The 57,671-nt window shown below is 35.3% G+C and carries 49 protein-coding genes, 36 tRNA genes, 4 pseudogenes and 1 riboswitch; of the genes and pseudogenes, 28 read left to right on the forward strand and 61 right to left on the reverse strand.

Features of this window, described 5'->3' with window-relative positions:
• The first annotated feature begins 330 nt into the window (after window positions 1–330).
• The 6 genes from IPK14_13070 (at window position 331) to IPK14_13095 (ending at window position 3,501) form a co-directional block, all read left to right on the forward strand.
• Window positions 331–1,098 (forward strand): hypothetical protein, encoded by a 768-nt coding sequence (locus IPK14_13070; GenBank protein MBK7994307.1) that lies wholly within the window; start codon window positions 331–333, stop codon window positions 1,096–1,098.
• Between the two features lie 24 nt (window positions 1,099–1,122).
• On the forward strand, window positions 1,123–1,446 hold the full coding sequence (locus tag IPK14_13075; GenBank protein MBK7994308.1) for a hypothetical protein: 324 nt from the start codon (window positions 1,123–1,125) through the stop codon (window positions 1,444–1,446).
• Between the two features lie 6 nt (window positions 1,447–1,452).
• Window positions 1,453–1,986, forward strand: a complete 534-nt coding sequence (locus tag IPK14_13080) for a glycoside hydrolase family 19 protein (protein ID MBK7994309.1) — start codon at window positions 1,453–1,455, stop codon at window positions 1,984–1,986.
• A complete protein-coding gene (locus IPK14_13085) occupies window positions 1,979–2,179 on the forward strand; it encodes a hypothetical protein (protein MBK7994310.1) in 201 nt (66 codons plus the stop codon). Before IPK14_13080 ends, IPK14_13085 begins: the two co-directional genes overlap by 8 nt.
• Window positions 2,180–2,183: 4 nt before the next feature.
• Window positions 2,184–2,987: a hypothetical protein gene (locus tag IPK14_13090; GenBank protein MBK7994311.1), complete on the forward strand. Its 804-nt coding sequence runs from the start codon at window positions 2,184–2,186 to the stop codon at window positions 2,985–2,987.
• Window positions 2,988–3,066: 79 nt separating this feature from the next.
• Window positions 3,067–3,501 carry a hypothetical protein gene (locus tag IPK14_13095; protein MBK7994312.1) on the forward strand — a complete coding sequence of 145 codons (435 nt, stop codon included), beginning with the start codon at window positions 3,067–3,069 and terminating at the stop codon, window positions 3,499–3,501.
• A gap of 33 nt (window positions 3,502–3,534) precedes the next feature.
• On the opposite strand, the gene IPK14_13100 is transcribed toward IPK14_13095, so the two are convergent.
• The 3 genes from IPK14_13100 to IPK14_13110 all read right to left on the reverse strand — a co-directional run bounded on the left by IPK14_13100 (window position 3,535) and on the right by IPK14_13110 (window position 4,857).
• Window positions 3,535–3,927, reverse strand: coding sequence for a hypothetical protein (locus IPK14_13100; protein MBK7994313.1), 393 nt, complete (start codon window positions 3,925–3,927; stop codon window positions 3,535–3,537).
• A gap of 212 nt (window positions 3,928–4,139) precedes the next feature.
• Window positions 4,140–4,212, reverse strand: a tRNA-Thr gene (locus tag IPK14_13105).
• 108 nt (window positions 4,213–4,320) lie between these two features.
• Complete coding sequence (locus IPK14_13110; protein MBK7994314.1) at window positions 4,321–4,857, reverse strand: NUDIX hydrolase; 537 nt, start codon at window positions 4,855–4,857, stop codon at window positions 4,321–4,323.
• Window positions 4,858–5,044: 187 nt separating this feature from the next.
• Here IPK14_13110 and IPK14_13115 point away from each other — a divergent pair, with 187 nt between their 5' ends.
• Window positions 5,045–7,615 (forward strand): response regulator, encoded by a 2,571-nt coding sequence (locus IPK14_13115; GenBank protein MBK7994315.1) that lies wholly within the window; start codon window positions 5,045–5,047, stop codon window positions 7,613–7,615.
• A 27-nt stretch (window positions 7,616–7,642) separates the two neighbouring features.
• Window positions 7,643–8,008, forward strand: coding sequence for a response regulator (locus IPK14_13120; GenBank protein MBK7994316.1), 366 nt, complete (start codon window positions 7,643–7,645; stop codon window positions 8,006–8,008).
• A 22-nt stretch (window positions 8,009–8,030) separates the two neighbouring features.
• Here the strand turns inward: IPK14_13120 and IPK14_13125 are convergent, their stop codons facing one another.
• Together IPK14_13125 and IPK14_13130 are read right to left on the reverse strand one after the other, a co-directional pair.
• Window positions 8,031–9,680: a hypothetical protein gene (locus IPK14_13125; protein ID MBK7994317.1), complete on the reverse strand. Its 1,650-nt coding sequence runs from the start codon at window positions 9,678–9,680 to the stop codon at window positions 8,031–8,033.
• Window positions 9,681–9,688: 8 nt separating this feature from the next.
• Window positions 9,689–11,263, reverse strand: coding sequence for a hydantoinase B/oxoprolinase family protein (locus IPK14_13130; protein MBK7994318.1), 1,575 nt, complete (start codon window positions 11,261–11,263; stop codon window positions 9,689–9,691).
• A 214-nt stretch (window positions 11,264–11,477) separates the two neighbouring features.
• Window positions 11,478–11,570: riboswitch (cyclic di-GMP riboswitch) on the forward strand.
• 135 nt (window positions 11,571–11,705) lie between these two features.
• Between IPK14_13130 and IPK14_13135 the strand changes: the two genes are divergently transcribed.
• Window positions 11,706–12,659 (forward strand): hypothetical protein, encoded by a 954-nt coding sequence (locus IPK14_13135; GenBank protein MBK7994319.1) that lies wholly within the window; start codon window positions 11,706–11,708, stop codon window positions 12,657–12,659.
• 125 nt (window positions 12,660–12,784) lie between these two features.
• Here the strand turns inward: IPK14_13135 and IPK14_13140 are convergent, their stop codons facing one another.
• Genes IPK14_13140 through IPK14_13150 form a run of 3 tightly spaced genes read right to left on the reverse strand, consistent with a single transcriptional unit; the run spans window position 12,785 to window position 14,755 of the window.
• Window positions 12,785–13,720 (reverse strand): hypothetical protein, encoded by a 936-nt coding sequence (locus tag IPK14_13140; GenBank protein ID MBK7994320.1) that lies wholly within the window; start codon window positions 13,718–13,720, stop codon window positions 12,785–12,787.
• Window positions 13,698–14,255: a hypothetical protein gene (locus IPK14_13145; GenBank protein MBK7994321.1), complete on the reverse strand. Its 558-nt coding sequence runs from the start codon at window positions 14,253–14,255 to the stop codon at window positions 13,698–13,700. The genes IPK14_13140 and IPK14_13145 overlap by 23 nt, the downstream gene beginning before the upstream one ends.
• The gene (locus IPK14_13150; GenBank protein ID MBK7994322.1) at window positions 14,252–14,755 is read right to left on the reverse strand and encodes a hypothetical protein; all 504 of its coding nucleotides are present in this window, start codon (window positions 14,753–14,755) and stop codon (window positions 14,252–14,254) included. Before IPK14_13150 ends, IPK14_13145 begins: the two co-directional genes overlap by 4 nt.
• A 227-nt stretch (window positions 14,756–14,982) precedes the next feature.
• On the opposite strand from IPK14_13150, the gene IPK14_13155 reads away from it, so the two are divergent.
• Window positions 14,983–17,283: a hypothetical protein gene (locus tag IPK14_13155; GenBank protein ID MBK7994323.1), complete on the forward strand. Its 2,301-nt coding sequence runs from the start codon at window positions 14,983–14,985 to the stop codon at window positions 17,281–17,283.
• Window positions 17,284–17,408: 125 nt separating this feature from the next.
• Window positions 17,409–17,876, forward strand: a complete 468-nt coding sequence (locus IPK14_13160) for a CYTH domain-containing protein (protein MBK7994324.1) — start codon at window positions 17,409–17,411, stop codon at window positions 17,874–17,876.
• Window positions 17,877–17,886: 10 nt separating this feature from the next.
• On the opposite strand, the gene IPK14_13165 is transcribed toward IPK14_13160, so the two are convergent.
• On the reverse strand, window positions 17,887–20,049 hold the full coding sequence (locus IPK14_13165; GenBank protein MBK7994325.1) for a peptidylprolyl isomerase: 2,163 nt from the start codon (window positions 20,047–20,049) through the stop codon (window positions 17,887–17,889).
• Between the two features lie 191 nt (window positions 20,050–20,240).
• Between IPK14_13165 and gatA the strand changes: the two genes are divergently transcribed.
• The 5 genes from gatA (at window position 20,241) to IPK14_13190 (ending at window position 25,301) form a co-directional block, all read left to right on the forward strand.
• Window positions 20,241–21,698: an Asp-tRNA(Asn)/Glu-tRNA(Gln) amidotransferase subunit GatA gene (gene gatA / locus IPK14_13170; protein ID MBK7994326.1), complete on the forward strand. Its 1,458-nt coding sequence runs from the start codon at window positions 20,241–20,243 to the stop codon at window positions 21,696–21,698.
• 27 nt (window positions 21,699–21,725) lie between these two features.
• Window positions 21,726–23,843, forward strand: coding sequence for a hypothetical protein (locus IPK14_13175; protein ID MBK7994327.1), 2,118 nt, complete (start codon window positions 21,726–21,728; stop codon window positions 23,841–23,843).
• A 92-nt stretch (window positions 23,844–23,935) separates the two neighbouring features.
• The gene (locus IPK14_13180) at window positions 23,936–24,229 is read left to right on the forward strand and encodes a EutN/CcmL family microcompartment protein (GenBank protein MBK7994328.1); all 294 of its coding nucleotides are present in this window, start codon (window positions 23,936–23,938) and stop codon (window positions 24,227–24,229) included.
• Window positions 24,229–24,525 carry a EutN/CcmL family microcompartment protein gene (locus tag IPK14_13185; GenBank protein MBK7994329.1) on the forward strand — a complete coding sequence of 99 codons (297 nt, stop codon included), beginning with the start codon at window positions 24,229–24,231 and terminating at the stop codon, window positions 24,523–24,525. Before IPK14_13180 ends, IPK14_13185 begins: the two co-directional genes overlap by 1 nt.
• A complete protein-coding gene (locus tag IPK14_13190) occupies window positions 24,525–25,301 on the forward strand; it encodes a hypothetical protein (protein MBK7994330.1) in 777 nt (258 codons plus the stop codon). The genes IPK14_13185 and IPK14_13190 overlap by 1 nt, the downstream gene beginning before the upstream one ends.
• Here IPK14_13190 and IPK14_13195 read toward each other — a convergent pair.
• The 7 genes from IPK14_13195 to IPK14_13225 all read right to left on the reverse strand — a co-directional run bounded on the left by IPK14_13195 (window position 25,298) and on the right by IPK14_13225 (window position 31,644).
• The gene (locus IPK14_13195) at window positions 25,298–25,933 is read right to left on the reverse strand and encodes a hypothetical protein (protein ID MBK7994331.1); all 636 of its coding nucleotides are present in this window, start codon (window positions 25,931–25,933) and stop codon (window positions 25,298–25,300) included. The genes IPK14_13190 and IPK14_13195 overlap by 4 nt on opposite strands.
• A gap of 33 nt (window positions 25,934–25,966) precedes the next feature.
• Window positions 25,967–26,494 carry a hypothetical protein gene (locus IPK14_13200; GenBank protein ID MBK7994332.1) on the reverse strand — a complete coding sequence of 176 codons (528 nt, stop codon included), beginning with the start codon at window positions 26,492–26,494 and terminating at the stop codon, window positions 25,967–25,969.
• Window positions 26,495–26,547: 53 nt separating this feature from the next.
• Window positions 26,548–26,967 (reverse strand): hypothetical protein, encoded by a 420-nt coding sequence (locus tag IPK14_13205; GenBank protein ID MBK7994333.1) that lies wholly within the window; start codon window positions 26,965–26,967, stop codon window positions 26,548–26,550.
• Window positions 26,968–27,118: 151 nt separating this feature from the next.
• Window positions 27,119–27,466 (reverse strand): FKBP-type peptidyl-prolyl cis-trans isomerase, encoded by a 348-nt coding sequence (locus IPK14_13210; protein MBK7994334.1) that lies wholly within the window; start codon window positions 27,464–27,466, stop codon window positions 27,119–27,121.
• A 30-nt stretch (window positions 27,467–27,496) separates the two neighbouring features.
• On the reverse strand, window positions 27,497–28,057 hold the full coding sequence (locus IPK14_13215; protein ID MBK7994335.1) for an FKBP-type peptidyl-prolyl cis-trans isomerase: 561 nt from the start codon (window positions 28,055–28,057) through the stop codon (window positions 27,497–27,499).
• A 143-nt stretch (window positions 28,058–28,200) separates the two neighbouring features.
• Window positions 28,201–30,042 carry a protein kinase gene (locus IPK14_13220; GenBank protein ID MBK7994336.1) on the reverse strand — a complete coding sequence of 614 codons (1,842 nt, stop codon included), beginning with the start codon at window positions 30,040–30,042 and terminating at the stop codon, window positions 28,201–28,203.
• Between the two features lie 153 nt (window positions 30,043–30,195).
• Window positions 30,196–31,644 (reverse strand): phospholipid carrier-dependent glycosyltransferase, encoded by a 1,449-nt coding sequence (locus IPK14_13225; GenBank protein MBK7994337.1) that lies wholly within the window; start codon window positions 31,642–31,644, stop codon window positions 30,196–30,198.
• Window positions 31,645–31,751: 107 nt separating this feature from the next.
• On the opposite strand from IPK14_13225, the gene IPK14_13230 reads away from it, so the two are divergent.
• Window positions 31,752–32,939 carry a DUF4163 domain-containing protein gene (locus IPK14_13230; GenBank protein MBK7994338.1) on the forward strand — a complete coding sequence of 396 codons (1,188 nt, stop codon included), beginning with the start codon at window positions 31,752–31,754 and terminating at the stop codon, window positions 32,937–32,939.
• 108 nt (window positions 32,940–33,047) lie between these two features.
• On the opposite strand, the gene IPK14_13235 is transcribed toward IPK14_13230, so the two are convergent.
• Complete coding sequence (locus IPK14_13235; GenBank protein ID MBK7994339.1) at window positions 33,048–33,428, reverse strand: PilZ domain-containing protein; 381 nt, start codon at window positions 33,426–33,428, stop codon at window positions 33,048–33,050.
• 102 nt (window positions 33,429–33,530) lie between these two features.
• On the opposite strand from IPK14_13235, the gene IPK14_13240 reads away from it, so the two are divergent.
• The 11 genes and pseudogenes from IPK14_13240 to IPK14_13290 all read left to right on the forward strand — a co-directional run bounded on the left by IPK14_13240 (window position 33,531) and on the right by IPK14_13290 (window position 44,505).
• Complete coding sequence (locus IPK14_13240) at window positions 33,531–34,319, forward strand: serine/threonine protein kinase (protein ID MBK7994340.1); 789 nt, start codon at window positions 33,531–33,533, stop codon at window positions 34,317–34,319.
• An 11-nt stretch (window positions 34,320–34,330) separates the two neighbouring features.
• Window positions 34,331–35,287, forward strand: coding sequence for a formylglycine-generating enzyme family protein (locus tag IPK14_13245; GenBank protein MBK7994341.1), 957 nt, complete (start codon window positions 34,331–34,333; stop codon window positions 35,285–35,287).
• A gap of 1 nt (window position 35,288) precedes the next feature.
• Window positions 35,289–36,248 (forward strand): hypothetical protein, encoded by a 960-nt coding sequence (locus IPK14_13250; GenBank protein MBK7994342.1) that lies wholly within the window; start codon window positions 35,289–35,291, stop codon window positions 36,246–36,248.
• 34 nt (window positions 36,249–36,282) lie between these two features.
• Complete coding sequence (locus IPK14_13255) at window positions 36,283–37,305, forward strand: isoaspartyl peptidase/L-asparaginase (protein MBK7994343.1); 1,023 nt, start codon at window positions 36,283–36,285, stop codon at window positions 37,303–37,305.
• A 384-nt stretch (window positions 37,306–37,689) separates the two neighbouring features.
• A pseudogene (locus tag IPK14_13260) lies at window positions 37,690–39,020 on the forward strand (RRXRR domain-containing protein).
• Window positions 39,017–40,588, forward strand: a complete 1,572-nt coding sequence (locus IPK14_13265; GenBank protein ID MBK7994344.1) for a protein kinase — start codon at window positions 39,017–39,019, stop codon at window positions 40,586–40,588. Before IPK14_13260 ends, IPK14_13265 begins: the two are co-directional and overlap by 4 nt.
• 67 nt (window positions 40,589–40,655) lie before the next feature.
• The gene (locus tag IPK14_13270; GenBank protein ID MBK7994345.1) at window positions 40,656–41,060 is read left to right on the forward strand and encodes a hypothetical protein; all 405 of its coding nucleotides are present in this window, start codon (window positions 40,656–40,658) and stop codon (window positions 41,058–41,060) included.
• 136 nt (window positions 41,061–41,196) lie between these two features.
• Complete coding sequence (locus IPK14_13275) at window positions 41,197–42,786, forward strand: hypothetical protein (protein ID MBK7994346.1); 1,590 nt, start codon at window positions 41,197–41,199, stop codon at window positions 42,784–42,786.
• Between the two features lie 6 nt (window positions 42,787–42,792).
• Window positions 42,793–42,882: pseudogene (locus IPK14_13280) on the forward strand (hypothetical protein).
• Window positions 42,883–42,891: 9 nt separating this feature from the next.
• Window positions 42,892–43,008: pseudogene (locus tag IPK14_13285) on the forward strand (hypothetical protein).
• Between the two features lie 27 nt (window positions 43,009–43,035).
• The gene (locus IPK14_13290; GenBank protein MBK7994347.1) at window positions 43,036–44,505 is read left to right on the forward strand and encodes an SUMF1/EgtB/PvdO family nonheme iron enzyme; all 1,470 of its coding nucleotides are present in this window, start codon (window positions 43,036–43,038) and stop codon (window positions 44,503–44,505) included.
• Window positions 44,506–44,525: 20 nt separating this feature from the next.
• On the opposite strand, the gene IPK14_13295 is transcribed toward IPK14_13290, so the two are convergent.
• From IPK14_13295 to IPK14_13510, 44 genes and pseudogenes are all read right to left on the reverse strand, one after another.
• Entirely contained in the window at window positions 44,526–45,749 is a 1,224-nt protein-coding gene (locus tag IPK14_13295) for a putative peptide maturation dehydrogenase (protein ID MBK7994348.1), read from the reverse strand.
• A gap of 161 nt (window positions 45,750–45,910) precedes the next feature.
• Entirely contained in the window at window positions 45,911–46,195 is a 285-nt protein-coding gene (locus IPK14_13300) for a hypothetical protein (GenBank protein MBK7994349.1), read from the reverse strand.
• A gap of 489 nt (window positions 46,196–46,684) precedes the next feature.
• Window positions 46,685–48,535, reverse strand: coding sequence for a hypothetical protein (locus IPK14_13305; GenBank protein ID MBK7994350.1), 1,851 nt, complete (start codon window positions 48,533–48,535; stop codon window positions 46,685–46,687).
• Complete coding sequence (locus IPK14_13310; GenBank protein ID MBK7994351.1) at window positions 48,453–48,935, reverse strand: hypothetical protein; 483 nt, start codon at window positions 48,933–48,935, stop codon at window positions 48,453–48,455. The genes IPK14_13305 and IPK14_13310 overlap by 83 nt, the downstream gene beginning before the upstream one ends.
• Before the next feature lie 111 nt (window positions 48,936–49,046).
• Complete coding sequence (locus tag IPK14_13315; GenBank protein ID MBK7994352.1) at window positions 49,047–49,910, reverse strand: hypothetical protein; 864 nt, start codon at window positions 49,908–49,910, stop codon at window positions 49,047–49,049.
• Window positions 49,911–49,986: 76 nt separating this feature from the next.
• On the reverse strand, window positions 49,987–50,838 hold the full coding sequence (locus tag IPK14_13320) for a VWA domain-containing protein (GenBank protein MBK7994353.1): 852 nt from the start codon (window positions 50,836–50,838) through the stop codon (window positions 49,987–49,989).
• Between the two features lie 102 nt (window positions 50,839–50,940).
• Window positions 50,941–52,402: pseudogene (locus tag IPK14_13325) on the reverse strand (VWA domain-containing protein).
• 281 nt (window positions 52,403–52,683) lie between these two features.
• A tRNA-Met gene (locus IPK14_13330) sits at window positions 52,684–52,748 on the reverse strand.
• A 771-nt stretch (window positions 52,749–53,519) separates the two neighbouring features.
• Window positions 53,520–53,720 carry a hypothetical protein gene (locus tag IPK14_13335; GenBank protein ID MBK7994354.1) on the reverse strand — a complete coding sequence of 67 codons (201 nt, stop codon included), beginning with the start codon at window positions 53,718–53,720 and terminating at the stop codon, window positions 53,520–53,522.
• 62 nt (window positions 53,721–53,782) lie between these two features.
• Window positions 53,783–54,268, reverse strand: coding sequence for an HNH endonuclease (locus tag IPK14_13340; GenBank protein ID MBK7994355.1), 486 nt, complete (start codon window positions 54,266–54,268; stop codon window positions 53,783–53,785).
• Between the two features lie 87 nt (window positions 54,269–54,355).
• Window positions 54,356–54,430, reverse strand: a tRNA-Arg gene (locus IPK14_13345).
• Between the two features lie 18 nt (window positions 54,431–54,448).
• Window positions 54,449–54,522 (reverse strand) — tRNA-His (locus tag IPK14_13350).
• A 21-nt stretch (window positions 54,523–54,543) separates the two neighbouring features.
• Window positions 54,544–54,617 (reverse strand) — tRNA-Pro (locus IPK14_13355).
• 148 nt (window positions 54,618–54,765) lie between these two features.
• Window positions 54,766–54,837 (reverse strand) — tRNA-Val (locus IPK14_13360).
• A 15-nt stretch (window positions 54,838–54,852) separates the two neighbouring features.
• Window positions 54,853–54,926: transfer RNA gene (locus IPK14_13365), tRNA-Gly, on the reverse strand.
• A gap of 15 nt (window positions 54,927–54,941) precedes the next feature.
• Window positions 54,942–55,017: transfer RNA gene (locus tag IPK14_13370), tRNA-Thr, on the reverse strand.
• Window positions 55,018–55,039: 22 nt separating this feature from the next.
• Window positions 55,040–55,112: transfer RNA gene (locus IPK14_13375), tRNA-Thr, on the reverse strand.
• An 8-nt stretch (window positions 55,113–55,120) separates the two neighbouring features.
• Window positions 55,121–55,194, reverse strand: a tRNA-Phe gene (locus tag IPK14_13380).
• 4 nt (window positions 55,195–55,198) lie between these two features.
• Window positions 55,199–55,270, reverse strand: a tRNA-Ala gene (locus IPK14_13385).
• A 22-nt stretch (window positions 55,271–55,292) separates the two neighbouring features.
• Window positions 55,293–55,366 (reverse strand) — tRNA-Asn (locus tag IPK14_13390).
• 4 nt (window positions 55,367–55,370) lie between these two features.
• A tRNA-Gln gene (locus IPK14_13395) sits at window positions 55,371–55,442 on the reverse strand.
• A 16-nt stretch (window positions 55,443–55,458) separates the two neighbouring features.
• Window positions 55,459–55,531, reverse strand: a tRNA-Met gene (locus IPK14_13400).
• 10 nt (window positions 55,532–55,541) lie between these two features.
• Window positions 55,542–55,616 (reverse strand) — tRNA-Pro (locus tag IPK14_13405).
• 25 nt (window positions 55,617–55,641) lie between these two features.
• A tRNA-Pro gene (locus IPK14_13410) sits at window positions 55,642–55,716 on the reverse strand.
• A 14-nt stretch (window positions 55,717–55,730) separates the two neighbouring features.
• Window positions 55,731–55,804 (reverse strand) — tRNA-Arg (locus tag IPK14_13415).
• A 4-nt stretch (window positions 55,805–55,808) separates the two neighbouring features.
• Window positions 55,809–55,883, reverse strand: a tRNA-Glu gene (locus tag IPK14_13420).
• Window positions 55,884–55,891: 8 nt separating this feature from the next.
• A tRNA-Ile gene (locus tag IPK14_13425) sits at window positions 55,892–55,966 on the reverse strand.
• Between the two features lie 15 nt (window positions 55,967–55,981).
• Window positions 55,982–56,055: transfer RNA gene (locus IPK14_13430), tRNA-Gln, on the reverse strand.
• Between the two features lie 104 nt (window positions 56,056–56,159).
• Window positions 56,160–56,234, reverse strand: a tRNA-Lys gene (locus IPK14_13435).
• 3 nt (window positions 56,235–56,237) lie between these two features.
• Window positions 56,238–56,311 (reverse strand) — tRNA-Asp (locus tag IPK14_13440).
• Window positions 56,312–56,321: 10 nt separating this feature from the next.
• Window positions 56,322–56,394, reverse strand: a tRNA-Glu gene (locus tag IPK14_13445).
• Window positions 56,395–56,403: 9 nt separating this feature from the next.
• Window positions 56,404–56,478 (reverse strand) — tRNA-Leu (locus IPK14_13450).
• A gap of 80 nt (window positions 56,479–56,558) precedes the next feature.
• A tRNA-Cys gene (locus IPK14_13455) sits at window positions 56,559–56,632 on the reverse strand.
• Between the two features lie 3 nt (window positions 56,633–56,635).
• Window positions 56,636–56,707 (reverse strand) — tRNA-Gly (locus IPK14_13460).
• Window positions 56,708–56,721: 14 nt separating this feature from the next.
• Window positions 56,722–56,797 (reverse strand) — tRNA-Leu (locus tag IPK14_13465).
• A 19-nt stretch (window positions 56,798–56,816) separates the two neighbouring features.
• Window positions 56,817–56,891: transfer RNA gene (locus IPK14_13470), tRNA-Leu, on the reverse strand.
• A gap of 5 nt (window positions 56,892–56,896) precedes the next feature.
• Window positions 56,897–56,970, reverse strand: a tRNA-Ile gene (locus IPK14_13475).
• A gap of 33 nt (window positions 56,971–57,003) precedes the next feature.
• Window positions 57,004–57,076 (reverse strand) — tRNA-Lys (locus IPK14_13480).
• A gap of 7 nt (window positions 57,077–57,083) precedes the next feature.
• Window positions 57,084–57,156 (reverse strand) — tRNA-Lys (locus IPK14_13485).
• Window positions 57,157–57,169: 13 nt separating this feature from the next.
• Window positions 57,170–57,244 (reverse strand) — tRNA-Arg (locus tag IPK14_13490).
• Window positions 57,245–57,247: 3 nt separating this feature from the next.
• Window positions 57,248–57,322, reverse strand: a tRNA-Leu gene (locus IPK14_13495).
• 48 nt (window positions 57,323–57,370) lie between these two features.
• Window positions 57,371–57,446: transfer RNA gene (locus tag IPK14_13500), tRNA-Arg, on the reverse strand.
• Between the two features lie 21 nt (window positions 57,447–57,467).
• Window positions 57,468–57,551 (reverse strand) — tRNA-Ser (locus tag IPK14_13505).
• A 14-nt stretch (window positions 57,552–57,565) separates the two neighbouring features.
• Window positions 57,566–57,648: transfer RNA gene (locus tag IPK14_13510), tRNA-Ser, on the reverse strand.
• Window positions 57,649–57,671: the final 23 nt, after the last annotated feature.

The following is a 57,671-nucleotide window of genomic DNA, read 5'->3' on the forward strand; positions in this document are numbered from 1 at the left end:
TCACAATAGTTATATCTGTTGATTCAACTTTAACCCCTGACTCAGTAAAGGGTTATCCTCCTAACACGTCTCCAACTGCACAATTTTCCAATAGCCTCTGTAAGTCTCAACTTGGCTTGTACTGAATAAAAAATGACTGTAATAACTTTGGCTTCTCATTACAAATAGGACTGATTAACCACAAAAAGCTTTTCAGTCCCTAAAATCTCTCATACCAGTAACGGTAAACAATGTTCTTTTGAGGTAAAGCTAAACCCTGGTGAAACTCCTCCAAAGTTTAGGCAGTTGGTTTCTGTTGTATTTACCCACAAAACTGGAGATAGAGAAAAATTGTTTGGTGGTGAAGTTGGTAATGTTACCCCATTAATTCAGTTTTTCCCCTATAGAGTTTACCAAGTTACTTGTAAAGATTTTGAGAGCATTTTTCTAAATGTACAACCATTTGATTATGAACAGCTATCCCCACAACCTATAGGAATTCATTTAGCAGAAATACTCAGGCTAGGTGCTTGCACTAACCCGCAAGATGGTAGGGAATGGATAAGAGATAGGCTTGGTTCAGTAATTAACCAACCTAATGGACTGCCTCCTTGGATAAAAAACTCTGAGACAGATGACGATAGACAACCATTTAGTGTTCAAAATAGTTTTCTGCGTGAAGCAGTAGCAAAGCTTTGTAAACAATTTGGTTTTAGTTACTCAATTGATTTTGGAGAGTGGTTTGATGTTAGTAACCTAGGCAACAACCCATTAGCACGTTTAGTATTAACTAGAAACGATTATTCTCTAAATAGAGAAAAATTGCTTATTGATTTGTCACCAAACGCTGATAAATGCCTGCAAAAAAAATGGGCTAACCCTAAAGCTCAATTTCAGGCTAGAGATGTAACTAGAGTAATAGTAGCAAAAGATCCCGAAAGCCTGCTGAACGCAAACGCCCCACAATTGGACACTGTAAACAACTATTTAATTGCTGCTAATTCACCAGAACAATCTGTAGGTTTATTGAAAAAGACTGGAACTGTAAAAAGCTATTTTATTACCACTGGTGATGAAGGTGGTGGAGATGGGGACGGAGGCGATGGAGGAGGCTTTTAATCTAAACTCTCAAGGAGGACATATATGCAGCATACCAATAGGCGTTTGACTGATTATTTAAGATTAAGTTTTATTGTAATTGGCTTATCTGTGATTTTTCTATCTTTTGTTGTGACTCTTCATGCTCAATCACAAAACTTGTTAGATCAACAAGTTAAAGAGGTTATCCAACAACAAAAATCTGATCAAGACAAAATTATATCTATTGATAAACGCTTAACAGTAATAGAAACAAAACAAGACTCAATTTTATATGTCGGCTGGGGTGTGATAGGTGGCTTGGGTATGCTCCTGTTGGAACGTGCTAAAGACATTTTATTTGCTCCAAGGCGAAGAAGGGATGAATAAATAATTATGATTACTACTGAACAGTTACGTCAAATTATGCCTAGATTATCAGTTGATAAAGCAACAGAATATTTACCTTATATAAATGAAGCTATGAAAGAGGCTCAGATAAATACACCTTTAAGCCAAGCTGCTTTTCTAGCTCAAATTGCCCATGAGAGCGGAGAGTTAAAATACTTCAAAGAACTAGCTAGCGGTGCTGCTTATGAAGGTCGTCGTGATTTAGGTAATACTCAACCTGGTGATGGAGTACGTTTTAAGGGTCGTGGGCCAATTCAATTAACAGGACGAGCTAATTACAGACAAGCAGGCAAGGATCTTGGATTGGATTTGGAAAATACTCCTGCACGTGCAGAAGCTCCAGACGTAGCATTTAGAATAGCTGGATGGTTTTGGACTAAAAGAAAGTTAAATGCCTTTGCTGATAAAGGTAATTTTGATGCCATAACCTATAGAATTAATGGCGGCTATAATGGGAAGGCAGATAGAGATAAATACTACCAAACAGCCCTAAAGGTTTTAGGAGGTCAAGATGGATGACATAAAAAAGAATCTACAAATACTTAACTGGAAAAAAATGATCTTGGTTGTAGGAGGCTCTTTACTGCTAGATCTAGCTGCTAGTTTAGCTGCTGAAGCTAGTCTAAAAGTTTTAATCATTCATGCTGGTATTGTATTTGGTACTACAACAGGAGCATTTCTCCTAGACGCTGCAAAGAAAATCCAAGACTAATAAAATGAACCCAAAAGTAAAAACTTTTTTAGCTCTAACATTAAGCTTCTTTTTAATAGCAGTTGGCTCACTAAGTATTAAAGCTTATTTTCTACTTGATAAGTTAAATTTAACAGTGGATAAAGTTAATAAGACCATAGATGAAAGTTCACCAAGTCTTATTTCAACTATTAATAGTAGTAAATCAACTGCCACTAAAATAGATAATTTTATTACTCCAGAAAGGCTCAAGTATCTGGATGAAGCTGCAAGAGCGCAAATAGACGGAACAAACCAAGCTACTCAAGGGGCTGCTGGTGTAACTCTTGCCACTATCACAACCTTAGAGGAGTTTGTTCAACCAGCCATAGCCGACTTTAGAAAAGAAGGGAAGGAAACCTTTGCTGAAATAAAAACAGAGGTCAAGGAACTACAAAACTTAACTCGTGAGCTAACTCATCAAGTCAACCAAAATGGCGATGAAGTTAAAGCCTTACTTGAACAAGGTAAGAGCATCGTTGTCAAATCTGAGCCTGAATTATTAGCTACACTGGCTAAGATTAAAGAAACAAGCGAACGTTTAGAGATATTAACCAATGACCCTGCTTTAGCTCAAACCTTGCGTAATATTGATAGTACAAGTTATAGTGTTTCGCTTATCAGTAAAGATTTATCAAATTTATCACACCATTTTATTGACCCAATTGTTAACCCAAAACCACCTAAAAACAAGTTCGATAAATTTCTTGTTCGCCCAACCATTAAAGTTCTTAGGGTATTAAATGGCTATGGCAATGTCTTGTTTTTCCTAGACCGAGTTATTCCTTAGTTCTTAATTCACCTTTATAAATCGATAAATCGATAAACCAATAAACCAATAATTCATACTAAATACAGGAGATAATATTATGTCTTTCTTAAATTTCTTTAAGAGAATAGGCTCTTTTTTTGCTAATTTATTTGGTAATAAAAAAGTGCAAGAAGCAGCGGGAAAGCTAGCAGGATTAGTTAAAATCGCCTTTCCTGTTGTTGAGCTAGTTGCACAAATCACTCCAACCAAGGCTGACGATTTACTAGTTGAAGCTGCTAAAAACATTGGCATCAGCATTAACGAAATTGTTTCCAGCACTAATGATTTAGTTCGTGATGGAGGCCGACAACGTTTAGCTGCTGAAGCTCTTAAACTAAAACTTTTGGAGCTAGTACAAAATGGCAAACAAGTCAAGTTAGACGATTTTACTATTAAAACCACTGCTGATGTTCTTAACCTTGATAAAACTACTCTATTAACTGCTGTTCAATCTGCTGTGTTTTTTTGGAAAACTTTTCAAAAAAGCAAATAAGCTCTCTAACATATTTTGCAGATGCACTCTTTTTTAACCTAAATTTTGAGGGTATCTATCATTGCCAGGAAACGCTCCTTGAGAATTAGGCAACATACTTATTTGTATCATCTTATCTTGTGGGGTAGGCATAGCCCAACCAGCGTTTGCATCTCCTGACCAACCTGGAATAAATGTGTTGCCTTGATTTGAGTACAAGCCAGTTTCTTGATTTAGATGAGTATGGCCTACAACACATAACCGCCAATTCACATTTGCTGTATCTGTGTGCTGTACGTAAGTATAAGCTTGTTTGGTTTGGCCTTCTTGCGCTGAAACATTAACAAAAACAGATTGAGAAAAATCTGCTGCTGCTACTAACTGTTGTGCTTTCTCATCTGTAAAACCGGCTGGGCCGCCTTGAAGACATTTGTCATTCCATCCCATTTTCTTTCTCCTTAATTATTAAAGCAAATTGGGTTGAGATATAGTTTTATTTTGTTACTCAATATGTAAAGCGGTAATTTAGGAAATAGCGCGACAGGTTAAATGTTAAAAATAGATTATTTTTTGCGGGTTGCTGTCAAGGTTGCTGTCAAACTAAAATAATACTTAGGATAGTTACTATTTAATTTATTATAAGTTGTTGAAAAGAAAGAAGCCGACTGCGGGACTTGAACCCGCGACCTGCTGATTACGAATCAGCTGCTCTACCAACTGAGCTAAGTCGGCATAAATTGCTAAGAAGAAAGCTGTTAAAATACTAAATTTGACATAAACAAGAATTATCTTTTATAGAAGCATTTTTTCAAGCCTGATTAACAGATTTTGCTAATTTTATTATTTTAAGTTCAATAAACTATAATAGTAAAATGCTGTAATTACTAAAGAATGAGTTATATAGCTGCCTTGTATTAACTTAGGAATTTCTTTTAGAGGAGTGTTTAGTATTTCTATTTCCTCAGTATTATCTAAATTAGGAGACTTAGTAAACTTTGAATTTTTAGCTAGAAAAGTATGACACTTGTTATTTTGAATTGCTGGGTTTGGGTCAGTAATTCCTATTAATTGCCAATGACTAGATTCATAACCAGTTTCTTCTAAAAGTTCTCGTTTGGCTGCTTGTTCTGGGCTTTCGCCTTCATCAATCATACCGCCAGGAATTTCTAACGTTATATTTTGTATTCCATAACGATATTGCTTAACTAAGATTACTTCTTCATTTTCTGTAAGTGCAATAATATTGACCCAATTAGTTGGTTCAATGATAAAAAAATCATGATGAGAGTTGGTTTTTTCTAAAAAGTGGTTTTCACATTTAATAGCAAAAATCCTACAATTAAAAACTTCTTTTGAGTTTAACTTTAAGTTTGGCAAATAAAACTCCTTTAGACATCTAAATTTCTTTACTTGTATCTAGTTCTAATTGTTACTATTTTTGGTTACTATATATCAACTAATCTTTGTTTGACCAAATATTTAATAATGCTAATATATCAGCATTTAAGTCCAAAAATTTAAAGCTCAATCCTCAAAAATCATTAATCCACGCGGGGATTTCTCAATGTCATCTTTAGCAAAAACGGACAAGATACAAAAATTACCTGTCCATTATAGTTTGTCTTTTAAGTTTGCTGTTACACTTACTGCACTAGTTGCAACATTATTGATTAGCTATGCTGTTGTAGTCACTTATACTAGAGTTATTACACTTGAGAATGATATTGATGGTCATGCAACAAGCTTTGCTCAACTTAGCACTAAGACCATAGGGGATGCTTATCAAAATTATTCTTCTAATGAAGCTTTTAAGTTTAGAGATTTGATTTCTAGTCAAATAAAAAAAACAATTGATGTTGAAGATATTTCATTGATTAACCCTCAAGGAATTGTTTTGTTTGACTCTAAAAATCAACAAGTGGATGGTTCTTTTAAGTCCCCTCAAGGTAGCAGTACAACTACCACAAAAGAAGTGCTAGAGCTAATTAACAAAGGGCAATTTCTTAAAAAAGAAGATAAAGACGAAAAAGGGCAAAAAATTTTAACTCTTATAGATCCTTATATTGATAGTGGAGGAAGAATCCCTTTTTTCATTCGCTATGTTGTTTCTTATAAGTCACTTCGCAAAGAGATATTTAACTCTGTTTTGCAAATGACCATTATTACTATAATTGGTATTTTGGTTTCTATTGGGGTAGCAGTTTTTATTGCTCGTCGAATTACTCAGCCAGTAGATCAGCTAATTTTAGGTACATCAGCAATTGCTCAGGGTGACTATGACGATAAATTAAGTATTCGTACTAGAGATGAACTAGAGGATCTAGCACGTAACTTTGATTATATGGCGGAGCAGTTAAAAATTAATATTACAAAACTTCAAGATTCTAAAGCTAAGTTGCAGGAAACCAACATACGGCTAGAACAATCTAATGCTCGTTTAGGAAGCACCAATAAACAACTCCAAGACTCACAAAAGCAACTTCAATATTCTAATGAACAATTAGAAAGTTCTAATAAAGAATTAGCAAATACAAATACAAAACTAGCAATAATAAATGACAAGCTAGAAACGGCTAATAATAAATTAGCTGTTGCTAACCAACAACTTGAGACAGCTAACGAAGAGTTAAAACAGTTAGATAGAATGAAATCTGAGTTTTTACAAACTCTCTCACATGAACTTCGCACTCCACTTTCAGCTATAAAAGGCTATAATGAATATTTATTAGAACAAATGGTAGGCCCAATAAATAAAGGCCAGGAAAAAGCTCTGCGTACCATCCAACGAAATATAGACCGATTGACTACTTATATAAATGCTTTACTTGATTTTTCTCGTATAGAATCAGGGACAATCCCTGTTAGTATTCAGCCCTTTAAGCTGGCTACAGTTTTAGAGCAAACCCTTTTGTCTTATAAAACACAAATGGAGAAAAAAGAAATTGAGTTAACTGTAACAGGTATTGACTCTTTACCTTTAGTTGCTGGTGATAGAGATCGTATTGCTCAGGTTTTAGATAACTTAATTGCTAATGCCGTTAAATTTACTCCTGAAACAGGGCTAATAAAAATTGAAGGACACTTGTTAGAAAAGAAAGTTTTTATTTCTGTGTCCGATAATGGAGTTGGAATTAGTCCAGCCAAGATTGATAAGATCTTTGACCGGTTCTATCAAGGTGATAGTTCTACTACTAGAAAATACGGTGGTATAGGCTTAGGTCTTGCTTTAGTAAAAAATATTATTGATGCTCATAAAACTACTATTAGAGTAGAAAGTAAAGAAAATGTTGGTTCAAAATTTACTTTTACATTAAATGTTGCGGAAAATGTTGAAGTTATAGAAGATAGTGGACTTCCATTAATAGATAATAGGAAATCTTACCTTATTCAAATTATTGATGATGAGCCTGATATTAATGACCTTTTAAAAATTTCTTTAATTAAAGAAGGTTATAATGTGATTGATGCTAATAATGGTGAAGAAGGACTTCGTATAGCACGAGAACATTTGCCAGATTTAATAATCTTAGATGTTAAGTTACCAGACATTAACGGGTTTGAAGTACTAGCTTGTCTTAAACAAGATGAACACACAAAAAAAATTCCTGTGATAATAATGTCAGTGCTTACAGATGCTAAGGAAAGCATTCAAATGGGAGCAGTTGATCACATTATCAAACCTGTAGACTTAAATTACTTAAAAACTAAGATTAATCGTAGTTTACTAATGAAAAATCCAGCAGCTAATATTCGTCCTACTGTAATGATAGTTGATGATGAGCCAGATATGAGAAAGATGATATGTGATCGTTTAACAGTAGAAGGTTTTAATACCTGGGCAGCATCTGATGGAACTACAGCTTTTGCTATGTTAAAACGTGAACCAATTAGGCCAAATTTAATTTTGCTAGATATAATGATGCCAGACCAATCAGGATGGGATATAATGGCAACTCTTAAATCAGATCCTTTAACAGCACCTATTCCTATTATTTTAGTTTCTGCTAAAGGTGAAGAAGAAGACATTCGCCGAGGTTATGAACTTGGTGCGCATGACTATATTGTTAAACCATTTGAGATGAAAGATTTATTAACAGAAGTAAAAAGTATTATTGGTCAGCAAGTAAATATATAAATTTAAGATTAACGGGTGAATAATTTTATGAGCAAAACGATCTTGGTCGTAGACGATGAACAAGATCTACTAGATCTAATGGAAATTATTCTTGGTGGGGAAGGCTTTGATATTATTACTGCTAGCAATGGTCAAGAAGCTATTAATAAATTAAAAGAAACCATACCAGATTTAGTTTTATTAGATGTAATGATGCCAATTATGGACGGATGGCAAACATTAAAAAATATTAAAACTACTAAAGAAACTTCACATCTTCCTGTAGTAATGGTGACAGCCAAAATTGGAGATGATGATAGAATGCGTGGTTTAAGAGAAGGAGCTACAGATTATATTGGCAAACCTTTTGCTCCTAGGGAAGTAGTTAATAGAATAAAAACTATCTTAAAGTAAATTACCAAAATAATAGTCAATTCTATTGGCTATTATTTTTATTGGTATTTTCCAAAGTCATTTCATCATTAAATTCCAAAACTCTTAATGAACTTTCAAATGCACTAAACTTAAAATGTTTTATTTTTCTAGATTGACGACGATATTTATCAAAAGATTCATAAGGCACTCCTCGCGCCCCTATAAATACGCTCCAAGTGTATTCGGTTTCATCTAGTAACCCTAAAAAGTAAACCTTTCCACCTCGCTGTTTTGTTTCTTCAATTAATTTTTCCACTTCTGCCAAAACTGCTACTCCTCTTTGTTCTGCTGCACTAGGAAAACTATAAATGTGATAACTCCATAAAGCTCCATAAAGTAAAGAAACATGATCCCAATCAGCAATTACTAAATCAGGAGGGGATTTAACAATTTTTGATACTTCTTCAGCACCGCTTAGAGCTATATTTTTTTGATAATGACTTGGGATAAGCCAGAATAAATTAGAAGAAATTTCTAGAGCTATAAAAAGTAAAACAGCAGGTAAAAATAAATTAAAGCGTGTCAAAGTGCTAGCTTGTTTAACCAATACTCCAAGTAACAATACTAAGCAAAAATTAGGTTGCAGCCATAATTTATCATAACCAGGAAACCAATAAGCAGCCGCTACAAGAGGAAGTATTATTCCAGCTAAAGCAGCTTGGATAGCTATTTTTTCTGTTTTAGGGATTTGTTTGCGAATTTGCCAAATAAAAAATGCTAGTAAAATACCTAAGATAAAAAGTAAGCTATAAACTAAATAAGCCCAATATACCCAATTATCTGCAAATGTTTCTATAAACCAACCAATAATACCAGCAAAATCACCGGGCCAAATAGGTAATATACTGCGAACAAACTGAACAGGTAAGGAGGCTACTTTACTTAAAGCCCAACTTCCATAAACATTATCACCTGTAACAGCAAAAAACCTTGCAATCATTGAGCTAATATCTTTTGTGCCTGTTGTGTAATAGGCATAACCATAGATTGTTGCTACACCAAAAATGCTACCAGAAAATAAATAGCCTAACCGATAAATTAATTTCTTAAAATTTTCTCTAGGCCATTGCAAACAAAGAAGAACTGTCATTGGTGAAAGAAGCACCATTGATTGATAAGTTGCCATTGTTAATGCAAATAAAAAGCCTACTAAAAAAATTAATTTTGTATAGTCTTTTTTTAGTGCAATTACTAGAATTTTTATTGCTAAAACACTCCAAAACAAGCCTACCATTGGTTCAGATGCGTTAGTAGCGTGCATTAAAAAAGCACGAGAAAAACCATAACAAATTGTTATAGCTAAGCTATATTTTGTAGACTGAGTTACAAACTTTGTTAATAAATAAAATATAGCTAAAATACCAACAGCAGCTAAAGCATTCATCCATGTAGTTAAATGGATATAATCTAATTTATTAATAGCTTTAATACCAAAAAAGGCTAAAAATTTATGCCATAAAAATACATTAACAGGAAAAAGCAAATGATTATTGCCATGAAAGAAAATTTCGTTACGATGGCTAACCGCTAGACAACGAGTTGTCCCATCAACAGCCATATAATCACGAGAATAAAGAGCCAAAAATACTAGTAAAAACCCTAGTGCTAGCAAGATAGCTTGTATATAAGTATTTTCAAACCAACGCTTCATAAATTATTTTATTTTTTACCATAACCACCACCACCAGGAGTTTCTATAACTATTTTATCTCCTGCTTTGAGTGATAAAGATTGTTTACTTTTTAAGATTACTTTTCTTTGATGACTAATAACATAAGCAGAGCCTGGTTTTGCTGCTTGGCCGTCAGCCAAACCATAAGGAGGAAAACGCCGGCGATCAGAAAGCAACGTTACTTGGGCAGGATTAAGCAGTTCTATTTCCCTAACAATTCCATTGCCGCCAGTAAATTTTCCTTGTCCACCTGACATTGGGCGTAATTTATAACTATTTACTTGTAGCGGATAAACATATTCTAAAGCTTCTACAGGAGTATTAAGCGAGTTAGTCATATGAGTATGAACCCCGCTTAAACCATCACTGTTTGGACGCGCTCCCATCCCTCCAGCTATTGTTTCATAATAAGCAAATTCTTGTTTGGTAAAAGCATTTATTCCTCCAATAGTTAAATTATTCATTGTCCCTTGGCTAGCTGCTGGAATTTCATTAGGTAATGCTTGAGATAAGGCTTTTGGCAAAACATCAACAATCCTTTGAGATGTTTCTACATTGCCAGCAGCAACTGCTGCTGGAGATAAGGCATTAACAATAGTTGCTTGAGCAGCTATAACCTTGATTGGCTCTAAAATACCAGCATTAGCAGGAACATTTTCTGACAGTAAGCAACGAAAAACATAAAATACTGCTGAAACCGTGATGGCTAAAACAGCGTTTACAGGGCCATTACATTGATTGTCTGTGCCTGTAAAATCAACTATAGCTTGAGAGTCTTTAATAGTTATTTTTACAACTATTTTTATTGGTTGATCACTGCTGCCATCGTCGTCTAAATAATCCTCAGCATAATATTCACCCTCAGGTATTTCTTTTAATCGGTTTTTCATCATTTGAGCCGTATACATAACCAAATATTGAGCATACTTTTGAGAAATTTCTTTTCCATAACGCATAACTATTTCCAAAAGTCGGCGTTGCCCTGTACGAATTGCTGCTATTTGTGCTGTTAGATCTCCTTCTCTTTCTTCTGCTAGCCGTACATTGCTTAAAAATAATTGTTTTATGTCTGATACTATTTGCCCTTGGTTAACTAGCTTTATTGGTGGAATTCGTAAGCCTTCTTGATAGATTTCTGTAGCTGTTCCCATTGACCAAGGTGTTGCTCCGCCAATATCAGCATGATGAGCGCGATTAGCTAGATAAAAGATAGCTTTTTTACTCTCAATATAAACAGGAGCAACCATAGTTAGATCTGGCAAATGAGTCCCACCAGCAAAGGGGTCATTTAAGATTACAATATCACCCTCTAACATTTTTTGTGCTGAAATAGCTGCTTTAACGGACATAGGCATTGAGCCTAAATGCACAGGCATATGTTCACCTTGTGCGATCAACTCCCCATTAGAGTCAAAAACAGCACAAGAATAGTCTCGACGTTCTTTAATATTTGAGGAAAATGCTGTACGTCTTAGAACTAATCCCATTTCTTCAGCTACTGATCGATAAAGAGCCTTAAAAATCTCTAATTTTATTGGGTCAATGATGTTTTTTGATGTCATAAATTTACCAGTTTTAATTAATTAGCGACTAATGATAGTTATTTTTAAGTGTTAAACATATTAGAAAAGCTAATTACTTATTATCACAGGAAAAATATTTAAAATTAGCAAAAAAAAACTTGCTTTTTATTAGTTAGCTCTTTACAATGCCAATAGTTCAAGCACAAATTAATTGAAACATTATAAATTTTATTTGACTACATAAAAGGTAGTCCACCGATAATAGCTACCCGTAGTGAAAGCACGGGGCGCAAAGTTCTCAACCTAAGTTTGGAATTGTTTTAAATATGGTTGGAGAAATGCCGAAGTGGAAGCCCAAACAGCAACTAGCTCTCTACCTCCTGCACCTTCTCTTACTAGAGGCCAATCCACCGATAAATAATTTTTGTTATCAACCAATTTACTTAGTTTTATTCTAGTTGGTTTGATTTGGGGAGGTCTTATGCAAAAAAGAAATTTAACATTCCATTTTATTAGTTTATTTTTAATCATATCTTTTTTCTGTATTTCTAATACTTTAGCCCAAAATAATACAAATAATAAAGATTGTAAAAATCAAATAACTACAGCCATTGATCCAAATTTACCTGTTGCTGTAACAGGGGATGAATATAAAGAATATCAAGAAATTACCTCACAAACTTGTTCTCAAACAATGATTGAACAAGGTTTAGCCTTCATCGAAAAAAATTCTAAAAGCCAACTTTGTTTTCCTCTTTACCAAAATTTAGTTACTGCTGCTATTCGCTTAAATAACCCTGATCAAGCTTTTTTGATTGGAAGAAAAGCTTTAGTCGATTATCCTGAACATATGCTTGTGCTAACACAATTAGGAACAATTGCTAGTAATCAAATGCTAATAGGTAACAGTAAGTATTTTGGTGAAGGTCAATGTTATGCTTATCAAGCACTTGCTCTACTTGAAGCAAATAAAATGCCTTCTGGCTATTTAGATAATGATTGGAATCCTTACAAAAAGAACTTATTAGCAGATATTTATCAATCACTAGGTGTTTTTTCTTTAATGAATGGTTGTTCATTAGATGCTGCTAGAGCTTTAACCACATCTATAGAACTTAGTCCAAATCAACCTTATACCTACTTTTTACTAGCTAAATCTCAAGTACAAGTTTATCGAAGTGGTATAAAAACTCCGGTCAACAGTTTTCTTTCTACTACCAAATTTACCTCTCTTAATGAACAAATAGTTGATACTTATGCTCGTGTTTCCCTTATGACAGAAGGCGAACAACATCAAGCTCTACGTAAAGCAATAGATTATGATATTGAAATGTTGAGCCAGGCTTTTCCAAACCTAAAGAGCTATTTAGCCCAATCAATAGAAACTGCTCGCAATGAAGCAAACGCTGCTTTAGCTACTCCTGCTGCTCAATAATGGTATGCCCCCCGCGCGTCTCGCACCTATTTTGAGGGAAGACAAGCGAGGCTCGCTTTTTAAGGATGCGCATTTACCTCACAAATGCGCTTTCTTACCCCTAACATAATGTTATTTTTTGCATATCATTTACTTGAAGTTATTGCATCTCTAATATGTGCTAAAGGTGCATCATCATTAAAGGTTATCTCTCCATTATAATTTTCTACTCCAAGTCGTTTCCATAAATCTTGTAAATCAACTTTTACTGGAGTAGCTTTCATTTTATTGTATAAAGGCACTAAAACAGATACCCCAATAGCTTTATCACCTTCGGTTAAAGTAGTAATTACATCCCAATCATTATTTATTGTTCCACCAGATGAAACAATTCCACGAAACGCATGTTCTAGGCCATAACGGTTTTTAGTTTTTTGACGAATTTCTACATCAGCCAATAAACAAAAAAGTGCGCCACCCCAATAAGTGCGTCCCCAAGTTGGAGTATTATCAAGACCTTTATCACCATATTCAGGCAATCCTTGATACATATTTTCTACCATTTCTTTCCAAAACTCTTCTCTACTATGTTCCCCTGTTCTAACTCTTGCAACAGGTTCAATATAGGTTGCCGTTCCTTCTTCTAACCAAGCATGTTTAGTTCGAGGAACAGAAGGGAAACCTATATGTGCTAGCTCATGAGTGATTATCCAATCTGTATCAAAATCTGATTGTCTAGTATTTGTCCCAACAGCAATATTTACTGATGCTCCAGCATTACCTATAGCTGAGCCTCCTCCAATACCTCTTCCTCTATGAACTCTAGCTATTACTAATGCACGATTTACAGGAAATCCATCATAGTAAGTTGCTATTGATTGACCTGCTTTTTTTACCCAACTAATGACCTGCTCATCATCAATAGAATTACTACCAGGTGCAATTGCTAGATCAATTTTTCCACCAGCTAGCTTAATTGTATGAAGGCGCATTTTTCCAAATGCAGAATAAGTAAGTTGATGAATTTCTGATGAAGGGACTTGATAAGTATCTTTGTTTTCAGTAGGGAAGGCTCCAGACACAAAACTTATACCCGCAGGAGTTTTTTACATGAAAAGTGGCTTGATAATTAAAATTTTTATAAGCTGGATGTATTAACCAAGTTGATGGAGGAGCATAAATTATTTCATTACCCAATTTGGCAATTTCTAAATCATTGTTGGCTTTAGCTGATTCGGCTAATAAATATCGATAACGAATACGACACCCACGATTTGTAGCTGATTTAGGCAAAAACCAAAAGCCTCCTTTTTGTACTATTGACTGCCAAGTATCATTATTTAAGGCAATTTCAAGGTTTTTTAAGTAATCTTCTGCGTTTGGAAAAACACGTAGTTTTTCTGAAATTCCAGGAGGTAACATAGCTTCAACTAATAATTCTTTTCCTTCTGCAATGGCTGTTACTTCATAATGCCAACGGTTTCCACTTATAGGCAAAGCTACTGTATTAATAGAGTTAGGTTTTTTAGTAGGATTTGAGTTTCTAGAATGTGTGGTAGGTTCAAATAAGCAAACAGAACCTAATAATAATGTTGTAATAATTATTCTTTTTATCATTTTTTTTGCCTTAATTCTAAAGAAATTATGCTAGTTACAACTATTGTAGTAATAGCAAGTAAACAACCAAATACTGCTCCAACAAACTTTCCAAATTCCAAATCAAAAACCGGCCAGATTGTTATGCCAACAAAAATTCCTAAAATACTAGCTATTATTAACTTAGCTTTTAACCATTTACTAAATTTAGCCTGCAACCTGTGGCTTTTTAGCACCTGTAAAAGTTGCCAGTTAAAAAAACTAATTGCTATCCAACATAGCGCAGAAAGTGGGGCTTGAGAATTTGCTGTATAAATAATTGTTGCTAGTCCCAAGAGAATGTCTACTAATACAATTAAAAAAATTATTAGTTCTAAAAAAGTGAAAATAATTTCTTTACTCAGATGCCAAAAATATTCAATTAGCTGGTTATAAAAAATATGATTAGCAGGCATTGCCAAAGAAGACTTCCAATAAATAATTATTATTGATAAAAAATTTTTTGTCTGCTTTTTTTCCATAACCAAAAATCTATCTATATTTTTAATCAACAAAAATTTACTACAGAGCAAAAATTAATGCTACCTGATAGTTAACTAAATTGTTTAGAGAGTTAATAAAATTAATCACACTAACGTTTATTTGGTAGTAATAAAATCTTAGTTCTGGAAAACTTTGAGCTAAAATTTTAATCTTTATCGCTATATCATATAATACACTTAATAAAAAACATTATTTTGGAGGCACTATGCAAAAGCCTTATTACAAGGTAATAATACTTCTTATAGTATTACTAGTTGTTTTTAGTAATTCTAGTAATAGAGTAAATCTACTAGCTCAAAATAGTCCTGTGAAATTAGATAAAAAAGCTGAAAAAGCCATAAATTTAGATTTTGAAGAAGGTGAAATCGGCCAACTTCCCACAGGCTGGGTTTCTCCTACAAAAGCGTTTGGCTATGATGCCAAATTAGTTGTAGATACAGTTAAACATGGGAAACAATCTGTAGTCTTATTTACTGACCAAACTACTAATCCAAATGGGTTTGGTAATGTAATGCAGGCTGTAGATGCAACAGCATTTCGTGGTAAAAGAATAAAATTTCGTGCTGCTGTTAAATCTGATATTGGTTCAAAAGCTCAATTATGGCTAAGAGTAGATCGAGTTAATCAACAAGCGGGTTTTTTTGATAATATGCAAGATCGCCCAATAATTTCATCCATTTGGGGCTACTACGACATTATTGCGGATATTGATGAAGATGCTGAAACAATTAATTTTGGCATGATATTAACTAGTAAGGGAAAAGCCTGGCTTGATAATGCTTCTATTGAGGAAATTGGCACTCTAACTTACTTAAAAGAACCTGCTAAACCATTAACCGAACAAGCCTTAGCTAATGTTTCTAGTTTTACTAAACTTTTTGGTTATGTCCGACATTTTCATCCTAGCGATGAAGCCGCCAACACAAATTGGGAGGCTTTAGCTGTTAAAGGGATAAAAATAATAGAAGATGCTAAAAACAATGCTGAATTAATGGAAAAGTTAACAACTCTTTTTCAACCTATAGCCCCAACTATAAGAATTTTTCCTAGCGGACAACAACCATCTTTACCAATAGAACTAACTAAAACAAATACTAGCAAAATTACTTATTGGAAACACCAAGGTTTTGGTGCTGAAACAAAATCAAGTAATTCTGCTTATAAAAGTGAAAGAGTCCAACAAGCCTTATCCGACAAAACACCTAATCCAAACAAACCTTTTATTGGCGATTTAGGCCAAGGAATATCTTGTCTTATACCTGTTGCTCTTTATCTTGATGGGGAAAAGACTATTCCTCATACAGAAAATAAACAAACTATAAAAGAAGAGCTAATAAAATATTCTGGTAATGATCGCTCAACACGTTTAGCCAATGTAATACTTATTTGGAATATAGCACAACATTTTTATCCTTACTTTGATGTAGTAAAAGTAAACTGGGAAGAAAGCTTAAAGAAAGCTCTAAAATCTGCTGCTGAAGATAAAACCGCTAAAGAATTTACCAAAACCCTAAAACTAATGATTGCAGATCTTCAAGATGGACATGGAAATGTTACACATCCAGAAGAACAAGCTTACTATAGTGTACCTATTGTTTTAGATTGGATAGATGGAAAATTAGTAATAACCAAAGTGGAACCAAGCTTAGCTGATAAAAATTTAGCTCCTAGTGATGTCATAGTAAAAATAGATGGTAGATCAAGTGCTGAAGTTTTAGCAGAAAAAGAGGCTTTAATATCAAGTGCTACACCTCAATGGAAACGTTTTAGAGCCGTAAGTAGTTTGTTAACAGGCTTAAAAGACACTGAAAGCACATTAGAAATAGAAACTCGTAGCGGTGAGAAAAAAGCAGTTACACTAAAAAGAACAATGTTTTTTTATGAGTTACAGGAACAAAAACCAGAAAAAGTTGCTGAAATAAAGCCAGGTATTTTTTATCTTGATTTAGACCGTATTTCAGATGGTGATTTTATGGCAACATTACCTAAGTTAGAAAAGGCTAAAGGAATTGTTTTTGACCTACGTGGTTATCCTAGACAAATTTCTCCAATAGTTCTAAGTTATTTAACAGATAAGCCTATTCAATCAGCACGTTGGAATATTCCTATGGTTTCAACACCTGATCATAAAGACATGTTAAATTTCAACACTGATGGACGTTGGATGTTAGAGCCTAAAAAGCCAAAACTTGCTGCTAAAATAGCTTTTCTTACTGATGGACGAGCAATTAGTTATGCTGAGAGTTACTTAGGCATTGTAGAAGCTTATAAATTAGCAGAAATTGTTGGCGCACCAACTGCTGGAACAAATGGAAATATTAATATTATTAAGCTTTTAGGTGATTACCAAGTAATTTGGACTGGTATGAAAGTCCTTAAACATGATGGTTCTCAACATCATGGCGTAGGTATTCAGCCCACTATTGCTGTTTCACGCACTATTGAAGGTGTTGCCCAGAAAAAAGATGAAGTCCTAGAAAAAGCAATTGAAGTTCTAAGCAAATAAAATCTAGTAAATTTTATTATCAAACGAAAGATAGCAAATAGATTAACCTTTTGCTGTCTTTTTGCTATTATGAGCCTTCTTAATTGCTCTTAATTTCTAGTTTTTATTACTTAGGAGTAAATAAAATGGCACAAGAAATAGAAAGAAAATTTTTAGTAGTAAACCATGATTGGCGTAATTTGGCTCAAGGGACATTATATAGACAAGGTTATTTATGTACTACCGCTGAAAGGACTGTGCGAGTCCGTGTTGTAGGAGAGTTGGCTTATTTAACTGTTAAAGGTATCACTCAAGGAGTAAGTAGAACGGAATTTGAATATGAAACGCCCCTAACAGATGCAAATCAAATGCTAGATTTTCTATGTGAAAAACCAATAATTGAAAAGTTTAGGTATAAAATTAGTTTTTCTAATCTTATTTGGGAAGTAGATGAATATCTAGGAGAAAATCATGGGTTAATTGTTGCAGAAGTTGAACTAACGCATGAAAACCAAGAACTAATTTTACCTAGTTGGATAGGTAAAGAAGTTTCTGATGATATTAGATATTATAATGCTAATTTGGTTGCTAATCCTTTTAGCCGTTGGCGATAAACTATTGAATTTATTGAGGTAGTTCTATAGTAATTTTCTCAATTAAGTCGCCTCTCACAATTTTATCAACTACTTCCATTCCTGAAATCACTTGACCAAAAACCGTATAACCTCCGTCTAAATGTGGTTGTGGCGAGTGGCAGATAAAAAATTGGCTTCCACCAGTATCTTTACCAGAAAGTGCCATTCCAACACTTCCTCTAAGGTAAGAACGCATATTAATTTCACAACGGATTTGATGACCCGGCCCGCCATTGCCATCACCGCGAGGATCTCCGCCCTGGACAACAAAATTAGGCACAACTCTATGAAATAAAATGTTGTTAAAGTAACCTTTTTGGGCTAAAGCAATAAAATTTGCTACTGTTAAAGGTGCGTCAGCAGCAAAAAGCTCAAATCTAATTTTTCCTTTTGAAGTTGTTATTTCTGCAACAGGAACTTTCTCTATTCCAGCTTGCTTAGTAAGTTCTTCGTAGAATCTGCGATTACGATCCAGTTTTAGAGTCCCAATTTTATCTTCATAATTTCCAGCATTAATCATTTTAAGTAAATCTACAGCTTGACGACGCACTAAGTGATCAGGATCTTTTAATGCACTTAGTAAAATGCTATTTGCTTTTGTGCTAAATTTTGCTAAAGCCATTAAAATAGCTAATTTAGCATCATTCATATTATCATTACTAGATTTTTCAAAAGCCGTAACCAATGCCTTAAAATCTTCCTCTAAGTTACTGTCCATTAGTAACTCTGCTGCTGTTGCCCGTACAATTATATCTTCTGCCTTTAATTGTTCTCTCAAGATGTTGTTTATATTGGAGAATTTAGCCTTTTGCATAGCACGTAATATTTCTGGTACTGCTCGCACATCTAAGTTTTTTTCTGCAAATAGCTCATCAAGTGCTTTAATAGCTCTTTCATTAGCTATAATGCCTAGTCCAGTAGCAAAGTTAGCTGCTTCCTGCCAAAAATCTTTTTTTAGTTTATTAATTGGGTCATAGTCAAAAAATGCTTCTGCTCCAAATTGCGCTATAGCAGTTTCAGTTTCTACATTACCTCCAATTATACCGCTAGGCAAAATACGTAAATCTTTAAGAAGTGGTAAAGCTTCCTTGTCTTTTAGCTGTCCAAGTGTTGTAGCTATTAAGTAAAGCTGATTAAGTTCTGAGTTAAGAGGATTTTTAGCTTCACGATAATTTTTAAGAAGTTCTTGACCTAATTTAATCAATGGTTTAACACTTTTTTTATCATTTATTGAGCCTAAAGCGCGGATGACGCTTGCTTGCACTTGTATATCATTATCATTAAGTAAAATTATTAGCGACTCAACTGCATCTGCTGATTTAGTTGCTCCTAGGGCGTTTGCTGCTGTAGCTCTTACCAAAGCATTTTGGTCTTTAAGTGCTGTTAAAGCTAAATCTATTACAGTTTTGGTTGCTTTGCCAGGGTTTGCCCGTAAAATTCGCGCTAAACTATTAGCTGCTGTAAACCTAATATTTGCATTAGGTGAAGCTAATTGTTCTGCAATTGGTTCAATAGAATTAGGTGAATGTATACGCATAAGTGCAGTTAAAGTAAGTGCTACTAGGTGTTCATGCCCTATTTTTAAGTCTGCTGCTGGTTTAGGCAAAATATTATTTAATACATTAACTATTCTTTCATTAGTTTCTTCACCTAAGAGAGCTACATTTTCAGGCATACTAGCTATTTTTCCAAGTGCTTCTGCTGCTCTAGCTCTAACTTCTAACTGCTCACCTTTGCTTAAAACTGTTGCAATTAATACTCTTACACCTCTAACATCTTCTATTTCTCCAAGTGCAAAAGCAGCATATTCACGTACTTTTGCATTACCATCATCAAGTAAAACTTGACCAACTGGGCCAACCGTACTTCGATCACCAATTCTACCTAAGGTTAAAACAGCTTGTTTTCTTACACCTGCATGAGAATTGGTTAAATATTGTAGAAAGTCGCTACTAATACCTCTCTCATCTTCCATTTGTCTTAGCCTAGTGTAGATTACTTGTGCTGAACGATCTCTTTGTAATGTTGGAAACCTCGTGCTTTTACCTATATCTTTTTGGTCAATTGCTTGAGCAGTAACCATTATTGGTAATGTTGCTATTGAAAATCCTGTTAGTAAAATAGCTGACAGCATAAATTTTTGTTTAATCATTCTTTGCCCTCATAATAACCAAATTAGTCAAATAGTTATGATTGTTTACTTGCACAAGGTGACAGTGTTAACAAAGTTTAGTACGATACTAGACCTTAGATCTAGTCTTTATCAACCTATATTGTGTTGTGAAGTAAGTAGACTATTAATAATAGCTCAGACCTTTAGGGCTGGGATTTAAGGAGCAAGTTGTGGAGATTGTTGGCTTAACAATAGAGAAACTACATAAAGCACTAAAAAATAAAGAATTTACAGTTACAGAACTTTGCCAAACTACCTTTGAACGAATTGAAAAAATTAACCCAAAATTAAATGCTTTTTTAACCCTTAACCAAGAAAAAGCCTTGGCAAAAGCAAAACACCTTGACCAAGAACTATCAGAGAATCAAGAATTATCACCACTTTTTGGGGTTACTATTGCAGTAAAAGATAATATCTGTACTGAGGGACTACGTACTACTTGCGGTTCTAAAATTTTAGAAAACTTTATTCCTCCTTACTCTGCAACTGTTATTGAAAGATTAAATAATGCAGGAGCAATTATAGTTGGTAAAACTAATTGTGATGAATTTGCAATGGGATCATCAAATGAAAATTCTGCTTATGGCCCAGTCCATAACCCATGGGATTTGTCTTGTGTTCCAGGTGGCTCTAGCGGGGGTTCTGCTGCTGCTACAGCCGCAAATTTATGTTTAGCTGCGCTAGGGTCTGATACTGGTGGGTCAGTACGCGAACCAGCTTCTTTTTGTGGTATTTTTGGCCTAAAGCCAACTTATGGAAGAGTTTCCCGTTATGGACTTGTTGCTTTTGGTTCTTCTTTAGACCAAATTGGTCAGTTTGGTAAAACTACATCAGATGTAGCTAGGCTTTTACAAGTAGTCTCAGGACATGACCATCATGATGCTACTTCTTCAAATAATCCTTCACAAAATTACTTGTCTGCACTTACCACAAATATCAAAGGTTTACGCATAGGAATCCCTAAAGAAGCTTTTGGATCAGGCTTAAATCCAGATGTTAGAATAGCAGTTGAAACAGCAATTAAGAATTTTCAAGACCTAGGTGCAACTACTGTGGACATCACACTGCCACATTCTGAATATGCTGTTGCTGATTATTATATTATTGCTACGGCTGAGGCTAGTGCTAACCTTGCTCGCTTTGATGGGGTACGTTATGGCTTTCGTGCTGAGGGAGCAAAAACTTTATCTGATATGTATCGTCAAACTCGTGACCTAGGATTTGGTGATGAAGTAAAACGACGAATAATGCTTGGAACTTATGTTTTATCTTCGGGATACTATGATGCTTATTACTTGAAAGCTCAAAAGGTAAGAAATTTGATAGAAAGAGATTTTCGTAATGCTTTTTCTTACTGTGATATAATGCTAATGCCTACGGCCCCAGTACCAGCTTTTAAGTTAGGAGAAAAAACATCTGATCCACTGGAGATGTACTTAGCTGATATTTACACGGTAACATTAAACTTAGCAGGTGTTCCAGGAATTAGCATTCCTTGTGGGTTTTCTTCTACGGGTTTACCTATAGGATGTCAATTAGTTGCACCTCATTTTGAGGAACTTAGGTTGTTGCAGGCTGCTAATGCCTATGAACAGGCTTATCCAAACAATAAACAACCTGAAATTTAAGGGATAAAATTAATATTTGGAGTTTTTATGGATAGAATGACTCTGGCGGAAAAGTTAGATTATACTCATCGTCGTCTGCTCTCAGCTACAGATCCAGAGCAAGAAATGGCTGTTTGGAACGAATTTCTTGTTCCTTTAGGACGTGGGGAAACCTTTGCAGAAATGGTAAGGTACTTTACTACTCGCCTAGATGATGTAATTGGTAAACTCCGACAAATTACGGCACAAAACAAACCTCCTGGTTATTTATCCCGCTTAGAAATTCCTCAAATTTGGAACGCTCTAGCCTGGACTTTAATTGAAAGAAAACTTCCTGAAATTGGACGAGATTTATTGATTGCACTCTATGAATTTCAGCTAAATCAGCAAGGAGATATGAGGCGAAGATTTTATAAGGGCTTTAGTTTGCAAAATTTAGGTTGGGCTAATTATTTATTAGGTGATGAATCATCCGCTCGTAAAGTTGTTCGCCTAGCTTTAATTGAAGAAGTTTTTAATACCCTAGAAATGGATGTTGCTAATCAATTAAGAATAGTTTCTTCTAATCCTGCCTATTTAATGCTTAGGCAAACTCTAAAATGTAGCACTATTGAGCTAAATAATTTTGTTAGTTTTGCTCGTGAATATGCCCGTCGTTATCCAGAAAGATGCGCCTATCCAGAAGATTGCCAAATTAATTATTTACGTACATTGAAAAATGGAATAGCTATTAATTCTGTTAATGAACTACATCATATTAGTAATTTTAATTATGTTTATTTTTCAATGTTGCTAGATATTCTACGTCGTATTTCAACTGTAGAAACTATTGAAGCTTGTTTAGCTGACATTTCCACTTATTTATTTAGTACAGTAGATAAATTTACTATTTGTGATGAAGCCGTTCCATCTAATAGTTTTAGCTTAATGGTTCGTAGTAGGCTATCTACTGATCCAGTGATTGCAAACTTAGGAAATTACTTAGCAGTAGAATGGCGTTATTGGAACAGAGAATTAAAAGTAGAGGATTTAATTGGTTTAGCAGGTAAGTTAAAATTAACAGGGATAACTACGCTAGTTTTATTTATATGTGATAGTGAAAATAGCTCAAATTTATTTGACTCAATTAAGTTAAAAACAACTATACAAAGGCTTTATCATCAAGAAAAAATAAATTTAATTATCTTAAAACAAAATGATTTATTAGAAATTGAGCGACGAAATACAAATCTTTTAGCATTAATCAAATTACGTTTAGATACTTTAAGTTTTTCTCAACTAGAAGAAACTGATAAACGGTTGCCAGAAGCTAGAATGGAAGTTCCACCTATGATAGAAATGCGCCCACAACCTTTGTCAGCAATCATTAACCAAAATCAGATGTCGCCAATGTCGTCTTATCAAGCACCACCAATGATGCCACAAAATCAAATGGGGCAAATGCCACCACAAATGCCGCCACAAATGCCACCGCCAATGATGCAAAATCAAATGGGACAAATGCCGCCACAAATGCCACCACAAATGATGCAAAATCAGATGGGACAAATACCGCCACAAATGGTGCCGCCAATGATGCAAAATCAAATGGGACAAATGCCGCCACAAATGCCACCACAAATGATGCAAAATCAAATGGGGCAAATGCCACCACAAATGATGATGCAAAATCAGATGGGGCAAATGCCGCCACAAATGCCGCCGCCAATGCCGCCGCCAATGATGCAAAATCAAATGGGGCAAATGCCGCCACAAATGATGCCACAAAATATTGGGCCAAGAGACGGATCTAATCTTTCTGCATCATCAAATAAAGCACCTCGGTTAGTAATTCGTAGCACTTCTACATCTAAAATTGTTGATAATGTTAAAGTTAGTTCTTATAAACCTATGGTTATAAAGCCATCATTTGAAATAAAACCATCATTTGACAAACCTTCTTTTTCTGTTAAATCTTCTTTTGAATCTACTAGTGCAGATAAGTCTGTAGAAGTACAAATCCTTAAACCCTGTACAAATTGCCAGAATCAAACATCCCTAAGTTGTAAAGTTTGCCAAAAAGCTTTTTGTAATGTGCATATAGATGTTTCTTCATTAAAATGTCAAAGTTGTGCTAACCCAGAAAAAAAGGAAAAAGAGTCGGATAATGTAGATAAATTAGAATAAAAACAGGTTCTTGCCTATGCTAGGTTGTAGAAAAAATGTATTTTCTATTAGAATTGAGCGATTTTGATTAAACTGCTAATAAATTAAATGACATGAGACTTGCAAGAGTTATTGGTAATGTAGTAGCAACAATAAAAAATCCAGAATTAATAGGACAAAGATTGTTAATAATTCAACCTCTTGATGGAGATGGAACGCCTGCTGGCAAGCCAATGATCGCGCTAGATTGTGTTGGAAGTGGGGCAGGGGAATTAGTTTTTTGGTGTCGAGGTAAAGAGTCATCTTTTCCTTTTATGCCTGATGAAATCCCTACAGATTGCACTATTACAGGGATTGTTGATAGAGTAAATATTGATTTACCAGAACCAAAGGTTGTTAAACCATAATGATATTAGCAAAAGTTGTTGGAAATGTAGTAGCAACACAAAAGGCTAGCGAGCTAACTGGCGGACGAATTATGTTAGTGCAACCGCTGGACTTAGAAGGTAACTTAAAGGGTCAATCCTTTATGGCTTTGGATGCAGTTGATTCTGGCACAGGCGACATAGTTATAGTGATACAAGAAGGATGGTCGGCTTCTACGGCTACAACGGGTCGGGAAGGTTATGCCATTGATTCTGCTATTATTTGTGTTGTAGATACAATTGAGCCAGTAGAAGCACAAAATTTGGAGGTTAAATAATGCCAAACGAGGATTTAATTAGGCGAATGGCCGACGAGTTAACACGTAAACTACTAAAAAATAATAACCCTCAACGTGCTTTTATTATTTTTGGTGAAGAATCTAGTGAACTACTACGTAGTAAAGTATTAAAGTTTCTTCCAAATGAAGAAATTATTGAAAATAATGTAGTTAAAGAAAAAATAGCTGCTTTGTCTAGTGCTAAAGCTATTATAATAATTGGGCCAAGTATTGATTTAGTCTCAAAAGTTACTTTACTACAAACGGATTGTCCTACTTCAGCATTAGTTGTAAAAGCATTATTTGATAATAAGAGAGTAATTATTTTAGCTAGCGGGCCATTAGCAGAAGTAGAAAGTTTAAGGCCAGGCTTAAGACGTGCTGTAGAAGATTTGCGGTGTAAATTAATAGAAATGGGTATAGAGTTTACGGACTTAGCGGATCTAACACAAATTCTTGATAGTCCAATAGATTCAACAGCTTCTAAACCAAAAGAAAATATAACTAATCAAAACCTAACCCAAATACAACAAGAATCTATACCATCAATATTAAACCCTATAATGGCACAACTAAATCAAGGAGCAGCTTCTTATCCCTTACCTGTAATTGTGTATTCACAGCCTCCAATACAACATTTACACCCTTCGCAAATTAGAATTAATCCTGTAAATGAGTTAGGCGAGTTTGTAGATTTTCTTCAAACCAAACAATGTACAATGGAAAAAGGAAAACCCTGTGATAGCTGCGATATTTGCAATACAGTAGGGTTTTAATCCTTAAATAATAAGTAACCTATCAATGCCGTTAAAACAACAAAGCCAATTATTGCAGTAATAAAAAATTGCTGAAATGATTGCTGTAGTTGCTGCATTTGTGATTGTAGATTGCGAACATCCATCTTTAAGGTTTCTGATTCATTATTCCAGCGTGCTAAATGACCAGAAGCTTGTTTTTGCATTTCTTGTTGTTGCTGGCTTGCAGTTGTTAAAGCTTCTTGTGCTGTATTAGCTGTAGTACGAAGTTCTGTAGCAGTATTATGGATTGTTGTTACTGTAGCAGTTACTTCGGCTAAAGTACGCTCAAAAGTAATTCTTTGCTCAGTGCTAGTAGCTACTAATTTTTCAACTTCTTTATCTAAACGATCTCCTAAATTTAACAGTTCTTTTTCTGCTTTTTCCATTTTGGCAGAAAAGTCAGAAGCTAAAAGCTCTTGAACTTCTTCATGATTTTGCAAACGATCTTCAATACGTCGGAAAGTTTCTCGATTAGTTATAGCCTCATCGACATTTTTAATAGCTTCTTTAGTGCGATTAAACGCACGTTGAAAAAAACCAGGTTTTGATGCTTGTTCCTGGCTGTCTAACTCAGAGCTTTCTGTTAGTAATTTAGGTTTATTATCATCCATGTTAATTATAAGTTTATACCTAAGCTTTAAAGATTATTTATTAAATTCTATAGTTTTGGCCCATTCAAGCCATTCTTTTTCAAATGATTCTAAATCTTTTTTTACTATTTCTTCTAGTGTTTTAATTCCATTAGGATCTAGGGTTTGCTGTTGCTTAAAGCGTTGATAAAAAGGTTTTAGTAAGTCGTGTTTTTGCAAGTAGTAACATAAATATCGGGCTTGCGCATAATTATAACCATTAGGGTCATCATAAAACTCTGCTTCTGTTTTGCTAAGAAGAGTTCTTAAACTAACAGTAGAATTGCTATCAATAGCTTTTTTTAGAATTGCATAACGCCAGTTATTTAAGCCAACTATTGAACCTTCCTCAATACGACTTTGTTCATAAAGCGAAGCAAAACCCTCATTAAACCAAGTTGAAACACCAGGAAAATCAGCATCAAGAATTGAATGAACCATTTCATGTACTAAAGTACCACTACCAGTAGAAAAGTTAATTAATATTGCTCTTTCTGCTGAACGATAATAGCCATAGGGGGTTGTCGGGTCTTCATCAAACAATTTACGGCTATAAAAATTATAGTCAGATTGGTTCTTAAAAATATAAATAGTTGTTAAATAAACAGGAGAAATGGAACAAAATCCCTATAAAAAGAATTATAACTAGAACGAATGATATTTTCTTTTACTTCTTGAAGCCGAGTTGCTTTGATATTAGAAACAATAATAAATGGCCCAAAACCAGTTACAGCAAAACCTTTGCCTAGCTCTTTATGAGCCTCAGAAAGTTGCTTTTTCATATCAGGATTAACCCAATTAGGCGTATGTGCTTCTAAGGGTTCAACGGCAAGACTAAGACGTTGATTAGGTCTTTGTAAGGAAGGTTTGAGACGAACACCTTTAGGGGGAAGTTTAACTTCGGTTTCTCTGCGATTATTAGGATTTGCACAAGCAAAACAATTAAAAATTATTATGGCAATAAGACACCAACGCCAGCTAAAGAAAGATTTTTTTTCTGTAGATGTTTGGTGCATAAAGTTACCTACTCTTGAACTTTTAATATTAATATTCAAATTTGATAACTCTTCGATTATAACACTGCTAATCAATAGACGCGAAGTAGATATATTTTTTACTAGCCAAGAAAATAAAAGAAAATAGAAATTTTCTTGGCTAGCATATTAGCTATTTGACTCCTAGGAGTTCTACTTCAAAAACCAATGTAGCATTAGGAGGAATAATTCCACCTGCTCCACGTGCGCCATAACCAATTTGTGGAGGAATGGTTAACTTACGTTTTCCACCAACCTTCATTGTCATTACGCCTTCATCCCAACCTTTAATTACCATTCCTACACCAATCTGAAATTGAAAAGGTTGACCACGATCTACAGAGCTATCAAATTTTTTCCATCTGTTAGCCAGCCCGTATAATGTACAGAAACGGTTTGAGCAAATTGGGGAGGCCCCACTTCCTACTACTAAATCAACATATTGCAACCCAGATGGAGTTGTAACAGTTTCATTTCCCATTAGATAGACACTCCTTTCAAATTAAGTAGACTACTTTGCTTCTAATAATTCAACATCAAAAACTAGTACTGCATTAGGTGGAATAACTGGGGGTGAGCCTGAAGCCCCATAACCAAGCGATGCAGGAATAATTAGTTTGCGTTTTCCACCAACTTTCATGCTTAATAAACCTTCATCCCAGCCATCAATCACTCTACGCATTCCAAGAGGAAATTGTATTGGAGTACTACCAATTGAGCTATCAAATTGTTTTCCATCTATTAACCAGCCGGTATAGTGTACAGAGACAGTTTGACCCTTTTTAGGTTGTGGCCCTTTGCCTTCTGCTAAATCAATGTATTTTAACCCAGAATCCGTAGTTTTAACTTGTTGTTCCGCAGTGGGTTTTACTCCGGGACATTCTGCTGGGATATCTGCACAATTAGGTGTTGTAGTCGCAGGTGTTGCAGAAGCAACAGGAGAAGCTGTTGGGCTAGCTGCCGGGCTAGCTGCTGGGCTAGCTGGACTTGGATTAGTAGTAGTGTTGTTATTTTCACATGCTATAGAAAATAACAGCACTATTAGAACTATGATTAATTTACGACTTTGCATTAATTATTTAACCTTTCTACAAGCCCTAAATCTAAAGACTTAGGACACAATTATTTAACCCTTTTCAGGTCTTAGAATTTAAGATCCTATTTTAAGTTACTATGTATTTATACTAATTTAATATTTTATAAAACTTATAAAGACTAAAAACCTTCTTTTAACTCTGGCATAGCATCCGTAACACGGATTTCACTTAAACTAGAAGTCTTTCCGCCGCTAATTTGTCTAGTAGCTAAAAGTGTTGCAAGTACCTGATAAGTCTTAGCATTACAACATGGAGAACGTGCTAGTAATTCATTAATAGTAATACCGGGCTGTGCCAGCATATCCCAAATTTTTTGTGCCAAATCTTCCGTTTCCTGATCGCGCCAGCTTATTTGCAATGCACGACGCTTAAAATTAGTTAAAAGACTAGGGAATTTTAAGACAAAACGACTAAGTAAAGTTTTTAGCCCTAAAGCATCTTTAAGTAATTTTTTGCCTGTTTCACTAATTGGAATTAGCTCTTCAAGTTCGCTTGGAAGTAAGCATTGTCGAAAGAGAAAACAACCTTCTAATGGCATTTGAAATAGCTGGTAAAAAGCTTCACTACCACTACGTACACCTAAACGTACATGAGTAATATTACCTTGATCAAAGTATATACTTGCAAAAGCTCTAACATCAGATAAATCTATATCAGTTTCTGGTGCAAATTCTGTGTTATGAAGGGTTAATAAACCGGTTTCTTGTAGCCCAATTAATAAATGGATGGTTGATGCTAAATCAAACCAACTTAAATGTCCTTGAACATGTTTATTACTTAAAAAGCCTGATTTGCCTGGAGTTTTTATTATTTTAGGTGCTTCTATACCGCTAACTACTGTAGGTTGTTCTGTTATAGGAAGATCATTAATGTTTTCACTAGAACTAGAAGCATTTGCAACACTTCGGCGTGCAAAAGACCCAATGTTTTCACCCGTAAGTAAAATAGCTGCTTCTAGTTCTTTATCTGTAGCTTGAACAAATAGTTCTTTAAATTCTTGTTCTGTAACGGCTTTGCTTGCAGCATCTAGTTCTTGAGCAAAAGTTAGTGCTGAAGCAGGACGGGATCGAGGATCTTTTTCTAGTGCATGCATTACAACGGCATTAATTAATTTTGGTATTTCTGGACGAATTTCATGAATTGGACGCGCCTTTTCATTAAGTTGTTTAAGTAAAACAATAATTGGAGACGGCCCATCAAATGGAAGTTCACCTGTAAGTAATTGATAAAGCATTATTCCTAGACTATAAATATCTGCACGAGCGTCTACAGGTTGACCAGAACATTGTTCAGGAGAGATATAAAAGGGAGTTCCAACTACAGCACCACTACCAGTAATTTCTCCTGCTGCTTCATCTGTAAATTTCAAGTCATAAACTTTAGCAATACCAAAATCTAAAACTTTAGCTGCTTCTTGTCCGTCTTCTTGATGAAGATAAATATTTTCTGGTTTTAAGTCTCGATGAATTATGCCTCTAGTGTGTGCTATGGCTACAGCGGGACAGATTTGTTGCATTAAATGGTTAGCTTCTTCTATAGAGAAATGATGGCGGGATTTTAATCTTTCATATAAAGATTGCCCTACTAATAACTCCATAACTACATAAACTAGACGATCAACAGTAATACCAAAATCTAATACAGCAACAGCATTTGGATGGCGAACCTTCATTGCTGCATAAGCTTCACGGCGAAATCTCTCTATTGCTACACCATCATTAGTTAATGCACGGTGCATAATTTTTATTGCAACAGGTGATTGAAGTTGTAGATGTGTAGCTCGATAAACTGTACCTGTCCCACCTTCAGCAATTTTATAGTCTATAGAGTATTTATTATCAATAATTTGTTCTAGTAAATTATCACGCTCTAGCGGGGGATCTATGAGTGGTTGTCCATCATAGACACAAAAAAACATTATGTTTTCATAAGTTCGTTGGCAAACGGGACAAGTTTTCATGAATGTTTTTGATTATTCTCCATAAGGAAAAAGGTCAGCCTTAATTTATCGCATGGTTAAAGAGAACTTAAAAGCCATACTTGCTTAGTTTTTCCAGCAACTTATAGACAGAATAGTTAAAAATAAACTGGTTTTTCTACTAGTTAAAGATTCTTAAATCCAAGAGGGGAGCCACATTCTAAGAAAAAATCCTCTTGGAGATATAGGTAAACCTAAATAAACAGGCAAAAAGAAAAGAAAAGATATGCTAATTATCAAAATAATAAAAATACTTAAGTTAACAGCCATTTTTTGTTTGCTTGCAAGCAAATAATCAGTCAACCAAGCTAGAGCTAAAAAGCTAAAAATAGAGGCAGGCATATAATGATAAAGAAAAGTAAAACGACTAACACCAGCCCAACTAAATAAATTAGCACTGTAGCTAATTATTAAATAAAGTGGGACAAAAAAGTTTATTGCTAAGTATTTTTTATCTGCTAGCTTTATCAAGCCTTTAAGTAAAAACCAGAATTGCTCACATAACACAAAAGCCAAAGCAAAGAGCGCGATAATTGCAAACCAATAAAGTAAAGGGTTTCCCATAGCGTGAATATCATAGACTAACTTTACTTCATTTAATGGTAATGGAGTTTTGCGATTTGGTATAATTTCGCTAGGATTTTTAGTTGTTTCATAAAAATAACAAACAGGTCTAATCATCATAGGCCAACTATACCAGGCAGAAGTGTAAGGATGTTCTTGTGGGCGGTTAGCATAGGATTTATGAAAGTTATAGATTTGAGTTTCTACCTCTTTAATTGTTCCTGGATTTTGTTTTAAGTGAGGTTGCCATGCTAAAAAGTAAGTAGCATAAATAATTAAAGGTAAAAAGATTGCTAATTGATAAAACTTTATTTGCTCAATTTGTTCTGTAGGTGATAAAGCTAAATTATTGTCTGAGTATGTTTTAGTAAAAATTAAGTTTTCTAAAAATAGCCTTTTATTTATGTAAGCAACTAACCAAAAACCATAAAGTGCTGCAATAAAGCTTAAACCACTCCATTTAACTGAAATTGTTGCACCTAGAAAGACCCCTGTAAAAAATAAATATACCCATTGACGTAAGCCTTGTTTTTGAAGTGAGATTAAAAAAAATAAATGTCCTAGTAAGCCAAAAAATAATAAATAGGTGTTTAATAGTGCATGACGTGATTCTACAAGTAAAAGCCCATCTAAAGTTGCAAACAGCCCTGCAAGAAGTGAATATTGTCGACGGCCTGTTAATTTATAGGCAATTGCCATTAAAAGCACTGGAATAAAAGAACCAACTAGCGCGTTAACCCAACGATAACCAACAGGGTTAAACCCTAAAACCCAAATACCAAAAGCAATAAAATATTTTCCTAACGGAGGGTGTGCATCAAAAACATGTATATTATTTAAGTAATTATTTGCAAAATTAGCAAAATGTACTTCATCAAAAACTAAGACATCAAAACGTGCTAGCCCCCAAAAACGTAGGCAAGTAGAGAAAATTACTATACTTGCTACTGCAAGCCTATACCAATTTTGCTCAGTAAATAGATTTTTGACGTGAAAGAAAATTTTATATAATAAACTCATTTTACAGTTCTGTTAAAAAAAACAAATACATTAGTTTGGCTAAGAATGCAATTATAGCTTGCTAAATTATTGTAGTAGTAGGCTAGTAATTTTAAGGTATAAAATTAATGAGTAAAACTAAATTATTATCTATAGTATTAATCTTTACAGTTAGTTTTTGTCTATTTTCTTGCAAAAATAGCAAAAATAACACATCCTCAAATGTTCCAAATAATCCAACACAACCAAGCGAGGAACTATCAAAGCCTAACAAAGCTAGCGTTACTGCACCAAGAACATTTAATAAAATATTAGTTGGTAAAGTTGATAAATATAATATATTTGCCCAGTTACAGAGAAATGAAAAAGAGCTATATGGAACTTATCGTTATGAAAGCAATAAAGCTCAAATAGTTAGTGCTGTTAGCCCTAGTATACTTTCATTAAGTGGCAATGTAGAAGATGATGGTAGTTTTGCTTTAACAGAAACAGAATTTGTTCCTATGGAAAGTGGGCCAGTAAATAAAGAAACAGGTAAATTTACAGGTAAACTCCTAGCAGAAGAAAGAGATGGGCGCACATCAGTAAAACTCAATGGAAACTGGACAAAAGCTGATGGAAGCCGGACTTTTAACTTTTTTCTTTATGAAAAAACTTTTTTTCTAGGTGAAAAAGTACAAATAATAGATAAAGAAATAAAAGAAGAAGATAAGTCTAAAAAGTATAGTTTTAATTTTAGCTATCCACAAATTCAAGGATCAAATCAGCCCAATATAGAAAAATTTAACCAACAATTATCAGAAAAAGTCCAAAAAATTTACCAGGAATTTAAAGAAAATACTTCAGAAAATGAAACTGATCCTGCTTTTGCTGATTCAGAAACAGGTAGCTATTATGATGGTTATTACATTGTAGAATTTGCTAACAAAGATTTAATTAGCGTTGTATTTTATTCTGGAAGTTACTATTTAGGAGCAGCACACCCAAACACTTCCGTTATGGCTTTTAACTTTAACTTAAATACAGGTCAGGAAATAAAGTTAGAAGATTTGTTTTTAAAAAATTCTAATTACTTAGAAAAAATTGACAAAATCTGTTCTTCATTAACTAAAAATACTGATACAGGTTTTTTCTTTGACACCTCTCCACCTAGGGAAAATATTTGGTGTTGGAATATTACTGAAAGAGGAATTTACCTACATTTTGGCATAGCTCATGTTTATGGAGATGTTGGAACTATATCTATTCCTTACAATGAATTAAAGGATGTAATTGATTTGGCCGGGCCAATGTCTAGCATTATTAGTTATAAATAAATTAATTAGAAAACATAGAATTAAAGTATGTTTTTCTTAACAGTAAGTTGCCTTGTTTTTGAGATGTTAACCCAAGAACAAGGCAGCTAAGAAACTTATTATAAAAACTTAAATTCCACCAATAGAAGTTAAATAACTTTCATATAATTCTAAATCTTGACTAGACATTTCCTTAATGTAAACTCCTACACTCCAGTTAATTTGGTCTTCTGCTGGACGATACCACACGGCAAACCCTTCAATATGAACTGTTCCAACAGGTAGATCAATTTCTATGTCTAGTCGGTTCTTAAAAGCAACTGTATGATCTTTAATGATATTTAATGAATCGCTTTCAATTGTAGTAGTTTGAATGTGCATCCCTTGTAAGCTTAAATCTACTACTTTACCTGCAATGTTTCGAGAACGGTTTCCTTCATCGTCTGCATCAACAATTGTTAACCTAACAGGCAGTCCTGCTTCTGGAGGAGTTTTAGTATTATCACTCATAGATTTTATATATAAACTTAAAAGTTGTATACCCTGTCTTTATTGTGTATGTTATGCTATTGGTTTTAATCTATCACAACAATTTTATCAACTAAAGAGGTTATGCTAAAGCTAACTCCAGGAGACTTGATTGGCCCTTATACTTTGGTAAAAAAGCTTGGAGGTGGACAATTTAGCGATGTTTGGTTAGCTGAACGTCGTGGTAGATTTGCCACCACTCAAGTAGCACTAAAAATCATTCGAGAAGAATTTCAAGACCAAAACGAAATTGCTAGAGAATCTCAACTCTGGGCCCAATTAGGTACTCATCCAAATATCTTACCAATAATTGAGGCTGATATTTATAATGATGTCCCTGTAATAGTTACTGAGTATGTACCAGATGGCTCATTAGATGATTGGTTGCAAAAACATAAAGGATTAGCCCCAACCATAGAATCTGCTCTGTCAATGGCATTAGGTATTGTTATAGGTCTTGCTCATTTACATAGCAAAAATATAGTTCATAGAGACTTAAAACCTGCAAATATAATGTTGGCTGGTGAGATTCCACGTTTAACAGATTTTGGAGTTTCACGCCAATTAACTTCAGAAAATACACATAGCATTGCTGGTACGCCTGCTTATATGGCACCAGAAATGTTTGATGGTAAACGTAGTCCACAAGTTGATATTTGGTCAATGGGTGTTCTGCTATACAAAATGCTATGTGGGAAATTACCTTTTCCTCAAAATGGGGTAGCTTTAATTTATGCTGTTTCGATGACTGAACCTGACCCAATGCCTAAAACCATCCCCATCCTGTTACGTCAGATTGTGATTAAAGCCTTAAGTAAAGATCCGGGTAATCGGTATACTTCTGGTGCAGAAATGAAAGTAGCTTGGAAGTAGCACAAAAGGAAATGCTAAAGTCTGAGTTGCAACTTAATGTATCATCATCAACTGTGCCTAATAAAACGCTCTTAAAACCAGTTATTTGGGTTTCAACACCTAATAAGAAAGAAATTCGCTCTGGAGCGTTTAAGAGTTTACCTAATTTTAGCGATTTTCCTTTTGAAACTGTGCTTTTAGATAAAACCGGTATGATTGCGGCACGTTATAGCCGGACAACTCGCTATTTTAAAGAAAATTTAACTGAAACAGTAAAATTGGAAATGGTAGAAATTCCACCAGGAACTTTTTTAATGGGGTCAGATAAATTTGTAGATTCAGATAGTCAAGCAACTGAAGAACCACGCCATGCAGTTAAAATTCCTATTTTTTATATGAGTAAATACTTAATTACTCAAGCTCAATGGGTGGCAATAATGCAGGACAATCCATCTTGTTTTCAAGTAGATGGAAACTTAAATCTACCTGTAGAACAAGTATCTTGGTTTGATGTAGGCGAATTTTGCCAACGCTTATCAATAAAAACAGGTAGGTATTATCATTTACCTAGTGAAGCACAATGGGAATATGCTGCAAGGGCTGGAACAACATCCACTTTTGCTTTTGGCGAAACTATTACAAGCGAAATTGTAAATTTTAATGCTAATTTTTCGCTAGGAGTTGCTCCAAAGGGTATTTACCGAAAACATACTAGTACAGTAGGCCAGTTAGCTTTTGCTAACGCTTTTGGACTCTATGATTGTCATGGAAATCTTTGGGAATGGTGCCAAGATATCTATCATAGAGATTATCAAGGTGCGCCCGCCAATGAGCAAGCCTGGGAACAAGGCGGAGATCCTTTAAGACGAGTCTTAAGAGGAGGAGCCTGGATTAGTTCTGGGCTAATGTGTCGGTCTGCTTTTCGGGAATGTAGCATTCCAGATAAAGCTAGCAACACTATAGGTTTTCGTATTGTAGTTAGTTTATAAGATGGTAAATAAGCTTTGGTATATGAATGCTGACTTTGAAATGGAGTTAGCTAACTCACCTAATAAAAAATATTTTTGTAGCAATATTGTTGCTCAAATTAACCAAAAACTTGCTCCGCATCTACTTTGGTTAGCTCAAAAAGGGGATGCTCTAATACTAGCTGAACCTTGGTCAAGTGAAGTTAAAGAATTTGCTAGAAAACAAGAAGTAGAACTAGTTTTTCCTACTAGCAAAACAAAATATCCAGAAAAATTTTTCACTCCTTGGGGTTGGACAACAAGCGCAATCTCTGTTGGAGAAAAATTTGGTGCTATTGTTAATAAAGTTGACTTAGAGTTAATTTCTAGAGTTAACTCTAAACTTTTTAGCTTTCAGCTAGAAAAAGAATGGAATATTTTACTACCTACAGCAGCCATTGTTAGTAACTTTGAAGAGTTAGAAAAGATAATAAAAACTATTAAAGGTAAGTGGGTAATTAAAAGCCCAATGGGTGTAGCAGCACGTGAAAGAGTTTTGGGAAATGGCCCTATTTTAACCCAAGGGGCTAGAGTTTGGATAGAACGTAAGTTTCAGCAAAAAGAGCAGTTAATTTTTCAACCCTGGCTAGAAGTTAGTCGTGAATATGGCATAGCAATGTATATTTTACCTAATGGAGAAATTGATTTTGTGGGTGTAAGCGATTTACAAACCAATGGTGCTGGAACAGGAATTGGATATTTACTAGGTCGTCAAATCCCTTCTAATAGGCTTATGGAATTAAAAAATATTGCTCAACAAGTAGGAAAACGATTGTTTCAAGAAGGCTACACGGGCCCAGCCGGAATTGATGCTTTAGAACATAGCGGCGGACTTCATCCACTGTTAGAAATTAATGCTCGTTATACAATGGGTTTTGTTGCTATTGCAGTAGAAAAGGCTAAAGCTGTAACTACGCCAACACTTTGGCAATCAAAAACATAAACTAAAAATTCTGTTTTTAACTAGGAGTTTAATAATGCTTAAAAGAATATCACTATATTTGTTAATAACTTTAATATTAGCTTTTTTAATATCTGAAACACCTACTTATTCTAATGCTGAGCAACCTTTTAGGCTTGCAATTCACGGCGGAGCAGGGGTTATTTTAAGAGAAAATCTTTCTGCTGAAGATGAAAAAGCCTACCATGAAAAATTATCAGAAGCTTTGCAAGCAGGTCATCAAGTGCTAAAAAACGGTGGTAAAAGCCTGGATGCTGTAGAAACTGCAATAAAAATCTTAGAAGATTCTCCACTTTTTAACGCTGGTAAAGGTGCAGTTTTTACTAGCGAAGGTACTATAGAGCTAGATGCTGCTATTATGGATGGCGCAAGCTTAGCAGCAGGTTCTGTTGCAGGCACAAAACATATAAAAAATCCAATCTCACTAGCTCGTATGGTTATGGAAAAATCTCCTCATGTAATGATGGTTGGAAATGGAGCAGAAAAGTTTGCTCAAAAACAAGGCATGACGCTAGTTGACCAAAAATACTTTTTTACTAAACGTCGTTTTGAACAACTTCAAAAAGAAAAAGCTAAGGAATCTAAAAAAACTTCTTTTCTTAAAACACAACTCCATGATGAAAATAAATTTGGTACTGTAGGCGCGGTAGCTTTAGATAAAACAGGTAATTTAGCTGCTGGTACTTCTACAGGAGGAACTACTAATAAAAAATTTGGCCGTGTTGGAGATGCTCCAATTATTGGTGCTGGTACTTATGCCAATAATCAAACTTGCGCCGTGTCTGCTACAGGTCACGGAGAATATTTTATTCGTGCGGTTGTAGCTTATGATATTTCTGCTTTGATGCAATATCAAAAATTATCTCTAAAAGATGCGTCAGATAAAGTAGTAATGGATAAACTAGTCAAGTTTGGTGGTGCTGGTGGAGTTATTTGTATTGATAAAGATGGAAATATTGCTATGCCTTTTAATACACCTGGAATGTATCGAGGCTCAATAGATGAAAATGGTAAAATTACTACTAGTATTTTTAGATAGCTTAATTAAGATAAAGAATAATCTGCTAGTGTTCTTAAGTTAAAGCGATAACAGAAAATTAAACTCTCTAAATAAGATGTCAAAATTTTTAGAAAAAAGTTTCATTTCTGAGGAAGTAGAATAGAAAAAGCAGTCACTTACCAACGGCTAAAGCCGTTGGCTTGTTTGTGTGAAGCAAACGAGTCCGAGTGACCAGACCAAGTTCTTTAAGAGCTACGTTAGCAAAAGAGTAAAAGAACACACCTTGGAATGCGAGCCAGTTGCAAGCTATGTAACTGCTAAGTTAAACAACTGCAAGGGTATAGTGGTAGTGCTTAGTAGATATGCTGATTGCTAACATTGTCGAGGCAAAAATAACCCTAGAAATAGGAGGTAAACTTTACTATTCAAAAAGTATTTGTATTAGACACAACAGGAAAACAGCTAGATATGTGTCATCCCGGTCAAGCTCGTAGGTTGTTGAAAGCAGGGCTGGCGGCTGTATACAAGCGTTTTCCTTTCACCATCATACTTAAAAAAGAAGTTGTAGACCCCCAACTACAAACTTATCAGCTAAAGCTAGACCCAGGTAGCAAAACAACGGGACTAGCTTTAGTTAATCAAGAAACAGGAGAAGTAGTATTTGCTGCTGAAATTGAGCATAGAGGAGAAACTATTAAGTCTAGTTTAGATAGTCGTCGTGGAGTTCGTAGTAATAGACGAAATAGAAAAACACGCTATCGCAAGCCTAAGTTTAATAATAGAACAAGGGCTAAAGGTTGGCTTGCTCCTTCCATATTAAGTAGAGTAGCTAATGTAGAAACTTGGGTAAGAAGACTTATCAAGCTATGTCCAATTAAGGGAATAAGTTTAGAGCTAGTAAAATTTGATACACAATTAATGCAAAGTGCTGAAATAAAAGGAGTTGAATATCAACAAGGTAGTTTAGCTGGATATGAATTGCGCGAGTATCTTTTAGAAAAATACAAACGTAAATGTGCCTATTGTGGAAAAGAGAACACAGCCTTGCAGATAGAACATATAGTGCCAAAAAGTAGAGGTGGAAGTAATAGAGTAACAAACCTAACAATAGCTTGTGAAAAGTGCAATATAAAGGAAGGCAATAAAACTGCTACAGAGTTTGGATATCACAAGTACAGGCACAAGCCAAAGTACCATTAAAAGATGCAGCAGCAGTAAACAGCACAAGATGGGAAATACTCAATAGATTAAAAGAATTTCAATTGCCAATAGAGATAGGTAGTGGTGGTTTAACTAAGTTTAACCGTAGTAGCCAAAAGTTAGCCAAAGCACATTGGATAGATGCAGCTTGTGTTGGTAGTAGCACTCCACAGCTAAAAGTAGACAAAATAACAGTATTAGAGATAAAAGCAACAGGACATGGAAGTAGGCAAATGTGCTTAATGGACAAATTTGGCTTTCCTAGAACTAAAGCTAAAGCAGGTAAGAAATTCTTTGGCTTTGCTACTGGTGATATGGTAAAGGCTGTTGTTACTAAGGGAAAGAAAGTTGGTACTTATACTGGCAAAGTTTCTGTTAGGGCTTCTGGTTCTTTCAATATCTCTACTAGCAAAACCACTATCCAAGGTATTAGCCATAAATACTGTAAACTTATCTTTTCTTGTGACGGTTATTCTTATTCTTACTTAACACAATACAAGACCGCAATTCCTCCCACGTCTAAAGACGTGGGTTTCCTTGCGAGGGCTTTATGAATATTGACAAAATAGATCCTATTGTTGGTAGAACACTAGGAGATTTTCTAGTAAAAGAAAAACTAGGGGAAGGTGGTTTTGGTGCTGTTTATAAAGCTACTCAACTAACCTTAGAGCGAGAAGCAGTAATAAAAGTACTACATACTAGGCATAGAACAAATAAAAGTGTTATAAAGCGTTTTAAGCGAGAGGCCCGCTTAGCTTCAAGTTTGGAGCATCCATATTGCGCACATATTTATTCATTTGGGGCAGAAAGCGATGGATTACTTTGGATTGCAATGGAAATGGTTGCTGGGACTCCACTAAATGAAATACTTAAGTCTCAAGGCTCACTTTCTTTAGAAAAATTTGTACCACTGTTAGATAAAATTTGTGAAGTGGTTCATACAGCACATGAAGCAGGAATTATTCATCGGGACTTAAAACCTGCCAACGTTATGATTATTTCTCGTGCTGGTCGTTTACTCCCCAAACTTTTAGATTTTGGTATTGCTAAAGACTTGCATCAAAACTCTCCTGAAGAAAAAATTGGTTTTATTGATAAAAGCCCTAAATATAGAGATTCTAAAGAAACTAATAAAATTAACAGTCAAAAAACTATTACAAATGATCATTTTGTAGTTAAAACTGATGCTTTGAATGATAAAAATACTGTTGTTGATAATGATAATTTAATAGATCAAGAAACTATCATTAAAAGTAATGGTTTAAGAAATCAAGAAACTATAATTGAAAATAATAATTTAATAGATCAAGAAACTACTATTAGTAATGAGAATATAGATATAGAAGATTTCTTAAAATTAGGACAAATAGCTAATAATAAAAAGCCAGTAATAGAGCTTAAAATAAATAAAAATAGTATAAATATAGAAACACTTAAAACACATGGAGTTATAGGTACTCCATCTTACATGCCCCCAGAACAATGGGAAAATGGAGCAAATGCTGATGCTAGAAGTGATATTTATTCTTTAGGAATTTTGGCTTATCAAGCCATTACTGGCACAGTTCCTTTTAAGGAAAAAGGTTTTGAACTTTATGGAGCGCATCTTTCTAAACCTGTTCCTCCTCTTAAGAGTTCTTTTCCTAGTAAACTTAATGATGTTTTACAAAAAGCCTTATCTAAAAGAGTAGAAGATCGCTATCAAACAGCTTTAGAATTTGCAAAGAATTTTCATCAAGCAGCAAACTTTGATGAAGAGAAAGCTAATTTGCCTCAATTTGATGAGATAGTAAAAGAAAATTTATTAACTAATGCACCAAAGCCAATAGCAGAAAGTGTTGCAAGCCTTCTAGCTTCCCACAATGCTTATAAATTCAAAGATAGAGTTTTATTAGTTTTTCGCGTTTTAATTCGCTATATAGGTATATTATCTATAGCTAGTTATACTAGTATCGCTGATAAGATACAAAATAATGAGTTAATAAATAAATCAATAAGTGCTTTATATCAAGAAACACTAAATGAAGCACAATGGATAGAACTTTCTAGAGAATTATGCCGCTCATTTGCTAAAAAGAGAGATGCTTTGCTGTTGCTGAACTTGTATCACTTTTTTTGCTAATAATGATTCTTCTAGTTCTATAAGTGAGATATTTGCTAGCCTTTTGCAATTACAAGAAAAAATAACAATGGCTGTTTCATTAAAGGAAGAAAGCTTAGTAGAATTACTTGAGCAATTCCTCTTTAAGCTTACTATATTACTAAAAGAAGTAAGTTGGATATGTGATTACCATTTGGTACTGCCAAAAGACAATCAAGCAACTAAATGGATGGGTATAGCAAAGCATCTTAGCATAGTACCTGTAAAAAGTAGTAATTTAGCTAATGAAAAAGCTATGTTAATAGATGTAAATGGGTATTTTGTCCTTTCACTATGGCCGTTAGTAGAAATAGTAGAACCAAGTTTAGGAGCAGTAAAAGAAGTTTTTTTACTAGATGGAAAAGGAAGAAATGGAGCAAAACTAATTAGTTTTCCTCAAGCTTTTGAAATAGAGAGACAATCGGCTTTTGATTGGATAAAAGAACATTTCTAGAGAGGATGAAAAGTTTAAAGAGGATTCACTCCTTGAAAAATCACCTTATCTAGGTTTAGCTAGTTTTTCTCCAGAAGATTCAACACTATTTTTTGGAAGAGAAAAAGAAACAGAAAGTTTTCTTAATCGTCTAAGAGTGCAGCCATTATTAGCAGTAGTGGGAGCATCAGGAGCAGGTAAAAGTTCTTTTATCCAAGCAGGAATTGTGGCGAATTTAGATAAAAACTGGAAAATCTTAACAACTCGTCCTAGTATTTCTCCTATCTCTACTTTATCAGCAAAACTTTCTAAACTAGGGCTTGAGCTAACAGACTTAAAATCTGAGTTAGAAAAAGATATAGAGTACCTATCTAAGCTCTTAAGAATGTTTGCGATAGCTAATAGTAGTAAAGTTTTAATAGTAGTAGATCAATTTGAAGAGATCTTTACACTTTGTTTAAACAGACAAGAGCAAAAACTTTATGTTGAAGCATTAGTATCTCTAGCACGTTCAGAAGAAGATCCTATAAGAGTAGTGCTAACAATGAGGGATGATTTTTTAGTTCGTGCCAAAGAATTAAATGCTCTAAAAGATCGTCTTAATCAATCCATAGAAATATTAACAACTCCTGATTCAACACAACTACTTAGAATACTAGTACTTCCAGCTAGACGCATAGGATATGAATTTGAAGATAATGATCTTGCTATAGAAATAGTAAATCAACTAACGGATCAAACTAGCGCGCTACCCTTACTAGCTTTTACTGCTGCAAAACTTTGGGAACAGCGCGATAGCCAGTTTAAGCAACTTCGTCGCAGAAATTATGAAATGCTGGGAGGTGTAGGAGGTGCGCTTGCTCATCATGCTGAAAGTATGCTTCAACAAATGACAAACTTAGAACAATTACTTGTTAGGGAAGCTTTTCGTCATCTTGTAACAAGCCAAGGAACTCGTGCTATTTTAACTCGATTAGAGTTATTACAACTACTAGGAAAAACAAGAGATAGCGAATCAGTAATAGAAAAACTTATACAAGCAAGGCTCTTAGTTGCTACAGAAGGAGAAAAAGGAACAGATCGAATAGAAATTATTCATGAAGCATTGCTATCAACCTGGCCACGTCTAGTTAAATGGAGACAAGAAATGGCAGAAGGTGCAAGACTTCGTGACCAATTGCGAGCAGCAGCCCGACAATGGCAAGAACGACACCGCCCTAAAGGACTACTTTGGCGCGATGAAGTGCTTACAGAATATCAATTATGGCGAAGTTATTACGTAGGCAGATTAACTGATATAGAAGAAGAATTTGTACAAGCAAGTCTTTCAGACGCTAGCCGTACTCAACAAATAAGGCGTGCTTTAGCAATATCTATAATAAGTGTATTACTAATAGCTTCAACAGTCTTGTTTTATCAAAGACAGCAAACAAAACAACAACTCTTAAAAACTTTAGAACTTTATGAAGAAGAAGGCCGACAGCAAATACTAAAGGGAAAACTAGATGGAGCAGCAGTTTACCTTAGTGAAGCCTATGCAAAAGGGGATAATAATTTAGCATTAAAATATATGCTCTCAGTTGCATTGGCAAAAGTAGAAAATCACCCTCCTATCAATTTATCAAATCATACAGATGGGTTAACAATGGCTAGTTTTAGCCCAGATGATAATTTAGTTGCAACTTCCAGCAAAGATAAAACTGCAAGACTGTGGCAAGCAAATGATGGAAAAGAACTTTTGTATTAAAAGGCCATAGAAGACACAATACTATCAAGCAAGTTTAGTTTTGATGGTAAGCTACTTGTAACAGCGAGTTCGGATAAAACAGCAAGACTTTGGAAAGTATCAGATGGAAATCTAGTTGCAGTACTTCAAGGACACACTGAAGCCTTAAAAGGCGCAGAATTTAGCCCTGATGGTAGCCAAATATTAACCTGGAGTTATGACCAAACAGCTAAAATTTGGGATTCTACAACAGGTAAATTATTAAATACTTTGGAAGGGCATACAGGAGCTATTTATACTGCAAGTTATAGTAAAACTGGGAAGTTAATAGCTACTACTTCAGCAGATAAAACAGCTAAAACTTGGGATAGTAGTAGTGGTCAATTAAAACACACGCTAATTGGACATCAAGCAGCAGTAGTAAGCCTTGCTTTTAGCCCAGATGAAAAATTATTAGTAACAGGTAGCACGGATAAAACTGCAAAAATTTGGCGATTACAAGATGGTCAATTACTTAACATACAAATTAGTCATCAATCAGGCGTAACAGACTGTAAATTTAGTCCTGATGGAAAGGAAATTTTAACTACAAGTAATGATACAAAAGCTTATCTTTGGGAAAGTTCTACAGGAAAATTACTTTGGACATTAGAAGGCCATACAGCAGATATAGTAACTGGGGATTTTAGCTTTGATGGAAATTTAATTATTACTAATTCTTATGACAACACTATAAGAATATGGGAAAGAACTACTGGCAAATTCCTTGTAGCATTTGCAGAACATAAAGACTCTGTAGTTGGAGGCTTATTTTCCCATAAAATGGATAAAATACTTAGTGCTAGTGCTGATAAAACGGCAAAAATTTGGCAACTAGAAGTAGAGAAACGCTCCCCTAAAGAAGTAAGTAAAATAGTAGAAGAAAAAGTCCAACTAAAATTAGTAGAAGGAAGATTAATTTCTACCCAACCACCAGTACAAGAATCAGTAAAAGAGGTTGTAAAAGTAGAAGAACATGTAGGAGAAAACCTTTATATAGAAGATTTAGGAGACGGATTAAAGTTAGAGATGTTAAAAATTCAAGCAGGAGAATTTGAAATGGGATCACCTGCTACAGAAAAAGGACACAATGGAGATGAACGACTACATAAAGTGAAAATATCAAAAGATTTTTATATAGGAAGATATGAAGTAACACAAACTCAATGGAAAGCAATAGCAGGCTTACCTACAATAAATATACCTCTTAAATCAGATCCTTCCAGATTTAAAGGAGATAATTTACCAGTAGAAAATATAAGTTGGCATGAAGTTGTAGAATTTTGCGCAAGGCTATCAAAATTAGCGGGAAAACAATATCGTTTACCAACAGAAGCAGAATGGGAATATGTGGCAAGAGCGGGTAACAAGAGTGAATATCCAGACAATTTAGAAGAAGTAGCTTGGTTTGAAAAAAACTCTGGCGGTAAAACACATATTGTAGGACAAAGGAAAGCAAACCCTTGGGGTTTATATGATATGTTTGGAAATGTTTATGAATGGTGTTCAGATTGGTATGGAGATTATCCAACTACAGAAATTGTGGATCCAAGTGGGGCAACATCTGGGGCAACCCGTGTTGGTCGTGGTTGTAGTTGGCTTAATCCAACTGTTTATTGTCGCTCAGCATATCGACTTTATGGCTCACCAAATACACGTAACAATTTCTTAGGACTGCGTTTAGTGATGGTGCCAAAGTAACTTTATTAGCTTTTTTAATGCTAATCACTTAAATTTGGTGGAAAAACTTCTGTATATACAGGATCTAACCCTATGGATTCTTCTAGTCCTATACCACAACCGCATATAAGAAGAGGGCTTTCTGAATAAGGGTCTAGCCTTAAGTGTTCTTCTATATTGGCGGTATTAATTGCACCTGTAACAAAAGAACCAAGTTTAAAGTAAGAACATGCTAAATAAAATGTTTGGCTTAAATGCGCACAATCCATATAAAGAACAGGATATGCTTTAGGATGTCGCCTATATTTCCAGTAATTGCGATAAAATCTTGCAGTCATTATGCAAAGGGCTGAAGACAAACGAGGATAGGATTGTCCTGCTGTAAATTCATTAGCTAGTTCTCTAGCTTCTGCCATAGATTTGTACTCAATAGCATTTAACTTATGTTCTTCTGTATCATAATGATAAATGCCAGGAGTAATTTCTTCTATATTTATTACTAATACATAAGCTTCTATTGGGTGAAGACCTCCTCCAGAAGGGCTTGTTCGTTTTATTCCCCATATATCTTCATAAACATGAGCTTTTCCTTGACAACCAAAAACTGTATAAAGCAACTTTGAAAATACTTCTTGGGATATTGATACTTGATCATCAAACTCTCGGCAAGTACGACGATTTTTAAGAAGTTGTAAAAAAGGATCTTTATCAACAAACTCTTTTTTTAAAGGAAGTGTTTGTGTTCCTTTGATTTGAGTATCTTTTAATTTATGAAAGTGTTCTGGAGGCTTGCCATGTTCACTTACAAATTTAGAAAGTATTTTTGGTGAGAGAAATTTCCTCTTTGAAAGTTCTTGTAAATTTGTTGGGATGTTTCTATCTGAATGAAAATCTTTCCATTTATTAAGGAAGTGATAAATTGCTGCATAAACATTCCATTGCTCTTGGTAAAGCTTTTGCTCTCTACGAAGATATTCTTTATAAATTTCACTATCATCATCAACAAGAAGTAGTCCAATAGATGCTAATCTTAATATGTCAGATATTTCTGACTTTTCAATGTTTGTCCATTCTGAACTACTAAAACTTAGAAAAACTTCCAGATCCTTTTTTTCAATAGCACAAGGTTTTCCATAAATAGCCGATAATGCCCAAATTGTTGTAGCTTTCTTTGTTGAAAGCTGTCCTTGCAAAAAGGCATTCAAATCAGGGATTATATTGTCTTCTGCATAAAAAAAAACAAAAGAACTTCTACGGCTTCGCATATTACTCCAGTCATTTAACTTATATTATTTAGCAAAATTATGAATTGGAAGGTCTTGTAAAAATCTTAAACTTAATCTTTGAGTAAAAAAGCTTTTATATTAATCATATTATTAATATAAAAGCCTTTTCAAAGTAAGAAAAAATACCAAAGAAGAACGAATTAACCAAAAAAGATTAAATTATCACTTAAGGCTGTATTAAGTTTAACCATACCATCTGAAGTTGTTGAAAGCGGACTAGTTTGTAAGCTGTTAAGAAAGTCATTTATTTTATCTTTAGGAGGAACTGTTACAGATACTCCATTTTCTAATACAACACCATATTTTTGCAAAGTAGTATGTGGATCTGAAGCAAATTCTTGACGAAATTGATCATCATTTGCTAGCTTATTAAACATTTCCATTACAAGCTGAGTATTTGCGGTTGAATCAAAAGAAATTCTCATATTTGCCCTCTATCTTTCATTAGTTTTACTCTATAAAATAAGCAGTTTAAGTGTTTTTAAGTTTTGAAAATATCAAAATTTACAAATACAATAAAACCAATATATTACTAAGTTGTGGTGAATCAATAAATGAACAAAATTGACTAAAATACTGTAAAATCTGACCCTAACAAACACTTACAATTTTACTTAATAAATAGTGTTTATCTATCGGCCATATTACACAATTATTATTGTAATGACAAGAGACAGTATAAACTTGTTAAATTTGAATCAGTTTGGTTATTTTAGAGGATTTAGTTTTGCATAATATAATTTAAGGCTGAACTTTGAAAAAGTTTGTGAATAAAGCTTCGATTTTTTGATAATTGGTATTTATGAAAAAATTGTAAAAATTTTGGTCAAGAAAGTTTTCAAAAATAAAATAATTAAATAAAAATAAAACTAATGACTTGTATTAGCTTATTTTACTTATTTTATAAACACTTTTTATTTTGGGGACTCATCTAATAAAAATTTTTTGCCTTCTAAAACATCAGTTTCAGTTATAGAAAAATCAAAGGTTTTTTCTTCAGTCTGGATTTTATATGGGCTAACGGCTTTTACCTCTGAATATTTTTGCTCACCAACTGCATAAGGTAAAATAATAGTAAAATTACCTTCGTTATCTGTTTTTGTAGAATCAGTATAAGTTATTCTTCTTTTGGATTTGGTTTCTAATCTAGCAAAAATTTTAACAATAGAATTAGGTTTACTTTGGCCTTTAATTTCTGCTCCAGCAACATATTCATAAATCATTACATAAGGACGATCTAAATTAGGATATTTTGCTTCTGCCTCATCTACTAACCTAAAATGTCTTAAAGCCGCTTGGCCGTTGGGAATGCTATCATTAAGTAACTTAGTAAATAAACTATTTTCTGGATTTAGGTTTTGAATTTTGGCAGTTTCTTCACTATTTCTATCTAATGGCAAAGCGGTTATCTTAGTTTGCTCAAGATTTTGAGGTGTTATAACAACATAGCGAACTTTTCGCTTTTCTATCAGTTTTATTGATTCTTCAGGCGGATTAACAAAAATTAATGAACCATCTCTAATGCCTTCTCTTGCTAATTTCATATGCCCAAGAGGTGCGCCAACAACAGGTCTTTTTCCAACAACCATTAACCAATTGCCATGATCCCAAGAAACAACAACTCCATAATCTGTTTTTTCATTTCCAGTCACACTAGTTTTAGGAGTATTTTGATCTAGCCAAATTAAGCTAGGATAAAAGTTTACAAACCCATTATTTTCTTGTGGTAATACAATTGTTGAATTAAAACTTATTTGTGCTAAATAAGGGTATAACATCAACAAAATAACCGTTGCAAAAGCTAGCTGTTTAATAGTTTGTTGTGATTTATTTGCTTGAGCAACCTTTTCTACAACAAATTTATTAAAAAATTCTTCAACAGCAAAACCTACAGTTAAACAAAAAGGAAAAATAAACAAAGTAGCAAATCTAATATGTAATATTGCCAAACTTGATGTAGCCAAAACCATAGCCCCAAGAGCTAAAAAGCCTGTAGATTCTTTCCATCCTTTTTTTATTACTAAAACTGTTGCTACAGGCCAAACTAAAATAAATCCAGAATAAGCCCCAATAATTGCTATTAAAGGTAATTTCCATAAAGGAGTATCTTCTTTGATCATTGCTATCATTGGATCTGATTTAAGAATAAACCCTGATACACCAGCAATTAAAAAAGCTCCAATACTTTTCCATTCTAAAAAAATAAGACCTACTAAAGATATACTAAGAGAAATAATTATTAATTTTGTTGAAATAGTAGGAAAAATTGTTGTTTTACTACGAAGAAACCATAAAAAAGCTAAAGTAGCCAAATAAAACACAAAAGATGCTAACCAACAAAGTCCTAAGCTAGGGTTAATTTCTCCAGGATCCGCAATATGTGTAACAACAAATGGTAAGAGAAAAAATAATGGAGCAATAAAAACAAATATTTGAATTAAAAGTATATTAAATCTACAGGATGGGTCTTTCCATTTATTCAGTATTTGTACTAATAAAATAAAACAATGAAATCCAATTAAAACTGGTAAAGCATTGGTAAATAAGATGCCTAGAGCAATGCTGGTGCCTGCATAAAAAGCATTTCTTTTTGCTAAAGCTAAATTATCATCTAAGTTTTTGCTAGCATTTAAGTAAAAAAATAAATATAAAGCTATAAAAAATGTTTCAAAAACATGGTGATCAATTACACCTAAAAAAGTAATATTCCATAGGCAGTAATGATAAAATAACAGCCGCCCATAATCCCATGCTTTTTTGTCCAAGATTAATACCAATAAAATAAGCAAGACAAGGAATAAATGCTGCAAATAAAGGTGTTGTTAGACAAGCAATTGCTACTATCCACCATTCATTAGCTTGACCTAAAGTAATTATTTTTATAAGTAGCGCGTTAATAGCTGCAAATCCAAAAGGAAGATGTACAGGACAACCTATAGGAAAATTTACATAATAATCTATGTCTGGAGATGAAAAATTATGATTTACTAGGTATGCAATACGCCGTGCCATATAAAAAGAATCAACTGCCCTAGGGAAAATCCCAAAATCTGTTACAACGGCTCTAAAATTGCGGATATAAAGCAGAAATGTTACAAAATAAATTAGCGGCCAAAATTTGGAATAATTAGTATTTTTACTAGCATTAACTGAGTCAAGCGACATAGATTTATAATCCTATAACAAGCTGTTTTGGCTAAGAATTGCAAGATAACACAATTAGCCCAGCGATAAATCACTGGGCTAATTTCAAATGTCGCCAACCAAAATATAAGCTTAGTCTCTTTGTTCCATAACTTTAACTAGTGATTGCAAATCAAAATCACGGTCACGACCGCTTAAACAAATACCAGAGCTAAGAACAGTTAAATCTTGTTTAGAAATAGCAGAAGTATGACGTTGACCATCTTTTGTTGTCCAATCTATTAGCCAATGGTCGCCACGATCCCGTAAATGCTTTAGCGAAGCCTCACCACCTAGTTTTAATGCTTTTTGCAGCCGCACTTCATCATTATTTTGCTGTGCTAATAATCTGACTCTTTCAGCTTGTTTTTCTTTTTCTACAATAAGACTAAAAGTTAGACTGTAAGTTGTACGCATTTCTGGAGTTAGATTAGCAAATTGCAAGTCTTTAATAACAGTTTTTTTACGTAGGGCTTCACTCAATTCTTCAGCAATTATTGGGTCTGAACCTCGGTCAATATCTTCAAACCAAAAAGCCCCTCCACTAAAACGAGCTAGCACTTGCTCAAATTGAGTTGCATCTGTAACTAAGTTAATTGCTATAGGTTTAACAACTTTTAATCTTTGAAACATATCAGCTTCATTAACTGGATAAGCAAGCCAGGTTTGTGATTGTAGTTGATAAGCCAAACGCACACGAAAAAGCTTAAAAAGCTGTAAATATTCGCTAATCATTGGCAAACTAGCTTCTTCTACAACTTCAGCAATGCTTTCATTTACTGGTTGAAAAACTGCCCAACCAATAAAATCCATTGGTCGAGGAGTAAATTTATAAACTAGTCCAGCTACTCTAGTTTGTACTTTACCCCCTAAAACACAAGGAGCAAGAAACTGTGTTTTACACAATTCTTGCTCCTGCTCCTTAAGCTGGAGTATTAATTTCTTTACATTAATCATTATTTGCTCCAGTTAAAAAATGAATTTACTAGCGATGTTAGCAAAAATGTTGGCTCTTTATGATCTACAAAGAGTTCTATTGGCTTTTTGTCTTTTTAACAGCATATTTGTCTAAAAATCCACGTCTACCCAATCGACCAATTGCAGAAACTACTTGTAAGCGTGGAGAAGCCAAACCGTCAGCTATCTCTTGGACATTAATTTCTTTTGACTTGTCCACTTGTTCTAAAACTAACTTGTCAAACAAGATGTTTTGAAATTCACTATCTAGCACGTTTTTGATTTCCTTTAATACTTCATCAATCTTGCTAGATTGGCTGCAATGTCCACCTGTACCATTAGCAACTTCTGTAAAAGCTCCTAAAGTAAATTTACAGTTAGTCATAGAAATTGCATAAAGTGTAACGCGCTTTTCTTCAGCAAGTGCTGCAACGCTTTTACCAGTTAAACCACAAGGACAAAGTTCAGGCCAGCTATCACCCACATTTTTTACCTTATTAATTACATTAAGTTCGTTTATTTCTTCTAATTGGAAACCGTGTGGAGGAGCATCACCAACTAAAATAGCAAATCTACAGCTATGATCACGCCAAGACATTTGTTTACAAGCTGCTGCTAAACCGTCATAAACTGCTTCTGCCTGGTCGCCACCGCCATCAGCTTTTAAGGCTTGAATAGACTTTTGCATTTTTGCTAAATCCTTGGTTAAAGCATAGGTTTTAACTACAAATGATCTATCTTGTGGAGGATGGTCACGATATTCAACTAATCCAACTTGCCAATCTAGCCCGTTGATTGCTCCTAATGTGCTAATCATATTCAATAGGTGTTGTTTAGCCGCTTGAATAAAACTAGACATACTTCCTGTTGTATCAATTACAAAGCAAATATCTACTTGATTTAATTGTGTATTTAATGTTGTTTTCATGACTTCCTCCCAGAAAACTACTGGGAGTTTCTGCTATCTTGGCGACAAGGTTGATTGGCTATGGTGGCAGAGTCTAGCAAGATAAGCGATACTCCCAGAATCTTAAGCTATCTGTAGTTGTCGGATAGGTTGTTTGTTAACTCTAGTAGGCAATGGCATTGCTAGAATCTCCATTAACAATTCTAACCGAGAAGGTCGTGCTAAAAGTGGCACGATGTTTGGCAAGAGAGTAGTAGTCACCCTTAAAAGTCAAAGTGTCAAAAGTTACTCTGTTTTGTTGTAATTGAGTTTCTAAGTAATCGCTAGGATGTCCTAACTTTACAATGATTATGTTTGGCATTACTTTTAGCTCTTCGCAGTAACGCTTATAAGCATCCATAAAGTAAGGCGCGGTGTTTTCACCCTCGTCAGTTACAATAATAAACTGCTCAACAACTTGCTTTCTTAGTCGCATTGTTTCAACAGGTGCGCCAATGCTAGTGCTACCAGTTGGGTAAATGTGCTGGAAAGCCTTGTCCCAGTGAGTTAGCTCTTTACCTTCGGCTACAATTGGATAAGCTAAAGTGTCAAAAGCATAAACAAACAAACTTCCTTGACTAATACCAGAAACTAAAGCAGCAATCTGCTTACCAGCTTCAATTGCTGTAGTCATACTGCTACTTTTGTCTACTAGCAAACCTGTAGATTTAGTAATCTGACCACGTTTTGCAACTTGTTGGTTAACAATATCCTCTAGCCGAGCAACTGTTTCTTGGTCTAGCTGTGTTACTTCAGCAGCCTTTACAGCCTTAAAAGCAGATACCCGATTAGATTGAGTTGCTTTTGTTAACTTACTATCAATTAACTGCTTAACATCCTTGTGGTCAAAAGCACCACGAGATTTTAAAGAGTTAAGGTTGTTGATTACCTCTTGAGGTGTCATTGCATTTACTAAAGCAACAAACACGGCTGGGGTAATTTGTTTAATTGCACCAATTGCAATTGTGTAAGGAATATTTTGTTCAACAATTAATTGAGCTTGTTCTGCTGCACTGTTAGCTTTTGCTAATTTCTTGATCATAAAAGCGATAGTGTCAGCAGGTGGATTGTCCTTAAATAAAATTGCGTCTGCACGCTCACTAGGTCTTATATGCAAGCTAGCATAGAGGTGTTTCATTGCCTTACGCGCTCTAATTGCAGCACGGTCAAAAAACACTGTGTTTTTCTCGCGCTCTTGCAAGTAGCCTTTTACAGCAGTTCTAGTTGAACGTGGCAGCTTACCAGATTGCTTTTTCATAAAGTCCACAATACGGGAAACCTCGTAAGGTGGGAATTGTTGTAGCAACATAAAACCTGCGTCCCGATGTTCAGTTAACTTGCTGGAAAGCAAATTAGCTACAAAAACTTCTTTATGGTCGCGTACATCGCCATTAGCTTGATACCATACAGCTAAATGACCATAAAAAATTGGGTCAAGTTCAATGAAATCTTTATGCAATGCTGCTACTTGTTCTAACTGCCGATGTGGAGTAGTAAGCAAACTGTTTAACATTTCTAGTCTAAGATCACGCTCAAAAGCACGCATTGGATCACCTCCTTCTAAAAATAAAGAGAATAGATTTTTCTATTTTGTGTAAGTTATAAAAGCTGTTTTAGATTGGCTACAAAAGCAGGAGTTGAACCCGCCACCTACAGTGTTGAAGACTGTCGCTCTACCGAATGAGCTATTTTGTATGTAAGCTTTAATAGTTAGGACACAAAATAGAAAACTTGTGAAAAAATTCTTAGAGCCTATAAAATAGCCTTAGAATTTTTAATAACTTGTAGGGATTTGCTGTCTTGTATAAGTTGCAAAAACTGTTTTGAGTATACGTGGGAATCGAACCCACAATACACAGCTTATGATGCTGTTGCTCTACCATTGAGCGAGTATGTAAGTTTTTCCTATAAGGATACAAGACAGCAAAACTTATTTAATTTCAGTAATATACGGCCAGTCATAATATTATCGTGTAAGTTGTCAAAGCCTTTTTTTGCCATCTACCCGCCATAAGTTTTTGGGGCGGGTTTTAGGAATCGAACCTAAGTTATAACTAATTTGCAGTTAGTTTGTAGTATGTAAGCTTTAATGATTAGGACACGTTTTGATTATGCTTGCCCGTATATTACTGATAGTGAATAATTTATTGCTTCACGTAAGTTGAAAAAGCTGTTCGTTTCACCATATTCTGATTCTAAGTCAGACGTGTTTGTAAGCTTTATCTATCAGGACATGAAGCAAGAAATCTCGGTAAAATCTAAATATTTTTCTTTCTTAAAAGGGTTTTTTGTTCTGCACAAGTTGAAAAAGCTATCTTTCACGAGTTGCTCTACCATTGAGCTACGGCCCCATAAGAGTTTTAGACGGAGCCGACAGGATTTGAACCTGCAACCTTCTGATTAACAGTCAGTAGTGTGTGTAAGCTTCACCGATTAGGGTGCAGAACAAAACTTTATAAATAAGTAAATAAAAACTTAATCTTTTATTTACTTGCTTTACACAAGTTATAAAAGCTTTTTGCACAAATTATGCTGCGTCTGCCATTTCGCCATAAAAGCTAAGGTGCTTTTAGCGGGAGTCGAACCCACAATGAGCTAATGCCCGGCATATCCTTAAATAGTGTGTAGGCTTTTATTATTGGGGTGCAAAGCAAGCTTAACACTTACCCATAAACCGCTTCAGGTCTGATAATGAAGTCACCATTTTGTGTACGGTCTACAACATATTGATTAAAGCGATTAGCTGGAATATTAAAATGTCTTGCCAATTGCTGTTTGATTTCTTGATCACTCATTTTATTGGTTAACTGAATTTGTTCAGGACGCAAATCATAAGAGCGACCTTCAAAACGTACATGGAGCATTTTACTTCCTCCTTTTCTAAGTTTTGCAAAAATGTTGGGTTAGGCGACTAACCCAACAAAAATCAGGCAATGTTAGTCTCTAGCTCAGGTAAACATAGGTACTTACGCCATTCTGGACGACCTTCTATAGCACTGCGTAGAGCAGCCTTTTCTAGTCCATAGTAGAATGCACTAGGATGAGCTAACAGCGGCATTCTTGCTTCATCTGGTGTACGGTCGCCTTTGCGCTGGTTACAAGGAAAACAAGCTGCACAAAGGTTTTCTGGGTCAGTTGTTCCACCTCTAGCGCGTGGGATGATGTGATCCAAGGTTAACTCAAAGTGTGTACCCTTAAGGCCACAGTATTGACAACGGAAACGGTCACGCATCAAGATAGCAAGACGTTTGCTAGCAGAACGACGTTGGCGAACACGTACATCTATATAATTTTTTAGCCGAACTACTGAAGGAGCAGCAAAGCTAAAACTTGGAGAACGTAGTTTACTGTCTCCGTCAAGCTCTACAACTTCAGCAGAATCTTTCCAAACTAGGCGAACTGCTCGAGGCATACTTATAACACCTAATGCCTCGTAGGAAGCGTTCAACAAAAGGACTCGACGCATTATCAACATAAGATTACCCTCCGCAAAATTTAATGAACCGGGTAGGACTTAAACCCACGACCTGTTGATTCGTAATCAACCGCTCTAATTCTTCTGAGCTACCGGCCCGGAAAAAACTTTTTTCTAAGGCGAAAGAAGGGACTCGAACCCTCTCCATTCGGGCCACAACCGAACGCTCTGCCGCTTAAGCTACAATCGCCATAAATTAAATGTTTATTTAGTCGAGATGAAAGGATTTGAACCTTTGACCTCACGGCCCCGAACCGTGCGCTCTACCAGTCTGAGCCACATCCCGTTAATTGAGCTATCTATAATTTCTACTAGCCAAATACCTAATCGTAGACCTGCAAATATAAGGGATAAGTGTTCTAACCAGTTTGCTCCTGCTAAATAAAGCCAAATTAATACCCAGAACATATATTTGTCCTCTACTTTTAGTTTAATAGTCGGAGTCGGGTTTGAACCGACGACCCTCGGTTTGTAAGACCGATGCTCTCCCGCTGAGCTACCCGACTAAGCATTTTGTGTGAAGTGGGCGACGAGAATCGAACTCGCTACATTCAGTTTGGAAGACTGACACTCTGCCTTAATGAGTTACACCCACATAAATTTTAGAATCTGGTGCCGACGCTGAGACTTTAACTCAGAACCTATCGCTTACAAGGCGATTGCTCTAACGCTTGAGCTACGCCGGCTAATAAATCTAATAAATCTAAGTGCCAATGACAGGAATTGAACCTGTGACCTTCTGCTTACCATGCAGACGCTCTTCCAACTAAGCTACACCGGCAAAATTGATGGTCAGGAGTGGAATTGAACCACCGACACACGGATTTTCAATCCGTTGCTACTACCAACTGAGCTACCCGACCAAAATGGATCGACTGAGACTTGAACTCAGACACCTGGCGTGCAAAACCAGTATGCTCCCCTTAACATCACCGACCCTAGAATTTACAAAATTTGAAGACTACGAAGGCGGGGGTCGAACCCGCAAACCATTCGCTTAACAGGCGAACGCTCTACCAGTTGAGCTACTTCGTAACAACTGCGAAGCTAGGACTCGAACCTAGTTCCCTTGAGTCAAAGTCAAGTGTGCTGCCAATTACACCACTTCGCATTAAACTAAAACTTGATGGCTGAAGGCGGAATTGAACCGCCGACCGAACGCTTATGAGACGTTTGCTCTACCTACTGAGCTATTCAGCCAAGTTATTGATCGGGATGACTGGATTTGAACCAGCGACCTCACGCACCCCAAGCGTGCGCTCTTCACAAACTGAGCTACACCCCGTTTTTTGCTAACAAGAAAAATGTGATCGGGGTAAAAGGATTTGAACCTTTGGCCTCACGCGCCCAAAGCGTGCGCTCTTCACAGACTGAGCTACACCCCGAAAAGTTAAAAGAACGAAACCGGCAGGACTTGAACCTGCGACAATGAGTTTAGAAGACTCATGCCTGATCCTTCTGAGCTACGGTTCCAAAACAGGGCATATGGGATTTGAACCCATGATTTTCACGTTGAGGGTGTGACGGCTTAAGCCAGCTTGCCTAATGCCCCAAATTTGATGGATCTGAATGGAATCGAACCATTAACCTTACGCTTATCAAGCGTATGCTCTAATCCGGTTGAGCTACAGATCCTAAAGGTTTTACTAACTGCGGCGGTAGGAGTCGAACCCACATAATCTTGGTTCAGAGCCAAGTGCCTTTACCAATTCGGCTACACCGCAAAATGTTGCAATGATTGAACTTAGATCGCAGGACTAGGACTTGCACCTAGATAATGGGAATATGAACCCCATGAGCAACTCTTACTCCATCCTGCAAAAATTAATGAGCTAGACAGGATTTGAACCTGCAACTCCCGGCTTAAAAGGCCGGTACTCATTCCAATTTGAGTTTCTAGCCCATACGGAACCGACGGGACTTGAACCCGCGACCTTTGGATTGACAATCCAACGTGCTAGCCAACTACACCACGGCTCCAACGTAATGATAGGGTGTACGGGATTTGAACCCGTGATTACCAGCTTGAAAGACTGGCGGCTTAACCGCTTGCCTAACACCCCATTTAAAGATACTGGAAGAGGGATTTGAACCCTCACAAAACGGATTTTAAGTCCGCCGCGTTTACCAAGTTACACCATTCCAGCAAAAGAAGTTTTTGAGTGAGAGAAAATTTTAAGTTGTCAAATAACTTGCTAAATAGTTGCTTTAAGAGTTATTTAGCAAAAGCACACGGTCGGAATCGAACCGACGATGATAGGTTTTGCAGACCTACGCCTTACCCGTCTTGGCTACGCGTGCAAATGCGAGCGATGAGAATCGAACTCACGTCTCAAGTATGGCAAACTCGTATTCTAGCCACTGAACTACACTCGCAATTTAAGTTTTAATACGGAAGAAGGGATTTGAACCCTTATAAAAGCAGGGTTTTGAAGCCTGTGCGTTTGCCAGTTACGCCACTTCCGCAAAAGTAATTTTTGCAAAATGCGGATGAAAGGATTTGAACCTTCAAAAACAACGCTCTCAACATTGCATGTCTACCAAGTTGCATCACATCCGCAAAAATAGATCCGACAGGGCTTGAACCTGTGACCTGACGCTTATGAGGCGTATGCTCTAACCAACTGAGCTACGGATCCAGAAATTAGACTGTAAAAATTAAATTTTTTGAGTAGACCCGGCAGGCATCGAACCTGCGACCCCACGCTTAAGAGGCGTATGCTCTGCCAACTGAGCTACGAGTCCAAACAGATGAATCCGACAGGAATCGAACCTGTGACCCACTGGTTAAAAGCCAGTTGCTCTACCGATTGAGCTACGGATCCAACTTACTTAAGGTCAACCCGACAGGACTTGAACCTGTGACAGTGAGTTTAGGAAACTCAAGCTCTTATCCAACTGAGCTACGGGTTGAGATACGGAAGGTGGGATTTGAACCCACAGAAACTAGATTCTAAGTCTAGCGCGTTTGCCAAGTTACACCACTTCCGCAAAATTAAATGTCAGGGAGCGCACACATCTTGTGTGCATTTTTTTTGATGAGTCTGATAGGATTTGAACCTATGACCTTAGGCTTCGGAAACCTACGCTCTAAATCCTACTGAGCTACAGACCCATTATTTTCTAAAATTTCTAACGGAGAGTGAGAGAGTCGAACTCTCAAGCGTTATCAGCGCGGCAGTTTTCTAGACTGCTGCCATACCAGTTAGGCGAACTCTCCAAAGTTTTTAATGACGGAGATGATAGGAGTTGAACCTACATAAGCTTTCACTTAACGGGGTAGCAAGCCGTTGCCATACCAATTAGGCGACATCTCCAAAGTTTAGAAAAAACAAGTAAA

The sequence above is a fragment of the Blastocatellia bacterium genome (assembly GCA_016713405.1).
Taxonomy (GTDB): Bacteria; Acidobacteriota; Blastocatellia; order Chloracidobacteriales; family JADJPF01; genus JADJPF01.

Bases quoted from the DNA above. Each gene is read 5' to 3' on its own strand.
- IPK14_13320 (MBK7994353.1), bottom strand. From the start codon at position 50,838: ATGAAAACAACATTAAATACACAATTAAATCAAGTAGATATTTGCTTT.
- IPK14_13255 (MBK7994343.1), top strand. From the start codon at position 36,283: ATGCTTAAAAGAATATCACTATATTTGTTAATAACTTTAATATTAGCT.
- IPK14_13245 (MBK7994341.1), top strand. From the start codon at position 34,331: ATGCTAAAGTCTGAGTTGCAACTTAATGTATCATCATCAACTGTGCCT.
- IPK14_13250 (MBK7994342.1), top strand. From the start codon at position 35,289: ATGGTAAATAAGCTTTGGTATATGAATGCTGACTTTGAAATGGAGTTA.
- IPK14_13100 (MBK7994313.1), bottom strand. From the start codon at position 3,927: ATGGGATGGAATGACAAATGTCTTCAAGGCGGCCCAGCCGGTTTTACA.
- IPK14_13240 (MBK7994340.1), top strand. From the start codon at position 33,531: ATGCTAAAGCTAACTCCAGGAGACTTGATTGGCCCTTATACTTTGGTA.
- IPK14_13205 (MBK7994333.1), bottom strand. From the start codon at position 26,967: ATGCACCAAACATCTACAGAAAAAAAATCTTTCTTTAGCTGGCGTTGG.
- IPK14_13265 (MBK7994344.1), top strand. From the start codon at position 39,017: ATGAATATTGACAAAATAGATCCTATTGTTGGTAGAACACTAGGAGAT.
- IPK14_13155 (MBK7994323.1), top strand. From the start codon at position 14,983: ATGCAAAAGCCTTATTACAAGGTAATAATACTTCTTATAGTATTACTA.
- IPK14_13160 (MBK7994324.1), top strand. From the start codon at position 17,409: ATGGCACAAGAAATAGAAAGAAAATTTTTAGTAGTAAACCATGATTGG.
- IPK14_13090 (MBK7994311.1), top strand. From the start codon at position 2,184: ATGAACCCAAAAGTAAAAACTTTTTTAGCTCTAACATTAAGCTTCTTT.
- IPK14_13120 (MBK7994316.1), top strand. From the start codon at position 7,643: ATGAGCAAAACGATCTTGGTCGTAGACGATGAACAAGATCTACTAGAT.
- IPK14_13210 (MBK7994334.1), bottom strand. From the start codon at position 27,466: ATGGGAAATGAAACTGTTACAACTCCATCTGGGTTGCAATATGTTGAT.
- IPK14_13235 (MBK7994339.1), bottom strand. From the start codon at position 33,428: ATGAGTGATAATACTAAAACTCCTCCAGAAGCAGGACTGCCTGTTAGG.
- IPK14_13145 (MBK7994321.1), bottom strand. From the start codon at position 14,255: ATGATAAAAAGAATAATTATTACAACATTATTATTAGGTTCTGTTTGC.
- IPK14_13335 (MBK7994354.1), bottom strand. From the start codon at position 53,720: ATGCTCCATGTACGTTTTGAAGGTCGCTCTTATGATTTGCGTCCTGAA.
- IPK14_13085 (MBK7994310.1), top strand. From the start codon at position 1,979: ATGGATGACATAAAAAAGAATCTACAAATACTTAACTGGAAAAAAATG.
- IPK14_13095 (MBK7994312.1), top strand. From the start codon at position 3,067: ATGTCTTTCTTAAATTTCTTTAAGAGAATAGGCTCTTTTTTTGCTAAT.
- IPK14_13075 (MBK7994308.1), top strand. From the start codon at position 1,123: ATGCAGCATACCAATAGGCGTTTGACTGATTATTTAAGATTAAGTTTT.
- IPK14_13195 (MBK7994331.1), bottom strand. From the start codon at position 25,933: ATGGATGATAATAAACCTAAATTACTAACAGAAAGCTCTGAGTTAGAC.
- IPK14_13130 (MBK7994318.1), bottom strand. From the start codon at position 11,263: ATGACATCAAAAAACATCATTGACCCAATAAAATTAGAGATTTTTAAG.
- IPK14_13220 (MBK7994336.1), bottom strand. From the start codon at position 30,042: ATGAAAACTTGTCCCGTTTGCCAACGAACTTATGAAAACATAATGTTT.
- IPK14_13225 (MBK7994337.1), bottom strand. From the start codon at position 31,644: ATGAGTTTATTATATAAAATTTTCTTTCACGTCAAAAATCTATTTACT.
- IPK14_13215 (MBK7994335.1), bottom strand. From the start codon at position 28,057: ATGCAAAGTCGTAAATTAATCATAGTTCTAATAGTGCTGTTATTTTCT.
- IPK14_13175 (MBK7994327.1), top strand. From the start codon at position 21,726: ATGGATAGAATGACTCTGGCGGAAAAGTTAGATTATACTCATCGTCGT.
- IPK14_13310 (MBK7994351.1), bottom strand. From the start codon at position 48,935: ATGTCGCTTGACTCAGTTAATGCTAGTAAAAATACTAATTATTCCAAA.
- IPK14_13180 (MBK7994328.1), top strand. From the start codon at position 23,936: ATGAGACTTGCAAGAGTTATTGGTAATGTAGTAGCAACAATAAAAAAT.
- IPK14_13125 (MBK7994317.1), bottom strand. From the start codon at position 9,680: ATGAAGCGTTGGTTTGAAAATACTTATATACAAGCTATCTTGCTAGCA.
- IPK14_13135 (MBK7994319.1), top strand. From the start codon at position 11,706: ATGCAAAAAAGAAATTTAACATTCCATTTTATTAGTTTATTTTTAATC.
- IPK14_13185 (MBK7994329.1), top strand. From the start codon at position 24,229: ATGATATTAGCAAAAGTTGTTGGAAATGTAGTAGCAACACAAAAGGCT.
- IPK14_13295 (MBK7994348.1), bottom strand. From the start codon at position 45,749: ATGCGAAGCCGTAGAAGTTCTTTTGTTTTTTTTTATGCAGAAGACAAT.
- IPK14_13340 (MBK7994355.1), bottom strand. From the start codon at position 54,268: ATGCCTCGAGCAGTTCGCCTAGTTTGGAAAGATTCTGCTGAAGTTGTA.
- IPK14_13115 (MBK7994315.1), top strand. From the start codon at position 5,045: ATGTCATCTTTAGCAAAAACGGACAAGATACAAAAATTACCTGTCCAT.
- IPK14_13150 (MBK7994322.1), bottom strand. From the start codon at position 14,755: ATGGAAAAAAAGCAGACAAAAAATTTTTTATCAATAATAATTATTTAT.
- IPK14_13230 (MBK7994338.1), top strand. From the start codon at position 31,752: ATGAGTAAAACTAAATTATTATCTATAGTATTAATCTTTACAGTTAGT.
- IPK14_13165 (MBK7994325.1), bottom strand. From the start codon at position 20,049: ATGATTAAACAAAAATTTATGCTGTCAGCTATTTTACTAACAGGATTT.
- IPK14_13270 (MBK7994345.1), top strand. From the start codon at position 40,656: ATGGCTGTTTCATTAAAGGAAGAAAGCTTAGTAGAATTACTTGAGCAA.
- IPK14_13315 (MBK7994352.1), bottom strand. From the start codon at position 49,910: ATGATTAATGTAAAGAAATTAATACTCCAGCTTAAGGAGCAGGAGCAA.
- IPK14_13080 (MBK7994309.1), top strand. From the start codon at position 1,453: ATGATTACTACTGAACAGTTACGTCAAATTATGCCTAGATTATCAGTT.
- IPK14_13300 (MBK7994349.1), bottom strand. From the start codon at position 46,195: ATGAGAATTTCTTTTGATTCAACCGCAAATACTCAGCTTGTAATGGAA.
- IPK14_13190 (MBK7994330.1), top strand. From the start codon at position 24,525: ATGCCAAACGAGGATTTAATTAGGCGAATGGCCGACGAGTTAACACGT.